43 protein-coding genes (1 of these 43 running past the window's edge) are annotated in these 57671 nt (G+C 69.2%); 18 read left to right on the top strand and 25 right to left on the bottom strand.

Annotation, left to right across the window (positions count from 1 at the left end; all coding sequences use genetic code 11):
- The 5 genes from NBG84_RS31430 to NBG84_RS31450 all read right to left on the bottom strand — a co-directional run.
- Positions 1 to 4735 (bottom strand): non-ribosomal peptide synthetase (locus tag NBG84_RS31430; protein WP_250923074.1); only part of this gene is annotated, 4735 nt, incomplete at its 3' end.
- Between the two features lie 236 nt (positions 4736 to 4971).
- Entirely contained in the window at positions 4972 to 5994 is a 1023-nt protein-coding gene (locus NBG84_RS31435) for an ABC transporter substrate-binding protein (RefSeq protein ID WP_250923075.1), read from the bottom strand.
- Positions 5995 to 6111: 117 nt separating this feature from the next.
- The gene (gene entS / locus NBG84_RS31440; protein ID WP_250923076.1) at positions 6112 to 7467 is read right to left on the bottom strand and encodes an enterobactin transporter EntS; all 1356 of its coding nucleotides are present in this window, start codon (positions 7465 to 7467) and stop codon (positions 6112 to 6114) included.
- Positions 7454 to 8386, bottom strand: a complete 933-nt coding sequence (locus NBG84_RS31445; RefSeq protein ID WP_250923077.1) for an ABC transporter ATP-binding protein — start codon at positions 8384 to 8386, stop codon at positions 7454 to 7456. Before NBG84_RS31445 ends, entS begins: the two co-directional genes overlap by 14 nt.
- Before the next feature lie 251 nt (positions 8387 to 8637).
- Positions 8638 to 8916, bottom strand: a complete 279-nt coding sequence (locus NBG84_RS31450) for a phosphopantetheine-binding protein (RefSeq protein WP_250923078.1) — start codon at positions 8914 to 8916, stop codon at positions 8638 to 8640.
- A 295-nt stretch (positions 8917 to 9211) separates the two neighbouring features.
- Here NBG84_RS31450 and NBG84_RS31455 point away from each other — a divergent pair, with 295 nt between their 5' ends.
- The gene (locus NBG84_RS31455; RefSeq protein WP_250923079.1) at positions 9212 to 9715 is read left to right on the top strand and encodes a GNAT family N-acetyltransferase; all 504 of its coding nucleotides are present in this window, start codon (positions 9212 to 9214) and stop codon (positions 9713 to 9715) included.
- A 131-nt stretch (positions 9716 to 9846) separates the two neighbouring features.
- On the opposite strand, the gene NBG84_RS31460 is transcribed toward NBG84_RS31455, so the two are convergent.
- From NBG84_RS31460 to argC, 7 genes are read right to left on the bottom strand one after another with little or no spacing between them, the layout of a single operon-like run.
- Positions 9847 to 10056, bottom strand: a complete 210-nt coding sequence (locus NBG84_RS31460; protein WP_250923080.1) for an MbtH family protein — start codon at positions 10054 to 10056, stop codon at positions 9847 to 9849.
- 11 nt (positions 10057 to 10067) lie between these two features.
- Positions 10068 to 12917, bottom strand: a complete 2850-nt coding sequence (locus NBG84_RS31465) for a condensation domain-containing protein (protein WP_250923081.1) — start codon at positions 12915 to 12917, stop codon at positions 10068 to 10070.
- Positions 12918 to 12956: 39 nt separating this feature from the next.
- Positions 12957 to 14381 carry a lysine N(6)-hydroxylase/L-ornithine N(5)-oxygenase family protein gene (locus tag NBG84_RS31470; RefSeq protein ID WP_250923114.1) on the bottom strand — a complete coding sequence of 475 codons (1425 nt, stop codon included), beginning with the start codon at positions 14379 to 14381 and terminating at the stop codon, positions 12957 to 12959.
- 57 nt (positions 14382 to 14438) lie between these two features.
- On the bottom strand, positions 14439 to 15656 hold the full coding sequence (locus NBG84_RS31475) for an acetylornithine transaminase (protein ID WP_250923082.1): 1218 nt from the start codon (positions 15654 to 15656) through the stop codon (positions 14439 to 14441).
- The gene (gene argB / locus NBG84_RS31480) at positions 15653 to 16678 is read right to left on the bottom strand and encodes an acetylglutamate kinase (RefSeq protein ID WP_250923083.1); all 1026 of its coding nucleotides are present in this window, start codon (positions 16676 to 16678) and stop codon (positions 15653 to 15655) included. Before argB ends, NBG84_RS31475 begins: the two co-directional genes overlap by 4 nt.
- The gene (gene argJ / locus NBG84_RS31485; RefSeq protein ID WP_250923084.1) at positions 16675 to 17826 is read right to left on the bottom strand and encodes a bifunctional glutamate N-acetyltransferase/amino-acid acetyltransferase ArgJ; all 1152 of its coding nucleotides are present in this window, start codon (positions 17824 to 17826) and stop codon (positions 16675 to 16677) included. Before argJ ends, argB begins: the two co-directional genes overlap by 4 nt.
- Entirely contained in the window at positions 17823 to 18851 is a 1029-nt protein-coding gene (gene argC, locus NBG84_RS31490) for an N-acetyl-gamma-glutamyl-phosphate reductase (RefSeq protein ID WP_250923085.1), read from the bottom strand. The genes argJ and argC overlap by 4 nt, the downstream gene beginning before the upstream one ends.
- Before the next feature lie 505 nt (positions 18852 to 19356).
- Between argC and lanKC the strand changes: the two genes are divergently transcribed.
- From lanKC to NBG84_RS31510, 4 genes are all read left to right on the top strand, one after another.
- Positions 19357 to 22356 carry a class III lanthionine synthetase LanKC gene (lanKC, locus tag NBG84_RS31495; protein WP_250923086.1) on the top strand — a complete coding sequence of 1000 codons (3000 nt, stop codon included), beginning with the start codon at positions 19357 to 19359 and terminating at the stop codon, positions 22354 to 22356.
- A gap of 32 nt (positions 22357 to 22388) precedes the next feature.
- On the top strand, positions 22389 to 22520 hold the full coding sequence (locus NBG84_RS31500) for a SapB/AmfS family lanthipeptide (RefSeq protein ID WP_250923087.1): 132 nt from the start codon (positions 22389 to 22391) through the stop codon (positions 22518 to 22520).
- 137 nt (positions 22521 to 22657) lie between these two features.
- Positions 22658 to 24613 (top strand): ABC transporter ATP-binding protein, encoded by a 1956-nt coding sequence (locus NBG84_RS31505; RefSeq protein WP_250923088.1) that lies wholly within the window; start codon positions 22658 to 22660, stop codon positions 24611 to 24613.
- Positions 24610 to 26484, top strand: a complete 1875-nt coding sequence (locus NBG84_RS31510; protein ID WP_250923089.1) for an ATP-binding cassette domain-containing protein — start codon at positions 24610 to 24612, stop codon at positions 26482 to 26484. The genes NBG84_RS31505 and NBG84_RS31510 overlap by 4 nt, the downstream gene beginning before the upstream one ends.
- A gap of 285 nt (positions 26485 to 26769) precedes the next feature.
- On the opposite strand, the gene NBG84_RS31515 is transcribed toward NBG84_RS31510, so the two are convergent.
- The gene (locus NBG84_RS31515; RefSeq protein ID WP_250923090.1) at positions 26770 to 27375 is read right to left on the bottom strand and encodes a response regulator transcription factor; all 606 of its coding nucleotides are present in this window, start codon (positions 27373 to 27375) and stop codon (positions 26770 to 26772) included.
- A 1113-nt stretch (positions 27376 to 28488) separates the two neighbouring features.
- Between NBG84_RS31515 and NBG84_RS31520 the strand changes: the two genes are divergently transcribed.
- Positions 28489 to 29616 (top strand): winged helix DNA-binding domain-containing protein, encoded by a 1128-nt coding sequence (locus tag NBG84_RS31520; protein ID WP_250923091.1) that lies wholly within the window; start codon positions 28489 to 28491, stop codon positions 29614 to 29616.
- A 26-nt stretch (positions 29617 to 29642) separates the two neighbouring features.
- On the opposite strand, the gene NBG84_RS31525 is transcribed toward NBG84_RS31520, so the two are convergent.
- The 3 genes from NBG84_RS31525 to NBG84_RS31535 form a co-directional block, all read right to left on the bottom strand.
- Positions 29643 to 30086, bottom strand: coding sequence for an SAV_915 family protein (locus NBG84_RS31525; protein ID WP_250923092.1), 444 nt, complete (start codon positions 30084 to 30086; stop codon positions 29643 to 29645).
- Positions 30087 to 30418: 332 nt separating this feature from the next.
- Positions 30419 to 31063 (bottom strand): LysE family translocator, encoded by a 645-nt coding sequence (locus NBG84_RS31530; RefSeq protein WP_250923093.1) that lies wholly within the window; start codon positions 31061 to 31063, stop codon positions 30419 to 30421.
- Between the two features lie 84 nt (positions 31064 to 31147).
- Positions 31148 to 31975, bottom strand: a complete 828-nt coding sequence (locus tag NBG84_RS31535; RefSeq protein ID WP_250923115.1) for a helix-turn-helix transcriptional regulator — start codon at positions 31973 to 31975, stop codon at positions 31148 to 31150.
- A gap of 137 nt (positions 31976 to 32112) precedes the next feature.
- On the opposite strand from NBG84_RS31535, the gene NBG84_RS31540 reads away from it, so the two are divergent.
- A complete protein-coding gene (locus NBG84_RS31540) occupies positions 32113 to 33792 on the top strand; it encodes an AMP-binding protein (RefSeq protein ID WP_250923094.1) in 1680 nt (559 codons plus the stop codon).
- A complete protein-coding gene (locus NBG84_RS31545; protein WP_285368162.1) occupies positions 33789 to 35453 on the top strand; it encodes an AMP-binding protein in 1665 nt (554 codons plus the stop codon). The genes NBG84_RS31540 and NBG84_RS31545 overlap by 4 nt, the downstream gene beginning before the upstream one ends.
- A 34-nt stretch (positions 35454 to 35487) precedes the next feature.
- Here the strand turns inward: NBG84_RS31545 and NBG84_RS31550 are convergent, their stop codons facing one another.
- Both NBG84_RS31550 and NBG84_RS31555 read right to left on the bottom strand, forming a co-directional pair.
- Complete coding sequence (locus NBG84_RS31550; protein WP_250923095.1) at positions 35488 to 35994, bottom strand: GNAT family N-acetyltransferase; 507 nt, start codon at positions 35992 to 35994, stop codon at positions 35488 to 35490.
- Between the two features lie 169 nt (positions 35995 to 36163).
- Positions 36164 to 36934 carry a hypothetical protein gene (locus NBG84_RS31555; RefSeq protein ID WP_250923096.1) on the bottom strand — a complete coding sequence of 257 codons (771 nt, stop codon included), beginning with the start codon at positions 36932 to 36934 and terminating at the stop codon, positions 36164 to 36166.
- 548 nt (positions 36935 to 37482) lie between these two features.
- On the opposite strand from NBG84_RS31555, the gene NBG84_RS31560 reads away from it, so the two are divergent.
- The 6 genes from NBG84_RS31560 to NBG84_RS31585 all read left to right on the top strand — a co-directional run bounded on the left by NBG84_RS31560 (position 37483) and on the right by NBG84_RS31585 (position 45991).
- The gene (locus NBG84_RS31560) at positions 37483 to 39531 is read left to right on the top strand and encodes a M4 family metallopeptidase (protein ID WP_250923097.1); all 2049 of its coding nucleotides are present in this window, start codon (positions 37483 to 37485) and stop codon (positions 39529 to 39531) included.
- A 307-nt stretch (positions 39532 to 39838) separates the two neighbouring features.
- Positions 39839 to 40378 (top strand): 2-oxo-4-hydroxy-4-carboxy-5-ureidoimidazoline decarboxylase, encoded by a 540-nt coding sequence (gene uraD / locus NBG84_RS31565; protein ID WP_250923098.1) that lies wholly within the window; start codon positions 39839 to 39841, stop codon positions 40376 to 40378.
- 105 nt (positions 40379 to 40483) lie between these two features.
- Complete coding sequence (gene uraH / locus NBG84_RS31570; RefSeq protein WP_250923099.1) at positions 40484 to 40906, top strand: hydroxyisourate hydrolase; 423 nt, start codon at positions 40484 to 40486, stop codon at positions 40904 to 40906.
- Between the two features lie 3 nt (positions 40907 to 40909).
- Positions 40910 to 41848 carry a factor-independent urate hydroxylase gene (pucL, locus tag NBG84_RS31575; protein ID WP_250923100.1) on the top strand — a complete coding sequence of 313 codons (939 nt, stop codon included), beginning with the start codon at positions 40910 to 40912 and terminating at the stop codon, positions 41846 to 41848.
- Positions 41849 to 41966: 118 nt separating this feature from the next.
- Positions 41967 to 43343, top strand: a complete 1377-nt coding sequence (locus NBG84_RS31580; RefSeq protein WP_250923101.1) for an 8-oxoguanine deaminase — start codon at positions 41967 to 41969, stop codon at positions 43341 to 43343.
- Between the two features lie 512 nt (positions 43344 to 43855).
- Positions 43856 to 45991, top strand: a complete 2136-nt coding sequence (locus NBG84_RS31585) for a hypothetical protein (RefSeq protein WP_250923102.1) — start codon at positions 43856 to 43858, stop codon at positions 45989 to 45991.
- Positions 45992 to 46398: 407 nt separating this feature from the next.
- Here NBG84_RS31585 and NBG84_RS31590 read toward each other — a convergent pair whose 3' ends face one another.
- Positions 46399 to 46782, bottom strand: a complete 384-nt coding sequence (locus tag NBG84_RS31590; protein ID WP_250923103.1) for a DoxX family protein — start codon at positions 46780 to 46782, stop codon at positions 46399 to 46401.
- Between the two features lie 433 nt (positions 46783 to 47215).
- Complete coding sequence (locus NBG84_RS31595) at positions 47216 to 47851, bottom strand: TIGR03086 family metal-binding protein (protein WP_425608736.1); 636 nt, start codon at positions 47849 to 47851, stop codon at positions 47216 to 47218.
- A gap of 335 nt (positions 47852 to 48186) precedes the next feature.
- Here NBG84_RS31595 and NBG84_RS31600 point away from each other — a divergent pair, with 335 nt between their 5' ends.
- Together NBG84_RS31600 and NBG84_RS31605 are read left to right on the top strand one after the other, a co-directional pair.
- Positions 48187 to 49725 (top strand): YfcC family protein, encoded by a 1539-nt coding sequence (locus tag NBG84_RS31600; protein WP_250923104.1) that lies wholly within the window; start codon positions 48187 to 48189, stop codon positions 49723 to 49725.
- 248 nt (positions 49726 to 49973) lie between these two features.
- Complete coding sequence (locus tag NBG84_RS31605; protein ID WP_250923105.1) at positions 49974 to 50924, top strand: fibronectin type III domain-containing protein; 951 nt, start codon at positions 49974 to 49976, stop codon at positions 50922 to 50924.
- Between the two features lie 314 nt (positions 50925 to 51238).
- Here the strand turns inward: NBG84_RS31605 and NBG84_RS31610 are convergent, their stop codons facing one another.
- The 5 genes from NBG84_RS31610 to NBG84_RS31630 all read right to left on the bottom strand — a co-directional run bounded on the left by NBG84_RS31610 (position 51239) and on the right by NBG84_RS31630 (position 56636).
- Positions 51239 to 51472, bottom strand: coding sequence for a DUF397 domain-containing protein (locus NBG84_RS31610; protein WP_250923106.1), 234 nt, complete (start codon positions 51470 to 51472; stop codon positions 51239 to 51241).
- Positions 51442 to 52305, bottom strand: a complete 864-nt coding sequence (locus tag NBG84_RS31615; protein WP_250923107.1) for a helix-turn-helix domain-containing protein — start codon at positions 52303 to 52305, stop codon at positions 51442 to 51444. The genes NBG84_RS31610 and NBG84_RS31615 overlap by 31 nt, the downstream gene beginning before the upstream one ends.
- Before the next feature lie 402 nt (positions 52306 to 52707).
- Positions 52708 to 53931, bottom strand: a complete 1224-nt coding sequence (locus NBG84_RS31620; protein WP_250923108.1) for an FAD binding domain-containing protein — start codon at positions 53929 to 53931, stop codon at positions 52708 to 52710.
- A gap of 64 nt (positions 53932 to 53995) precedes the next feature.
- A complete protein-coding gene (gene aceB / locus NBG84_RS31625; RefSeq protein WP_250923109.1) occupies positions 53996 to 55621 on the bottom strand; it encodes a malate synthase A in 1626 nt (541 codons plus the stop codon).
- Positions 55622 to 56015: 394 nt separating this feature from the next.
- Positions 56016 to 56636 carry a nucleotidyltransferase family protein gene (locus tag NBG84_RS31630; RefSeq protein ID WP_250923110.1) on the bottom strand — a complete coding sequence of 207 codons (621 nt, stop codon included), beginning with the start codon at positions 56634 to 56636 and terminating at the stop codon, positions 56016 to 56018.
- Between the two features lie 238 nt (positions 56637 to 56874).
- Here NBG84_RS31630 and NBG84_RS31635 point away from each other — a divergent pair, with 238 nt between their 5' ends.
- Entirely contained in the window at positions 56875 to 57186 is a 312-nt protein-coding gene (locus NBG84_RS31635; protein WP_425608737.1) for a DUF5955 family protein, read from the top strand.
- A 151-nt stretch (positions 57187 to 57337) separates the two neighbouring features.
- Positions 57338 to 57671: the 5' end (the start) of an alpha/beta hydrolase gene (locus NBG84_RS31640; RefSeq protein ID WP_250923112.1), read on the top strand. 359 nt of this gene lie beyond the right edge of the window; only the first 334 of its 693 coding nucleotides appear in the window; it begins with the start codon at positions 57338 to 57340; the stop codon falls past the right edge of the window.

Raw genomic sequence — 57671 nt, forward strand, 5'->3', positions numbered from 1 at the left:
TGTCGGGGCCGATGCCTTCGGTGATGAGGAGGTGGGCGAGTTGGTCTGAGGCGGTGGCGAGTTGGTTGAAGGTGAGGTGGGTTTCGCCGGCGACGATGGCTGTTTCGTCGGGGGTGGCGGTGACTTGTCGGGCGAGGATGTCGATGATGGTTTCGTTGGGTATGGGGCGTTCGGTGGTGTTCCATTGGGCGAGTTGTGCGTGTTCGTCGGCGCTGAGGAGTTCGAGGTCGGCGATGGGCCGGTCGGGCTCCGCGACGGCCTGGGCCAGCAGCCGCAGCAACCGGTCCGCCAACGCCTCCACCGTCCCCCGGTCAAAGAGATCGGAGGCATAGAACACCTCAAGGTCGAGCTCATCACCATGAGCGGAGTCCGAGAAGGTGAGGTCCAGATCGAACTTGGTCACACCCGGGTCCACCCGGTCCACCCGGGTCTCCCGACCGAAGAGCTGACGGACGTCCTGGGTCACGGTGCTGTGCGAGACCATCGTCTGGAACAGGGGATGACGGGTCAGTGAACGCTCCGGGTTCACCGCCTCCACCACACTGTCAAACGGAAGATCGGTGTGATCCAGAGCCGCCAGATCCGCCGCACGGACCCGGTCGAGGAGCTCGGCGAAGGTCGGGGTGCCGGAGAGGTCGGTGCGCAGCACCACCGTGTTGACGAAGAACCCGACCAGGTCGTCGAGTGCTTCATCGCCCCGGCCCGCGACCGGGCTGCCCAGCGGGATGTCATCGCCCGCCCCGAGCCGATGCAGCAGCGCCGCCACCGCAGCGTGCACCACCATGAAGACGCTGCTGCCGCTTCGACGGGCCAGCCGCCGCACTCCGGCCGCCAGTTCGGCCGGGACCTCCCGGTGCACCATGCCACCCGCGTTGGTGGCGACGGCCGGTCGGGGCCGATCGGTGGGTAGCGCCAACTCGGCGGGGAGCCCGAGCAGTTCGTCGCGCCAGTGCGCGGCCTGGCGTGCGGCCAGGGACTCCGGGTCCGCTGGGTCCCCGAGTAGTCGCCGTTGCCAGAGCGCGTAGTCGGCGTACTGCACCGGCAGCTCGCCCAAGCCCGGTGCCTCGCCCGCGGCCCTGGCCGCGTAGGCGCGCTCCAGAGAACCGAGGAAGGGCCCCATCGACCATTCGTCGCTCGCGATGTGGTGGATCAGCACCACCAGCGCGTGGGCTCCGGATTCCGGGTCTCGCAGCAGGGTGACCCGTAGCGGTGGTTCGATCGAGAGATCGAAGTGGTGCCCGAGTGCGGCTTCGGCTGCCGCGTCGAAGCGGTCCTTGGGGGACTCCACCACCCGAAGTCCCACCGCGGCCTCGGCCATGTCGAGGACCCGCTGCTGTGGTTGGCCGTCCACCTCGCTGAAGACGGTGCGAAGCGCTTCATGACGGGCGACGACATCCCACAGCGCGGCGTTCAGGGCCAGGGCGTCCAACGGCTCGCCGAATCGTGCCACGAAGGGGATGTTGTAGGTGGCGCTGGGACCCTGCATCTGGTGCAGGAACCACAGGCGCTGCTGGGCGAAGGACAGCGGCAGCACCGATGGGCGTTCCACGGCGGCGGTCAGCGCTGGCCGACCGGCCGTCGAGTGCTCATCGAGGCGCAGGGCAAGCTCGGCGACCGTCCGTGCCTCGAACACCTCGCGGATGGTGCAGTCGGCGCCCAGTACGGTTCGCACCCTGGCGACGACCCGGGCCGCCAGGAGCGAGTGGCCGCCGAGCGAGAAGAAGTCATCGTCGGGGCCGACGCTCGCCAGACCGAGCACATCCGCGAAGATCCCGCCGAGGATCTCCTCGCGGGCGCCGCGTGGGCCGCGGCCGGACCCGCTGGTGAGTCCGTCCAGGTCGGGTGCGGGCAGCGCGCGGCGGTCGATCTTGCCGTTGGCGGTGAGGGGGAAGGCGCCGAGCACGACGACCGCCGACGGCACCATGTAGTCGGGCAGCCGCTCGGCCACCGCCTGGCGCAGTGCGGCTGGTTCCAGGGCCCCGCCGGTGCCGGACGCGGTGACATAGCCGACGAGGTGCTGGGTGCCCGGGCGGTCCTCGCGTACGAGCACAACGGCACGGCCCACCGAATCGGGGGCACCGAGTGCGCTCTCGATCTCACCGAGTTCGATACGGAAACCTCGGACCTTCACCTGGTCGTCGGCTCGGCCGATGAAGTCGATGCGGCCATCGGGGCGGCGACGTACCAGATCCCCGGTGCGGTACATCCGAGCGCCCGGCTCGCCGAAGGGGTCTCCGACAAAACGCTCGGAGGTGAGGGCGTACCGGCCGAGGTAGCCACGGGCCAGTTGAGCGCCCGCCAGATAGAGCTCCCCCGGCCTGCCGGTGGGGGTGGGGCGCAGCGCGCTGTCGAGGACGTACGCCTGGGTGTTCCAGAACGGGACGCCGATATCGGGTGTGCCGGTGTGCGCGGGGGCGAGGGTGCTGGAGGTGGCCCACACGGTGACCTCGGTGGGGCCGTACACATTGGTGACGGATCGGGCCGCCCGGGTGAGGCGTTCGGCGAGATCGGCGGGGACGGCCTCGCCCCCCACCAGCGCCTTGACCTGGTCGAGTGCGGTGGGGCGGCCGTCTTCCAGGAGCGCGTGCCAGAGTGAGGGGGTCGCCTGGACGACGGCGGGGCGTTGGGTGTCGATGAGCGCGGCGAGTGCGGCCGGGTCGCGTACGGTGTCCCGGTCGGCGAGGACCACGGTCGCTCCGCTGATCAGCGGGGTGTAGATCTCCAGAGCCGCGATGTCGAAGGAGATGGTGGTGACGGCGATCAGCCGGTCACCGGCCTTCATCGCCAGCTCCTTGACCTGCATCTGGAGGAAGTTGCTGAGTGCCGCGTGGGGAACGACGACTCCCTTGGGGCGGCCCGTGGAGCCTGAGGTGTAGATGACGTACGCCGGATGGCCGCCGTCAAGGGTCGGGGCCGCGGTCGGTGTGGGCGAGAGGTCGGCGAGGGCGGCGAGGGTATCGGGAGCGTCGAGGACGATGGTGTCCACTCCGCGTACGTCCGGTGCGGCCGCGGCGGAGCCCAGGGTGGTCAGGGTGCACACCGGGCGGGCGTCTTCGACCATGAACTCCAGCCGCTCTGCCGGGTAGTCGAGATCGAGCGGGAGATAGGCTCCGCCCGCCTTGAGGACCGCGAGGACGGCGATCAGCAGATCGGTGGTGCGGGGGAGCGCGAGTCCGACGATTCCCTCGGGTCCGACCCCCCGCTCCATCAGGAGCCTGGCGAGCCGGTTCGCGCGATCGTCGAGTTCGGCGTAGGTCAGGGTGGTGTCACCCGCGATGACAGCGGGCAGCCCGCTATGGGTCTTGACCTGCTGGTCGAACGCGTCGATGACCGTGTGGTCGGTGGTGTTGTGGTCGGTGGCGTTCCACTCGTGGATCACCGTCGCCCGAGCGGCGGCGGGCAGCAGATCGTGTCTGCCGATGGGAGTGTGCTCCGGGGCCGCCGCGGCTTCGGCGAGGAAGTGGGCGAACTCCGCGCAGCGGGCGGCCAGCGTCGTAGCGTCGTAGGCATGGGGGTTGCCGTCGAACTCACAGCGTATGCGCCCGTCTGCGGCATCGTGGTAGAGACCGAGAGTGATGTCGTCGACGGGTCCTGCCGCGACGTTGTGCACGGTGCCGGGCGAGCCGGCGAAGTCGAGGGCGTTGTCGAACGCCTTGACGTTGACCATGGGGCCGAGGAGGCCCTGCTCCCGGCCGACCAGGCCGAGATCGCGTCGGATGTCCTCGGCGCGGTAGCGCTGATGGCGGCGCAGTGCCCGGACATCGCCGGCGACGGCGGCTGCCAGTTCGGACAGCGGGGCATCGGGGCGGACGGATACGCGCAGTGGCAGCACATTGACCACCATCGACGGGACCTTGAGCGCGACGGAGCCCAAGCGGGCCATGGCGGGCAGGGAGAGGAGGATGTCGCGGCTGCCGGTGGAGCGGTGCAGATAGGCGGCGAAGGCAGCGGTCACCACATCGGCCCAGCTGGCGCGGGCGGTCCGGGCGATCGACAGTAGTCCTGCGGTCGTCTGCGGGGAGAGGGTGGCGGTCTCGCGGAGGAAGGTGTGCGAGGCGGGGAAGGCGGCCCCGCTGAGCGGTTCGGGTTCGGGACGGTCCGCGAGGCGGGAGCGCCAGTAGTCGCGGTCTTCGCTCCACCGCTCGGAACTCCGGTAGGCACGTTCCTCCCCGACCACGGAGGCAAGCGATCCCAACGGGTTGGGCGCCGGCTCATCACCGCGGACCAGAGCTGTGTAGATCTCGGCGGCGCGGCGGCTGATGAGGGAGAAGCCATAGGCGTCCAGGGCGATGTGATGGGCACGCTGGTACCACAGTGTGCGATCGGGGCCGACGATGTGCAGCGCGAAGGCGAACAGCGGTTCGGTCGCGGGGTCGGCCGGGGAGTCCATGTCGGCACGCATCAGGGCCAGCGCCGATGCGGTGGGGTCGGAGGCGGCCGCGTGGTCGACGATCTCAAGGCCGGGCCAATCGGGTTGGGCCACCAGCAGCTGGCGCGGCTGGCCGCCCTCGTCATGGGCTCCCTCGAAGGTCTCCTCGAAGCGCACGGTCAGCGCCTCGGTCTCGGCGACCATCTGCCGTAGCGCGCGCTCGAACAGGGTGCCGTCAACCGCGCCATCGATCTCGACGTACTGGCCGACGTTGTAGACGGGAGATTGGGGGTCGAGCCGCTGGCCGTACCAGACACCCGTCTGGGCCCCGGTGAGGGGAAGGCGCTGGGAAGCACGCTCGGTCATGGGATCTAGCTCCTGGGGTCGGACGCGGCTGGTCGAGGAGGGCCGTGGATACGGCTGATCGGCGAAGAGAGCCGGAGCGCGGAGAAGACGGCGGGGGAGTGCGGCAGGCCGGGGACGGCGGAGTGGTGCTGCCGAAACCGGCCGGGCCCGGCAGCTGGGCCAAGATCCGGCCGGCTCCCGGACGGTCAGGGGCGAGGGGTGCGTCGACCGTCCGGAGCGACGCACCCCCGCCCGGTCTACGGGAGTGGCTTCGGGGTCTGCTCGAACCGATCGGGGATCCCGCCGCCCTCGTGGTACCGGCTGACGAAGAAGCCGGCCACCGGATGGACCTGTCTGTTCTGATTGGCCTTGGGGGTCGTCCAGTTCCTCCGCGCCGTCGGCCACTTCGTCTCGGCCACCGGCGCACCGCCCGGGACGTCACCGTCGACCAGAATGACGTCGGCGTCCTTCGGCTTGCCGATCTCCTCGAAGGACAGGTCGTACGAGAACTCGCCCTTCGGGGCCCCGGGTAGGGGGTCGAACCGCGCGCCGGCGTCCTGAGTGACCACGCCGAGCCAGGACTTCTCGGTGTAGACGGAGAACTTGCCCGCTTCGCCCGAGTTCACGATCGCCCAGTCGGTTTTGGCCAGCTGCTGGGCGTAGGTGCTCCTGATCCTGGTGAGTCCGCCCCTGTAGGTCTCCTTGAACTCCGCTCCCTCCGCTGCCTTTCCGCGGGCGTCGATCACCCTGAGCGAGGTGGGCAGCAGCTCATCGGGGTTTTCGATGGGGAAGGGGAGAACGGGGGCGACGGGCTTCAACGTGCCGATGTTGAAGGCCGTGTGTCCTGGCGCGGAGATCACGATCAGATCCGGAGTGAGGGGAGCGATCTTCTCGGAGTTCAGCTCGTTCCCCTCACCGACGATGGTCGTCTTCTTGACCGCGGCCCGGTGCTCGGCCGAGAGGGCACCCTCATCGATGTCGGTGGCACCGACCATGGAGACTCCCGCGTCCCGCATCCACGTCGAGGCATAGGAAAGACCGATGACGCGCTGCGGTTTCGCCGGCGTCTTCACCGGTCGATCGGGGGTCCCCGCCGTAGGGGTGGCGGGCTTGCCGCCCTTAGGCGAGGCGACCGAGTCGCCGTCCGCCGTGCTGGAGCAGGAAGCAGTGAGCCCGTTGGCGACCGCCGCGACCAGACCGGCGGCGGCTCTGCGTAGCCGGTGTAGCCGGTTGCCCGGGAAACGCGCGGTGGAGGTCGCGTGCACACGGGTACGGAACATGAGGGTGCTGCCTTTCTCGGTCCGGGCGCAGGTCCTGTTCGGTCTGCGCGCTGGCGGAAGCCTGCGGGAAGTGCGGGTGTGCGTAGATCGCGGCTGCTGGGTCGGTGTGCGCAACGCTCAGCCGCTGACCGGACGAACGCTCTCGACGGCGGTGGTCAGCCCGCCGCCCTCGCCCGGGGCGGGGGAGCCGTCGGGAGCGGTGCCGTCGCCGTCATCGTCATCGTCGTCCCAGGCTTCCTTGGGCAGCGTTGCCTTGCGGAGCCCTGGTACGGCAACCGCGATGGCCACGGCGGCGAACGCACAGATCACCCCATTGACGACTGCTGCCCCGGACGGGCTGAACCACTTGGCGATCAGCGCGACTTCGGCATCGCCGACGATGTCCCCTGAGGTGTCCTGGGTGGTGATGACGCTGACGATGCGCCCACGCAGCCGATCGGGGGTGTTGTGCTGGACCAGCGCGTACTCAAGGATCTCGTACACCGTGCCGGCGGCGCCGCCGATGGCGAGCATCACCACGGCGACGGCGATGTTGCCACTGAGCCCGAAACCGATCATGGAGAGGCCGCCGACGAAGGCGGCTCCCAGCAGCAGCCGGCCGGGTCGTGCGGCCCGGGTGAGCCAACCGCTGGTGGCGGAGACGATGACCGATCCCACCGCGGACGCGGTGTAGAGGAGGCCCAACATGACCTCTCCACCGCCGAACTTCTTGTCGACCATCGCGGGGAACACCACCACGGGCATGGTGAAGAGAGCCGTCACCCCGCCCAGTGTCAGCAACCCTCCAAGGACCTTGTTGCGCCAGGCGTACTTGAAGGCCACCAACGGGGAGCCGGTGTCCTCCTCGTCGTCCTCGTCGTCATCCCGAACCGGCGGCAGCGGCCGTATCCGGGAGATCAGGAAGGTGGTGACGGCCGTGGTCGCCGCGGCGAAGGCGAACACGGGACCCGGTCCGGACAGCGCCAGCAGCACACCACCGAGCAGGGGGGCCGCGATGGAGCCGATTTCACCGGTGAGGGAGATCAACGCACCGGCCGCGGGCAGCTGATCGGGGCGGACCAGGGTGGGGGCGACCGCCATCAGCGCCGTGACACTGACACCGGTCGCCACACCGTCCCACGCCACACAGAGGAAGATCACCCACACCTTCGGGTCGGGCGAAAGGGCGTTCCAGGCGAGACCGGCGAAGGCGAAGGCGGCGGCGCCACGGGCGTAGACGATGATTCGCTTCCGGTCCATCCGGTCGGCCATGACGCCGCCCCAGAGGGAGCCGATCAGCACCGTGATGCTCATGATCATGCTGGTCACGGCCACTTGGAAGATGGAATCGGTCAGAGCGTAGACCTGGGCCGCCAGCGCGACACTCGCCATACCGAGGCCGAAGAGCGACACCACCCGCGCGATGAAGATGGAGCGGAAGTCCTTGCTGGTGCGCAGGGGTTCGATGTCGAGGAGGTAGTCACGCGCTGGCACGGGGCACTCCCGTCGGGGCGCGGTCGGGCGTCGATTCAGCGCCCGGGCGCGGGTCGCTTGCGTGGTCCATGGGCTGGTCCGTGGCCTTCGCTGGAGAGCTGTCGGTGGGATCGCCGGCAGGCGCGCCCCGGCGGGACCGTCGGGCCAGCGGCAGCACCAGCGGGGTTCCGGTCTCGGGGTCGGTGATGATTCGGCAGCGCAGCCCGAAGACCTCCGCCACCAGATCGGCGGTGACGATGTCGGCGGGTGGGCCTTCGGCAACGACCCCGCCGGCGCGCATGGCGATGAGATGGGTCGCGTAGCGGCAGGCGTGGTTGAGGTCGTGCAGCACCGCGACCACGGTTCGCCCCTGCTCTTCGCGCAGTTCGGCGCAGAGGTCGAGCACATCGACCTGATGGGCCAGGTCGAGGAAGGTGGTCGGCTCGTCGAGGAGCAGGACCGGTGTCTCCTGGGCCAGGGCCATGGCGAGCCAGACCCGCTGCCGCTGACCACCGGAGAGTTCATCCACGAGCCGGTGGGCGAGGTCGGCCACACCGGTGGCGTGGAGAGCGTTCAGGGCGGCGGTGTCATCCTCGGCCGACCACTGGCGGAGTAGTTTCTGGTAGGGGAAGCGCCCCCGTGCCACCAGATCCGCGACGGTGATGCCGTCCGGGTTGGTCGGCGACTGGGGAAGCAGTCCCAGACGCTGGGCGAGCTCCTTGGAAGGCATTGTGCCGATGGGCCGTCCATCAAGGACGACGACACCCTTCCGCGGCTTGATGACACGGGCGAGGGCGTGCAGCAACGTCGACTTTCCGCAGGCGTTGGGGCCGACGATCACCGTCAGCGAACCCTCGGGAATGCCGACGCCGAACTGCTCGGCCACAATGCGACGGTCGTAGGCCAGCGTCAGGCCTTCGGCCCGCAGCCTCTCACCCATGGTCTGTCTTCCTCCGTTGGTGCCCTGCGCTGGGACCCGGCCGCGTCGCCGAGGTCCGGGGGTGTGCTGCCCGCTCGACCGGACCGCCCAGTTGCTCCCGATGGGGCATGGGCCCCTACGGTGGGTGGCCGTCCTGAGTCGCCGAGCGGTGATGCGGCCGAAACCAGGGTGGGACGGTCGGCGCTGGCGGCGTCGGAGCCACTTCGGGCCTACTCTGTCCATCGCCCCTCTGGCGTGCTGGGGGAGCGCCGTCAGGCGTCGCTGCCCAACAGCTCGGCCCATTCGTTGAGGGTGGGTCGCTCGGCGAGTTCGACAAAGCTGATCCGGGCGCCGTCGGCGCGCCAGTTCTCGACCAGGGTCATCAGCCGGATGGAGTCGAGTCCCTGGTCGAGGAGGCTCTCGGTGGCCAGTACGTCGTCGGGTTCGACGTACAGCATCTCGGCGACATCGCGTTTCAGGCGCTCCGGGGTGAAGACGCCCGGCCCGAGGGGTTCCGGTTCTACGGTCTGCTGATGGGCCGTGTCGGCCATCGTCGGTGATCCTCTCCCCTGACTGGACTCCGCGACCCATCAGCGGAGTTAGGTTAGGCTCACCTAACCTTCTCGGGTTGGCCTAAGTCAAGCCGGTGGACGCGGGTCCGGCTCCCTTGGCCCGCGCCAACTGGCCCCGGTGGTAGAGGTGGTGGGGGGCGGTCGAGCGCCATGTCGTAATCTAGTCATGGCTTAGGCAAGCCTTGCCTAAGTGTCGCCGGCCTGCTGGTGTGGTGTCCGTGTGCGCGTAGCCGCACCCCCAAGACATCGGGCAGGACCGAGGAGAGGGAACCCATTGACCACGGCCCTGCCGCGTCCCGCCGTCCAGTCCGCGCACTCTTCAGCGCGGCAGGCAAACCACCTGGACGCAGTGGCCCTGCACACCCTGTCCCAGCAGTTCTTCCCCTGCGGCGCCCTACGGGAGAGAACCCTCGGCCGGTACTCCGCCGATGCCGCGGACTTCTTTGTCGCGGACCTCCCCAGGGGCGCGCTCGCCGGCTGTCTGGGGCTGCGGGACTATCCGGATGAGCCCACCGGGCCCAGCGGAGTGCTCTACAACTTCTGTGTCGCACCCACCAGTCAGGGACAGGGAGTGGGGTCCGGACTGCTGCGGGCGGCCCTGGCACATGCCTCGGCGCGCTCGCTGCGAGCCGTTTTCACCGCGACCACGGGCGGCGGTGCGCTGTTTCTCCGCCATGGTTTCACTCCGGTGGACCCTGGACTCGCGCCCCGGGCCTGGGTGGGCGCGCTCGACCCCCGACGCGGTTCCACCGTGCTCGCCCGCATCCTTTCCACCTGAGAAGTCCCGCGCTTCACCGCCCGACCGATGCAGCCCGCGCGGGGCCGGGCCGCACCACCGACCTCCCGGCACGCCGACCGCCGGGCCTGATGGCAATCATCAGGCCCGGCAGACGTCCACCCGGACGGAGCTCAGGACCTCGCGACCAGGCTCGCCGGGCGCATATCCGTCCAGTGGGTGTCCACGTACTGGGCGCAGCCGTCCTTGGAGTCCTCGCCGTGGACGACGGTCCATCCCGCGGGGACCTCCGCGAACGCAGGCCACAGCGAGTGCTGGTTCTCCGCGTTGACCAGGACGAAGTACCGTCCGTCGGCATCCTCGAAGGGGTTGGTCGCGGTCATGGTGATCTCTCCTAGCTGTAGAGGGTGTTGCGGTTCGTCGTGAGGAAGTCCGCGATCATCTCGGTGAGCCGCGCGGTGAGCAGTCGGGCCTCTTCATCCGTGAAGAGCGCCCCCGACCAGCGCCAACGCAGCGTCACACACGACCCGGCCGCTGACCGAGCGGATGAGACAGTCGCGGTCAGTTCCACCGGGCCGGTGATGGGCGGCGCGGCCGGTGCCGGGTGGAGCGCGGCCCGTTCAGCGGCCGGGGCAGGCGCCCACCCCGGCACACCACCCGGGGCCTGCGCGTCCGTGCGGCGCCGATAGCGGACCAGCGCCCGTGGCGTTCGGGCGAGAAGCGCGGCCGACTGGGGGTTGAGATGACGCAGCTGCTCATAGCCCCGACCGCCCCCCGGTACGGAGGCCAGGGCCCCGGCCGTGTGTCGCAGGGCCGGCGCGGCCTGCTCAGCGCTCACCCCCGCGGTGGGAACGGGTCCGGGCGGTGCGATACGGATCGGGTGGACCGTGGTGAGCCAGCCGATGGTGTGGGGCGGCCGCGCCGGGTCGGGGACCTCCCGTTCCAGGAGGAGCCCGGGACCGCGATCGTCGCCGTGGAGCCGGGGTTCATCCGCCGCCACCAGGGCGAGCGCGGTGAGTACGGCGCCGTCCAATGCGTCGGCGGCTCCGCCGGTGGTGGCTGTGGTGGCCACCGTGGTCAGCAGTTCGGGGCCGACTCTCGAAACCCCCTGGGAGGGCGTTCTCCCTTGTGGTGTCGCGATCGGCGGCGGTGGGTCGAAGAGCGACAACCAGTAGGGCATCTCCTGTGTGCGCTGGCGGCCATGGGCCTCCCTGAGCAGGGTCTCCGACCAGCTCCGCAGCCCTGCGGTTGCCAGACCGGGCGGCTCGTGCCCCTCCTGAAGGGCCGCGTGCAGGCTGGCGAGTTGGGGAACGAGTAGCTGCCAGGAGATGTCATCCACCGAGCACCGGTGGGCCACCAGCAGCAGTCTGCCGGGCCTTGCCGGCCCCGCGTCGAACCAGACGGCGCGCAGTACCGCACCCGCCCAGACATCGAGCGCCGCGACCGCTCGCCGTGCCTCCACCGCGATCCGGCCGGACAGCTCGGCAGCGACGAGCGAGCTCGTATCCACTCGGCGTACCGTCGTGGGATCGACCACCGCCGGTGCCACCGCCGATGGCAGCACCTCCTGGGTCCACAGCTCGCTCACCCCATCGACACGGTGCAGCCGAAGCCGCAGCGCGGGATGGACTCGCGCCAGCCGAGCCACCGCCGCTCGCAGCGCCGACGCCGACAGCCCCGCCGGGACCTCCCAGAGCGTCGAATCCGAGAGCCGCCCCATCGCCGCGCCCGCGTCCCGAAGCCGGTGCGCGCAGGGCAGCAGCGGTAGCTCGCCCCGCTCTTCTTCCCGTTCAACCAGTGGCGAGCGGTCCACCGCCGTGGTCAGAGCTCCGTCGGGCTTGGGCGGCTGGGCGCTCCCGAGCTCATCGGACAGGGTGAGTGTGGCGATGGACCGTTCCGGTTCGGCGCACAGCCGCCCAAGGATCTCGGTGCACCGTCGGGCGTGCCGGGTGAGGGAATCGTCGTCGTAGAGTGCCGGGTTGCCGTCGAAGTCGAGTCTGAGCCTGCCGTCCGCGTACCGCACAGCGGAGAGGGAGAGCCCATCCACCGGCCCCGATGCGAGCGTCACGACATGCCCCGGCACTCCGGCGAAGTCGACCTCGGTGTCGAACGGCCGCAGGTTGAGCAGCGGCCCGGGCAGCCGTCCGTCCTCCCGACCGCGCCAGAGCTGCCCCGGCCAGAGCTCACGGGCGATCGTCTCGCCCCGGAAGCGTTGATGGGCACGGATCGCCGCGAACTCCGCCGCCGTACGCACCAGCAGCGTCCCGAAGGTGTCGCCGCCGTCGAGGGCCACCCGTACGGGCAGGGTGTTCACGGCCATGCCGGGGACGCGCAGGGTGCCGGGGCCGGACCGGGCCATGGCATAGAGGGCGAGCACCGCGTCCTGGGTGCCCGTGTCCAGATGGAGTTGGACCGCGACCGCGGCCGTGACGGCCTCGGCCCAGGTGGCGCGTGAGGCGTCAGCCGTGGCCGAGATCGCCAGGGAAGTCCGCCGGTCGAGGACGATCGTGTGCCGTAGGACGGTGTCGGACGGCGGGGCACTCGCGGGCAGGAACGAAGTGGGCCGCGGCCCATCGGCGTAACGAGCCGCCCAGTGCGCCCGGTCGATGCCGTACTGCGGGGACTCGCGGTAGGAGCGTTCCGCCGCCACCAGCGCGGAGACCTGGGTGAAGGGGGAGTCCGGCAGCGGCGTACCGCGCATTCGGGCGGTGTAGACCTCGGCGATACGGCGGGTCAGCAGCGTGACCCCGTATCCGTCCACCGCCAACTGGTGGAAGTACTGGAAGAGCAGATGACGATGGTGGCCCACCCGCACCAGTACCGCCCCCATGAGGGCGGGCGCCGCCGATCGCCGGGCCGCGTCGCGATCGTCCACCACCAGGAGATCCATGCGCGGCGGGCAGGCCAACTGCTCGCGGGCGATTTCCACGGCGGCCGCCGTGGGATCGGCCGCGCCGGTGGTGTCGAGCCGGCGCAGTCGCCAGTGCGCCGCGTCGAAGGGGACGGGTTCCTGAAGGAGCCGCCCGCCCATGTCGCGTAGGCGCAAGTGCAGTCCCGGCGCCTCACCCAGGGTGTGGCGAAGCGCGTCCTGGAGCACATCGGGATCGACGGGGCCCGTCAACTCGATGTACTGGCCCACGTTGTAGGCCGCATGGTTGGGGTCGGCGCACTGAGCGGCGAGAACGTGCGCCTGCGCCGCCGTGAGTTCCAGTGGTCGTTCGGTGGTGAGGGTCGCGTGGGACATCTCGCTCGCCTTCCTGAGGGCCTGGTACAGGCGGTGGGGTCAACGGCCGGAAGGGGCGGTGACCGCCTCGGTGTCCAACGCGGCGGGGAAGGGCACGTCGCCCGACAGGACAACGCCGACGGCCGGTGCCAGCGCCCTGCCGTGTGTGCGGCGCAGCAGCGAATCACGGATCTCACCGGATCGCACCGCGAGCGTGGACAGCAGCGACGAGGTGATCCCATGGGTGTGTTCCGTGGCGGCGCCCTGGAGGTAGACCCCGGCCTTGACCTGGTCGTCCATCAGCAGACGGTGGTCCCGATCGATGCGCAGCCGACCCTGGCTGTCCGTCAGGCAGTGCTCGGCCAGCGGTCCGAGGAGTTCACGGGGGTCGCGGGGCCGGTACCCGGTGGCCAACACCACCGCGTCGCAGTCCAGGGTGGATCGCTCGCCCGTGGTCAGCGAGGTCACCACGGCGCGGGCGCCCCGGGCGATCTCCTCCACCCCGGTGAGGGCGGTGGTCCGCAGTATGCGCAGCCGCTCGGTGCCGGCCACCTTCTCCTGGTAGACCGTTCGGTAGAGCTCCTCGATCAGATCGCAGTCCACCACCGAGTAGTTGGTGTTGCCGTGGTATTCGAGCAGCGCGCGCTTGACGTCCTCGGGGGCGTCGTAGAAGTCGTCCACGGCGGACGGGTCGAAGATCCGGTTGGCGAAGGGGCTGTCGTCGGCCGGGCTGTAGCCGTAGCGGGTGAAGACCGCGCACACCTCGGCGTCGGGGAAGGTGCGATAGAGGTAGTCCGCCGTTTCCGCCGCCGACTGGCCCGCGCCCACCACGGTGAACCGCCGGTGGGGGCGCTCCTTCAACTCCTTGGCCCGGAACAGCAGATCGCGGTTGTGCCAGACGTGCTCACCGGCGAAGACCCCTTCGGGCAGTTGGGCGCGGAGCCCGGTGCCCAGCACGATGTTGCGGGCCCGCACCACCTGCTCGGTGCCGCCCGATGGGCCGTCGGCCTCCCGTAGGGCCACATCGAGGCTTCCCACCCGGCCGTTGTGCTGCACCGGGCGTACGGCGATCGCCTCGCTGCCGTAGGACACCTGGTTCCCGAAGCTGGCCGCGCACCAGGCGAGATAGTCGTGGAACTCCACCCGGGTGGGGAAGAAGCTCTTCTGGTTGATGAAGTCGGCGAGTCGACCACGCTCGTGGAGATAGCGCAGAAAGGTGAAGCGGCTGCCGGGGTCCCGCATGGTGACCAGGTCCTTCAGAAAGGACACCTGCATGGTCGCCCCTTCGAGGAGCATCCCCTGGTGCCAGCCGAACCCGGTCTGCCGTTCCACGAACGCCGACCGCAGCACACGATCCGGCGCGCAGTTGCTGTTGTGCTCCTCGATGGCGATGGCCAGTGCGAGGTTGGCCGGGCCGAAGCCTATGCCCACCAGATCCTCGGTGGGGGTCTCCCGCTGTGCGATGCTCGCGTGCCCTGCCGGCATGTTCATCCTTACTCGGTGCGGTGGCCCATGGGTGATGGGGTGGGGAGTGGGGGGAGTTCAGCCGAAGATGGTGGGCAGCGCCGCCACCAGTGCGTTCACCTCGTCGGCCGAGACGGTCAACGCCGGCGCGAGCCGCACGGTCGTCGGGTTGACGGCGTTCACCAGGAAGCCCGCCTCCCGCGCCGACTCCTGCACCCGCGGTGCCACCGGCTCGTCGAACACGATGGCCAGCAGCAGTCCTGCACCCCGTACCCGCCGTACCAGTGGATGGCCAACCGCTTCGATGCCGCGGCGAAGCCGTGCACCCATCGCCTCGGTGTGTGCCAACAGCCCATCGTTCTCGATGGTGTCCAGTACGGCGAGAGCGGCGGCGCAGGCCACCGGATTGCCGCCGAACGTCGAACCGTGCTGACCGGGTGCCAGGAGATCGGCCGCCGGCCCGAAGGCGAGGGCCGCCCCTATCGGCAGCCCGCCGCCGAGGCCCTTGGCCAGGGTCACCACATCCGGGTCGACCCCGGGGTGCGCCTGGTGGGCGAACCAGTGCCCGGTGCGTCCGATCCCGGTCTGCACCTCGTCCAGCATCAGCAGCGAGCCGCTGGCGCGGGTGATGTCCCGGGCCGCCCGTAGATACCCGGGCGGTGCGGGCACCACGCCCGCCTCGCCCTGGACGGGCTCGACGATGACGGCTGCCGTCCGGTCAGTGACCGCGGCCCGCAGGGCTTCGGTGTCACCGAACGGTACATAGGTCACCTCGCCCGGTAGCGGGAGGAACGGCTCACGCTTGCCGGGCTGTCCGGTCAGAGCCAGTGCGCCCATGGTCCGACCGTGGAAGCCGCCTTCGGCGGCGACCAGTTGGGGCCGGCCCGTTCTGCGGGCGATCTTGAACGCGGCCTCATTGGCCTCCGCGCCCGAGTTGGCGAAGAAGACCCGCCCGTCCCGGTTGGCGAGCCGCAGAAGCCGCTCCGCCAGTGCCACCGGTGGCTCGGCCACAAAGAGATTGGAGACATGCGCCAGCCGGGCGACCTGTTCGCTCACCGCCCGTACGATCGCCGGATGCGCGTGTCCCAGCGCGTTGACCGCGATACCACCGGTGAAGTCCAGATACGCCATGCCGTCCGCGTCCCACACGGCACTGCCTTCCCCGCGGACCAGGGCCATGGCGGGGGTGCCGTAGTTGTCCATCATCACGGCCCGCCAGCGCTCGGTGAGCTCCGCCGTACCACCGCGCCGGGACGCTCCCTGGGGGCCGGCGCTCCACGTCGTGTCCGCGGTCATCCGCCGCTCCCCGCGTTCCCCGGAGCGTGGGCGTACTGATGGGAACCGCCGTGCCGGGACTCCTGGGCCCCTGGGTGCGGGGCATCGTCGGGGACCACCGTCGTGCCGGTGGTGTCGTCGGCGAAGACCTCAAGCAGGAGCGAGTGCGGTACCCGCCCGTCCAGCACATGCGCCATCCGCACACCCGCGCGTACCGCCCGCAGACAGCCCTCCATCTTCGGGACCATCCCACTGGCCAGTGTGGGCAGCAGTTCCTCCAACGCTCCGGCTGTCAGCCGCTCGATGACGTCGGTGCTCTCGGGCCAGTGGGAGTACACGCCTTCCACATCGGTGAGCATCACCAACTTCTCCGCGTTGAGCGCGACGGCCAGCGCGGACGCCGCGAGATCGGCGTTGATGTTGTACGTCTGGCCGTCGTCGCCACGTGCGATCGGTGACACCACGGGGATGCGCCCGCGATCGAGCAGGGCCCCCAAGGTGTCCGGATCGACGCGCACGATATCGCCGACCAGGCCGATGTCCACCGGCTCGCCGTTCACCCACGCCGGGCGGCGTACCGCGGTCAGCGTGTGGGCGTCCTCGCCCGTCATTCCCACCGCGAACGGACCATGGGCGTTGATGAGCCCGACGATCTCCCGCTGCACCTGTCCGGCCAGCACCATCCGGACGACATCCATGATCTCCGGTGTCGTCACCCGCAGACCGGCCGCGAACCGGACCTCCAGATCGAGGCGATGGAGCAGCGAGCTGATCTGAGGTCCACCGCCGTGCACCACGACAGGCCGCAGCCCCGCGTACCGCAGCGAGACCACATCCTGTGCGAAAGCCCGTTTCAGCTCCTCGTCCACCATGGCGTTGCCACCGAACTTGATCACCACGACCCGGCCCTGGAACGCCTCAAGCCACGGCAGCGCCTCGATCACCGTACGGGCCCGTGGAGTCGAGCCGAGGGGAGGGACGGGCGGTCGGGGCGGCGGCTTGGCGGGGTCCGCCGGTGCGGTCGTCGTGCCCGCTTCGCTCATGAGCTGTACGCGCTGTTCTCGTGGACGTACTCGGCGGTCAGGTCATTGGTCCAGATCACCGCGGACTCCTGCCCACTGCGCAGATCGATCGTCAGGGTGATCTGGCGCCCGGACAGATCGACCTTCTCCCGGGACTCGCCCGCCGCTCCGTCGCGACAGACCCAGACGCCGTTGATCGCCACATCGAGTTGATCGGGGTCGAACACCGCGTCGGTGGTGCCGATCGCGGAGAGCACCCGGCCCCAGTTCGCGTCCTGTCCGTGCAGAGCGCACTTCAGCAGGTTATTCCGCGCGACCGACCGGCCGACGGTGACGGCGTCCTCCTCGGACGCGGCGCCCACCACCTCCACCTCGATCTCCTTGGACGCCCCTTCGGCATCGGCGATGAGCTGCCGTGCGAGGTCAAGGCAGACCGTGTGGACCGCCTGCGCGAAGGCGGCCGCCTCGGGGATCACACCGGACGCACCCGAAGCCAGCAGTAGCACCGTGTCATTGGTGGACATACAGCCATCGGAATCGACCCGGTCAAAGGTCGTCCGCACCGCGTCCCGCAACACCGCGTCCAGGACGTCGGCGTCGACATCGGCATCCGTGGTGAGCACCACCAGCATCGTCGCCAGCCCTGGGGCGAGCATCCCGGCGCCCTTGGCCATCCCCCCGACCGTCCAGTCCGGCCCCGACACCTCGGCGGTCTTGCGCACCGAGTCGGTGGTCCTGATCGCCGCGGCGGCGTCCATGCCACCGCTCGGCCGCAACCGCTCGGTGGCCTCGCCGATCCCGGTCGCGAGCCGGTCCATCGGCAGTCGCACTCCGATCAGACCGGTGGAGCAGACCGCCACATCGTCCGTACGCAGCCCCAGAGCCTGTGCGGTCAACTCGGCGCCGCGCCGGGTGTCCTCATCGCCCGGCCGGCCCGTACAGGCGTTGGCACCGCCGGAGTTGAGGACCACGGCCGCCGTCCGGCCCCGTCGTAGGACCCGCCGCGACCAGCGCACCGGAGCCGCCTGCACTCGATTGCGGGTGAACACCCCGGCCGCCGCATAGGACGGGCCGCTGTTCACCACCAGCGCGAGATCCAACTCGCCGGACTCCTTGATGCCGGCGGCCACACCGCTCGCAAGGAATCCCCGGGCAGCGGTCACGCTCACGGAGCGACTCCATTCATGGGCAGACCCAGGGTCTCCGGCAGCCCCAGGGCGATGTTCATGCTCTGCACCGCACCACCCGCGGTGCCCTTGGTGAGGTTGTCAATCGCACTGACGGCGATCAGCCGCCCGGCGTTCTCATCCACCGCCAGCTGTACGTGGGCGCTGTTGGAACCGACCACGGCCGAGGTCGCGGGCCATAGGCCGGGTGGGAGGAGCGTGACGAACGGTTCGGCTGCGAACGCCTTCTCGTAGGCGGCCCGTAGTTCGTCCGCCTCGGCGCCCGGGCGCAGCCGGGCCGAGCAGGTGGCGAGGATGCCGCGGGACATCGGGGCCAGGGTCGGTGTGAAGGAGACCGTCACCGACTCGCCCGCCGCGTCGGAGAGGTTCTGCACCAACTCGGGGGTGTGCCGATGTCCGCCGCCCACTCCATAGGGAGCCATGGAGCCCATCACCTCGGAGCCCAGCAGCTGGGGTTTGAGGGAACGGCCCGCCCCCGAGGTGCCGCTCGCCGCGACGATCACGGCCTCGGGCTCCAGCAGCCCGGCCGCATAGCCGGGGAAGAGCGCCAGGGTGACGGCGGTCGGGTAGCAACCGGGCACGGCTATCCGCCGGGTCCCCCACAAGCCGGCGCGCGCCCCGGGGAGTTCGGGTAGTCCATAGGGCCAGGTGCCCGCGTGGGGCGAACCGTAGAACCTCTCCCAGGCGACTGGATCGCGCAGTCGGAAGTCCGCACCACAGTCCACGATCAGTGCGCTGCCACCCACTTCACCGGCGAGTGCCGCGGATTGACCGTGCGGGAGCGCGAGGAAGACCACATCGTGTCCGGCGAGTGCGTCGGCCGTGGTGGGGACGAGTGCTCGCCCGGCGAGCGACGACAGTTGGGGTTGTACTGCACCCAGGGGGCGGCCCGCACTGCTGTGCCCGGTGAGGGCGCCGATCTCCACCTCCGGGTGGGCCGCCAGGAGCCGCAGGATCTCACCCCCGGCGTAACCACTCGCGCCTGCCACAGCCACGCGGAAAGTCATCTCAGGAGTCTTCTCTTCCGATCGCTGGTGACACGGTGTGTGCGCCAGCTCCGCCGACAGGAACTTAGCTTAGCCTAACCTAATGTTTCTGATGATGGTTTGAGGCGAGCCCCAAGGGGGGCCGGATGTCCGGTATTTCGGGGCTCTGAGCTGGGATTTCGTCCCGGAAGAACATCCTGTCCGCCGTCTGGTCGGCGCCGCGCCGCGCAGGATGACCGTGGTGCCGGGTTCCCCTCGCCTCCGCTTCACAGCGCGCGGGCGCGCGCCCGAGAGGCCTGAGGGCGAGCCGCCCCATCCGTGTCCCCAGGGATGTGCGACGCACCTGGTACGACCCCTTGCCTGTGCTTCGCGCACGCAACAGCGCAGTACACGGCCATGCGGCGGGCATGCGAATTGCATATATGCGCTCACGCGCGACTGGTGACAGCAGCGACTGTTCGCCCGCCGGCCCCGCATGACACCTTCAGTCATGTCGAGACCGGCAACGAGCGGGAAAGGAGAAACCGTGAACCCCGAGTACGCCACGTACTGTTCTGCGGATCGCGATTTCTACGACGTACCCCACCGCTCGCCCAGCGGTTCCGATGCCCCCACCGCCGCTTCGGACGCACAGAGCGGGTACTACGGACCGGCCCGTGAGGTCGCTCCCGAGGGGTGGGACCGTTCCCGCCGCGGCGATTGGCTCTCGTACAGCCCGATGGGGCTGCGGATACCGCAGCAGGGCTGGAAGATCCACATCTCCGCCACGCTCAACAACGCCGAATCCATCTTGCGGCGGGTCTTCGACTACTGCGTCGCCCGCCGTCTGCCGGTGAAGTTCATCCCCTCCCCGCCCCTGCTCCTGCTGCGCAACGCGAAGTACGCGGACCGTGCCGGCAGCGGCAAGTTCATCACGGTCTATCCGCACTCGGAGGAGAGCTTCCCCGAGGTGTGCGGCGATCTGATGGAACTGCTGGACGGCGAAGAGGGACCGTACATCCTCAGCGACCTACGCTGCGCCGACGGACCGGTGCATGTGCGGTACGGGGCCTTCGCCCCGCGCTTTTGCACCGGGCCCGACGGTCGGCTGGTGCCTGCGGTGGCCGATCCATCGGGCACCCTGGTCCCCGATCCGCGCGGACCGTCCCTGCGCATCCCCGAGTGGGTGACGCCGCCCGCGTTCCTGGCGCCCTACCTCGAAGCCCGCACCAGCGTCGGCATGGACGACATGCCGTACGAGATCAGTGGTGCGCTCCACTTCTCCAACGGCGGCGGAGTCTACCGAGCGCGTGACCCCCGCAGCGGCGAGGACGTCGTGCTCAAGGAGGCCCGTCCGCACGCCGGTCTGGCCGCCGATGGAGCCGATGCCGTCGCTCGCCTCGAACGAGAGCGCACCGCGCTGGAGCAGCTGGCCGGACTCGACTGCATACCGAGGTTGCACGGCACCTTCGAGGTCGCCGGCCATCACTTCCTCACCCTGGAACATGTGCCGGGCACCACCCTCAACACCGTGTTCGCCCGTCGATTCCCACTCTCCAACTCCAACCCCACACCCGAGCAGCTCGCCGAGCACGCGGAGTGGGCCCGGCGGATGTACGGGCTGGTGGAGCGTGCCGTACAAGCGGTGCATGAGCGCGGTGTGGTCATCAGCGATCTCCACATGAGCAATGTGATGGTCTCCGAGGACGAGTCCAGAGTGGTCCTCCTCGACTTCGAGGCTGCGTCCCTCGCCTCCGAACAACGCCGTCAGATCGTGGCCAACCCCGCCTTCGTCGCCCCCGCCGACCGGCGCGGAGTGGACATCGACCGCTATGCGCTGGCCTGCCTACGCCTGGCGCTGCTACTTCCGCTGACCACCCTCTTCGCGATCGACCGCGGCAAAGTCACCCGGCTGGTACGGGACATGACACGAATCTTCCCGGTGACCGAAGAAGAGCTCCGCCCGGCGGTGACCGAGATCCTGCGCGGTATCGAGCCGACCGAACAGACCGAGACGGCCGACACGGTCACCACGGCAGGGATGGCGGCGGACACCGCGATGCCAAGCGCCGGCAGAGCCGATGCTGGCGCTGTCGCCCGAGCGAAAGCTCCCGCCCTGTCCGCCGTACCCGGTGCGTTCGACGCCCATGAGCAGCCGAGATCAGCGGTCGCCACCCTGGGGCCAGCCACCGGACCGGACTCCGCAGAGCTCGGCGGACCCCTGTCGATCGCATCGGATGCGACCGCTCAAGCCAGCCGCTCGGATGTGGCCCCACCGAGGGGCACCGAGATATCCGCCCGGCCCGCAGCGGCCACCACGGCGCCTGCCCAACCGATGACCGGCTCCCCGACCGGCGAGCCCACCACCTCGATCCCACAGCCGGTGCCTCTCCCCTCCCGGATACCCGACCCGGGGGAGTGGCCGCTCAGCCGGGATTCCATGGCCCACGCCATCCTCGCCTCCTGTACACCCGAACGCGAAGACCGATGTTTTCCCGGCGATATCGCCCAGTTCGCCTCCCCGGCCGGCGGTCAGTCCTTCGGCTACGGCGCAGCCGGCATTCTCTACGCACTCCAGGAGACCGGTGCGCCCCCCTGTCCCGACGCCGTCGAGTGGCTCCTGGCCCGAGCGAAAGAGCCCGCCCCCGGCACCCCGATCGGCTTCTACGACGGCCTGGCGGGCATCGCCTGGACGTTACGCCGACTCGGCCACCCGGAGCAGGCAGCCGAACTGGCCCAGTTGATCGCCCGTCAACCCGTCGAAGGGCTCACGGCGGATCTCCACGGCGGATACGCCGGAATCGCCCTGGCCCTCGATGATCTCGCCCGCACCGCCACCGGTGCGGAAGCCGTCGCACTCGCCGGCACCGCCGACCACTGCACCGCCCTCGCCGCCCGCGCCCTGCTCAACGGACCGCCCTCCCCGCGGACCGGGCTACTGCACGGTGCCACCGGACTCGCGCTCCTGTTCATCCGGCGCTACGAGACGACCGGCGATCCCCAACTGCTCGACCTTGCGGCCACCGCGCTCAACCGCGACCTCGGCCGCTGTCGACCCGGCGCCGAGGGCGCACTCCTGGTGATCGACGGAAAACGGACCATGCCCTATCTCGGGGCGGGCAGTGCCGGGGTGGCACTGGTACTCGACGAGTACCTCATCCACCGACCGGACGAAGCGTTCGCCGCTGCACGCCAGGCGATGCAGCCAGCCTTCTGCTCGGCCTTCTACGTCCAACCCGGGCTGTTCCGCGGAGTCGCCGGACTGATCCTCCAGCTCACCCGAACCAACGTCGGCGACCCCGGGCTCAGGCAGCGGGTCATCCGCCGCCACATCGAACTCCTCGGCCTCCACGCCATGCCCTACGCAGGCGGACTGGCCTTTCCCGGCGAGCAGTTGATGCGCAGATCCATGGATCTGGCCACCGGCACCGCAGGATGTCTGCTCGCCCTCGGCAGCGCGCTCGGGGACACCCCCGCGGCCCTGCCGTTCCTCCCGCCGCTACCGCGGCCCACAGACCGGTCCCTGCCAGGGACCGTGCACAAATGAGACAACAACCGTCCCCACGGAAGGAAATCATCATGGCGCTTCTCGACCTTCAGGCCCTGGAGACCTCGGAAGAGGCTGCGTACGGCGACGTTGAGACCGGTAGCCAGGTCAGCCTGCTGGTGTGCGAGTACAGCTCCCTGAGCGTCGTTCTCTGCACCCCGTGACACCAGGCCGGGGGGTGAGGCGGTAGAAGTACCCGCTCACCGCCGCACCCCTCGGCAATCCGTACGGTCCCGTGGCCCTCAGGCCCGGGGCCGTACGTGCTGGCCGGTGCCCGGCCACCAGCGGAAGGGACTCCAACGTGACAGGTAGTCGGCCAGCGGTGACCTCCCCGCCGTCGGCGACGTCCGTGCGGTTCCTGGGCGCCGGCCGTATCCCCCTTGCCGCCGTGGCCATCTGCTCGGCGGGTGCGGCCCTCGCCGCCGTGGCACTGCCCGCCGCCATCGGCACCACCGTCGACCAACTGGTCACCCAAGGCCGCATCCCCTGGCCCGCCCTGCTGCTCTGTGCGGCGCTCACCGCGCTCGAAGTACTCCTCGACGCCGTCGTCGCCCTCCTCGGCGGCACCACCACGGCCATGCTCACCGCCAGGCTCAGGACCGCCGTACTCGACCGTGTCATCCGGGCCGAACCACGCCACGGACAGGTCGTCTCGCCCGGCGACCTCACCACCCGCCTCACCGCCAACGCCGCCGACGCCGCGGCTGTCCCGGTCACCGCCGCCACCGCGGTAGCGGGCGTTCTGCTCCCCCTCGGGGGGATCGTCGGACTCTTCCTGATCGACCCCTGGACCGGACTCGCGCTCCTCGTCGGAGCCCCCGCCTTCGTGCTGCTGCTGCGCACCCTCGTCCGCCGTACAGCGGACGCTGCGGCCGACTACCAGCGCGAACAGGCACTCGTCGCGACCCGGCTCACCGAGACCCTGGACGGCATCGCCACCGTACGGGCCGCGCACTCCGCCACCCGCGAACGGGCCCGCATCACCGAACCGCTCACCGCGCTCGCCGCCCATGGCCGACGCACCTGGCAGATCCACGGCAGCGCCGCGGGCACCAGCGCGGTCCTGCTTCCGCTGCTCTCCGTGCTGGTGCTTGCCGTCGCGGGCGTGAGGCTCGCGGCCGGGGCCATCAGCGTCGGCGATCTTCTGGCCGTCTCCCGCTACGCCGTGCTCGCCGTCGGTCTCGGCTCGCTCACCGGAGCGCTCGGCGCGATCGCCCGCGGTCGCAGCGCGGCCCGCCGACTGGACCCCCTGCTGACCCTGCCTTCGATACCCCACCGCTCCCGCACCCTGCCACCGGACGGCCCCGGCACCCTGGAGTTGCGCGATATCGACGTCACCCGGGAGGGAGAGCAGCCGCTGCGCAAGGTCAACCTCACCGTGCCCGGAGGTACTTCGCTTGCCGTGGTCGGCCGTTCCGGCTCCGGGAAGTCCCTGCTGGCCGCGGTCGCGGGTCGGCTCACCGACCCCGACGGCGGCACCGTCCTGCTGGACGGGGTGCCCTTGGACGGTGTCGATCCGGTGGTCCTCCGGCACGAGGTGGGCTACGCCTTCGCCCGTCCCGCACTGCTGGGAAGGACCGTCGAGGACACCATCGCCGCCGGAGCGGTGCGGCCGACCGGAGCCGAAGTCCGCGCCGCCGCCCGGGCGGCATCCGCCGACGGCTTCATCACCCTGCTTCCCCAGGGCTACCGCACCCCGCTCGACCAGGCCCCCCTGTCCGGGGGAGAGCGTCAACGCCTCGGCTTGGCAAGGGCGTTCGCCCATGCGGGCCGCCTCCTCATCCTGGATGACGCCACCTCCAGTCTCGACACCATCACCGAACGCCAGGTACAGCGCGCACTGGCCCAGCGCGCGGGCATGAGCACCCGGATCGTGGTCGCCCACCGGGTCTCCTCGGCGGTGGAGGTGGACCGAGTGGTGTGGCTGGAGAACGGAGAGGTGCGTGCGGTGGGCAGACACAGTGACCTCTGGGCGGATCCCGACTATCGACAGGTCTTTCACGCCGCCGGCACCACGGCCCACAGCGGCACCAGTAACGCCGTCCCGAACGAGTCGACTCATAGCGACGGCGACGGCGACGGCGACACGGCACAGGGCCGGGGGACCGAGCTGAGGAGAGCGCCGCTGCCCGGTGCCACCGAACCCACCCCCATCCCGGCGAACAGCGGCCCCGGCACCGTGGTCGCGGGGCGGGACAACGGTGAGGGGCGCCCGCTTCACCATCAGGAGCGGCAACCCGGCCCGGAGACACCATGACCCCCACCCCGCCCACCACCAGCCCCCCACGCCTCGACCCACTCGGGAAACCCCCTGAGCAGAAGTCCACAACCGAGGGCGGCGCGCTCCGTCGGGTCACCCGCGAGGGCGTCCCCTTCCTCCGCGCCCGGTCCCGGGCGGTACTGCGCCTAGCGGGCTGGTCGTTGCTGGAGTTCGCCCAGACCTTCCTGACCGGATACGCGGTGGCCCAGGCCATCGACCGCGGGTTCCTCTCCGGTTCCCCCACCACCGGTCTGCTCTGGCTCGCCGTGGCCGCCATCGCCACCTTCCCCGCCGCACTCGCCACCCGCAGGGTCTTCGGCGGTCTCGCCGACCTCGTGGAGCCGTTGCGCGATGGGCTGGTGCGGCGCTCGGTCTCCCGCGCCCTGGCTCAGGCGCTGACCGCGCCGACCCCGGCGACCACCCGCTCCGTCTCCCAGGTAACCCATCAGAGCGAGATCGCCCGGGACGGCTGGGCCGGGCTCGTCCTGTCCCTGCGCGCCTTTGTCTTTACCGCCGCCGGTGCCCTCGCGGGCCTCGCCGCCCTCTCCCCCCGGCTCCTCCTGGTCGTCCTACCACCGCTCCTCCTCGGTCTGGGGCTCTTTCTCGCCACCCTGATTCCCATGGCCGCCCGCCAGCGCGCCTATCTCGGCGCGGATGAGGCCTTCGCCGCCCACGCCGGACACACCGCGTCCGCGCTCCGGGACATCGCTGCGACCGGCGCCGGGCAGCGAACACTCGCCGGGGCACGGGACCTGGCGAGCGAACAGGCCGGCGCGGCCCGCTCCCTCGCCCGCTGGGCGGCTGTGCGGATCATCGCCCTGGCCGTCTGCTCCCGACTGCCCCCACTGCTACTGCTGCTCGCCGCGCCCTGGCTGATGCGTCACGGGCTGACCAGCGGGGCGCTCGTCGGCGCGTTCACCTATCTCACCCAGGCGCTGGCCCCCGCACTCCATGCGCTGCTCAGCGTGCTGGGCACCGCCGGCGGACGTCTGGTGGTGGTGCTCGACCGCTTCACCGGACGGGTCCAGTTGCCCCCGGCCCCCACCGCCGACTCACCGCCGCCCCACTCGCCCCTCGCCGCGGTAGCCGAACTACGCGCCGTCAGCTTCGCGTACGGACCGGCCGCCCGCCCCGTACTGGACCGGCTGGACCTCACCCTGCGCCCGGGGGAGCACCTTGCGGTGGTGGGCCCCAGCGGCAGTGGAAAGTCGACGCTCGCTGCCGTACTCGCCGCGGTGATGCCTCCCACCGAAGGCGAGGTGCGCTGGCTGGGCCGGCCGACCGGCGACGCGGAACACACGGCGGTACGGACCCTGTTGCCACAGCAGGCCCATGTGTTCACCGGGACGCTCAGGGAGAACGTGTGCTATCTGCGGCCCGACGCCGATGAGCAGGAGATCCTTGCCTCGGTGGCCGCCATGGGCGTCCAACCTCTGATGGAGCGACTCGGCGGGCTCGATGCCCCGGTCGACCCCCAGCGGCTCTCCCTGGGCGAGCGCCAACTCATCGCCCTGTGCCGTGCCCACCTCACCACCGCGCCGCTCCTCATCCTGGATGAGGCAACCAGTCATCTGGACCCAGCGGCCGAGGCCCAGGCGGAGAACGCCCTGGCCGCCCGCGGTGGCACCCTCGTGGTCATCGCTCACCGGCTGTCGTCGGCCGCCCGTGCCCAACGTGTCCTGGTGATGGATGGAACCCACACGGCCTGCGGTACGCCGGCTGAGCTGCTCGCCCACTCCGAGCTGTACCGCGATCTGACGGGCCACTGGTCCCCAGCGCCCGCCGGACCCCCCTCTACTGAGTCTTCTACCGAAGCGCCTACCGGGCTTCCCGTGGGAACGGCACCTGCGAAGACCCCGCGGACGTGACCTCTCCCAGTGCTCCCACAACCGGTGGCGATGCCCGCACGGTCGTGCAGCCTGCCGTCACCCTCCCCCAGACGCCTGCCGGCTCTCGTCGGACGAGCGGCCCTTCTGCTTCACCCCGGCCGTTCTCGACCACTGCCGCCGCTCCTGACCGCGTCTCTTCAGGGCTCGCCGCTCCCGAGGTCCACAGCCGCCTCCTGGCGGTGCTCTCCTTCGGGACCCCGCTTCCTGTCCCTGTGCCTGTCCCTGTCTCCGGGTGCCCGCCGGATCGTGCCGGCGAACGGATGGCTACAACCAGCCGAACTCCTTTGACAGCCTTATGGCATCGAGTCTGTTTCTCGCGCCCGTCTTCCGTATGGCCGCTGCCAGGTAGTTGCGCACCGTGCCGCTGGCCAGGTGCAGAGCATTGGCGATCGCCGAAACCGACTCGCCCTCCGCGGCCATGGCCAGCACATGTAATTCTCTGGGCGAGAGGGGGACCTCGGTTGCCTGTAACAGTCCGAAGGCGAGTGACTGATCGATATGCCGGCCACCATTGGCCACCTTCCGTACCACCTCGCAGAGATTGTCCACCGGGCCGAACTTGTCGATATAGCCTCTCGCTCCGGCGTCGGAGGCTCTACGTAAGTCTCCGGCCCGATCCCCACGGGCGAGTACCACCAGCGCGGTGCGCTGGTCAGCAGATCGCAGCAGTGAATCGGACAACGTCAGTACTTCCACGGAATCCGGACAGTCGAGATCGGTGAGCAGTATGTCGGCCGGCCTCTCCTCCATGGCCAACCGCACACCACCCTTGTCGGTGGTGTCTACATGAATGCCATGGTCTTTGCCGAGCAGGCAAGCCAACGAGGCACGCCACAGTGAGACCGCGTGCACTAGCAGAACCGTCGTCATGAGCTGCTCCTCCAGCTGTCAACGTGTACGTACGGTGCGTACGTTCGGTGGGCAACTATCACCAGTTGACCGCAGACGGGCGCTGCGACACTGACGATCTGCCTAATACCCTCGAAGGGGGGACGCGAGGGGGGCGTGAGAGCGCACGGAGGTAGTGATCTGTGCGCCCCTGCTGCGTCTGCCCGCGCTGTGGACGACGACACAGTGCAGGCCATCGCTTCAGGGGCGGAACCACGCCAAAAATCCAGCCTGGCGAGGACTCGTCAAAGCAGGGGGCGACAGGGCGAAGAGGGTTGTGCCGCGGGCACATTCCGAAGGGAACCAGTAGGCGCTCGGTCCGCGGTTCAGCTCGGGTGGAGCCAGGTCAACCGACACTCCAGGAGGCCTCCATGTCCAGTAGGTTGCCGGGCGGGCCGCGGATGCGCATAGCGCCCTTCAGGGGCGGAACGGTGCGTCGTGGTGATGCTTCTCGTGCGGTCGTTCGCGGTCTCTCCTCCTCCGTCAACCGCCGGACCGCTCCATTCGAGCGCACCTGCCGACTGTTTCCCGGAACGGTTGAACACGCGTTCCGTGCCTGGTCGCCTGCCCTGCACGGTACGGACCACACCGCGAGGGCAAGGGGTGCGGCTGCGAAGCCACAGGATGGCGCGATATGTACCCCCGCACTCTCCTTGAAGACGCATGGAACCTTGACCACCAGTCACCAGGGCCTCGCCCCGGCCCTTGCGCCCCTCGATGAACACATGTCAACGCGCCTACCCTCAACGATCTCGACGCACTGCCCCGACTGCCCCGGTGGCAGTGCCGAACCCGGACCGCTCTCCCCGGCCCCGCTGACGGCCAGGGCTTTTCCCTGCTCACGGCCAGGCTGAGCAGGGAGGGAAGCCGGATTCGGGTGAGGTCGCGCCCCTCGAACACCGTTTCCCTCCTCTGTGCCTTCACTCCCCGAAACCGCCGGCCGCTCCCAGGCGTCCCGATCATGGGACGTTGCGTCCGCCCCACCGCTGGCGGGGGCGATCGGCGTTCCCGTTCGTCGGACGCGGGCCGTGAATCGCCGCGTTCATCCCTAGTTGAGGACCGAAACGGTCCGCAAGTCTTACTACCGTGATGCTCATGGCCCCCAGGAACCAGCACCCCGTCCTCAGTACCCGCGCACTCAACCGCGCCACACTCGACCGCCAACTCCTGCTACGCCGGGTACCTCGATCCGAGCTCCCCATCGTCGGCGCGGTCGAACACGTCGTCGGTCTCCAGGCGCAGAACGTGAAACCGCCGTACTACGCCCTCGCCGCCCGGCTGGCGGACTTCGACCCGCAGGAACTCTCCGAGCCGATGGCCTCCCGCAAGGTCGCCCGGCTGGTCACCATGCGATCCACCATCCACACCCACTCCGCGGCGGACTGCCTGGCCCTGCGGCCACTGGTCCAAAGCGGTGGCCCCGACCGCGAACTGAACGCCTTCCGCAAGGGCCTCCAGGGCGTCGACCTGGGGCACCTCGCCGCACTCAGCCGCGAACTGGTCGAAGCGCAACCGCGGACCATGAAGCAGCTGCGCGAAGCACTGCTCGCCCGCTGGCCAGGCGCCGACGCGGCCTCTCTCGCTGTCGCCGCCCGCTGTCTGCTGCCCTTGGTGCAGACCACTCCCCGCGGCCTCTGGGGCGGCAGCGGACAGGTCACGCTGACCACCGCCGAGCACTGGTTCGGGCGGCCGGCGGGTCCCACAGCCACCCCCGAGGCCCTTGTGCTGCGCTATCTGGCCGCTTTCGGGCCCGCGTCCATCAGGGACATGCAGACATGGTCGGGGCTCACCAGGATGAGGGAGGTCTTTGAACGACTGCGGCCCCAACTGAGCCTCTTCCAGGACGAGAAAGGGGTCGAGCTCTTCGATCTCCCCGACGCGCCTCGCCCCGATGCCCAGGTATCGGCTCCGCCGCGCTTCCTGCCCGAGTTCGACAATCTGCTGCTCTCCCACGCGGACCGCGGTCGAGTGGTGGCCAAGGACGAACACCGAGGCCTCACCTGGCGGGGGAACCGGTCCTACCCCACCCTGCTCGTCGATGGATTCCTCGCCGGGATCTGGCAACTCACCGAGTCGGCGCAGCGGGCGACCCTGCTGGTGCAGCCCTTCGGCACCCTCACCCGGGGCCAGCGAACCGAAGTGGCCGAGGAGGGGGAGCGGATGCTCACCGCCATGTCCACGGCCACCTCGCATGACGTTCGCTTCGGCCATTTCCTCGACTGATGGCCCGCCCGCCGCGATCTATCCGCTCACTGCTCCGACGAGGCGGTGGAGAGCTCCCACTCCGAGGTCCGTTCCTCGGCCCTTTCCGCAAGGGGCTGCGAGGCTTCGAGCTCTCCCGAGCTGCGACGGCGTGCGCAGAGCGGCACCCGCGGTCCAGCCGTGGCCGGCCGGGCCGGTCCAGGGGCGGTCAGCTGCGGGTCGACCGTCAGCATCAGCACTCCGAGCGGCTCCGCGAGCTCCCTGAGCACGGGCTCCGCGAGCCTGATCCACTGCTGCCCAGCGCCCAGGACCGCGGCGAGTTGTTCCCCGCTGGTGAATCCCACGGCGGTGCGCACCCCCAGGGGCGTACGCATAAAACACAGTTGGCGGCCGCCGAGCGAGCCCAGACGCACCGGGACATAGAGGGGTCCCGTCGGGCGGGGTTCCTCAGGGTCGCCGCCGTCGGATTCCTCGCGTCTGATCGAGTACATGCTTCCTCCACTGGGAGCCGGGCCGACTCCAAGAGCCAGGCCAAGCCAAGAGCTGAGCCGGTGACCGGGGTGCATACGCCATCCGACCCCTCGACGCTAGGTCGTAAGGCACCGCATCGACCGGCTCATGACGCACTGCTGACGCCCATGCCCCGGTAATTGACGCATCCTGAGCGGGTGGCGGGCACCAGGACGGATATCCGGTACCGAGCGCTCCCCGCCAGTCGTCAGCTGCCATCGCCGGACAGCGCGGGCGAACCGCGAACCGCTCACCCGGGGACAGCGTTCCACCAGCCGTTTCGGGATGCGCGCCGGGTACTGGTCGCCGATCGTCAGTCCCCGCGACCCGTCGCCGCCACCGTCACGCCCAGACCGATCATCGCGAACCCGCCCGCGCCACCCACCAGCGACAGCCGCCGATCCGAGCGGGCGAACCAGCCGCGCGCCGCCGCGGCACCAAGGCCCCAGAGCGTGTCCGTGACCAGACCGATGGAGATCGGCACCAAGCCGAGTAGCAGCATCTGCACCGGGACATCGCCCGCCGAGTGGTCCACGAACTGAGGCAGCACCGCGGCGAAGAACACGATCCCCTTCGGGTTGGTCACGCCGACCAGAACACCATCCACGACCGTGCGCAGCTCACCGCGCATCGGCACCGAGGGCCTCTGGAGGTCGGCGACCTTCATCTCCTTGCGGTGCCGGAACGCCTGCACCCCCAGAAAGATCAGATAGGCCGCGCCCGCGAGCTTCACGACCAGGAACACGGTCACGGAACGCTCCACCAACGAGCCGATTCCCAGGGCGACGGCCACGACCAGGACATAGGAACCAAGGACATTGCCCAGCACGGTGGCCAGCGCGCTGCGACGACCGTGGGCGAGGGCCCGCCCGATCACGAACAGCACACTCGGACCGGGGATGACGATCACCAGGAGGGACATTGCGGCGAAGGCGAGCAAGCGGTCGATGGGCACCATCGGCTCATTGAATCGGACCGATCATCGTCTGCCTAGGCCGAGGACAGCACCGCTGCCCTCGAACCCCGAGGTGAAAGTGCAACTTCAGGGCAGCAGCCCCGCCCGCCTCGCCGCCACCACCGCCTCAAGCCGGGTGTGCGCCCCCAGCTTCCGCATGGCCGCTCGTAGATAGCCCTTCACGGTCTCCGGCCGCAGTCCCAGCCGGTCCGCCGTCGTCACATTGGTCGCACCCGCCGCCACACAGGCCAGCACGTCCAACTCGCGCGGGGCCAGTGCCACCGGCTGCATGGGCCGCCGGGTGCCCGTGCCCGGGGGTGCGTCCGACCGCACCCCCGCCTCCGCCAGTCGTTCGCAGACCGCCAGCAGGGTCTCCCTGAGCTCTGGATCGGCCACCTTCGGCGCCAGCGCCCGAAGCTCGCCGTGCACCTCGCGAACCTCCTCCCACGCCCCCGGACCCGCGACGGGTTCCCTGGCGATGGCCAAGAGCCCCTGCACCTCGTCTCGGACCACCAGCGCTTGCTCGACATCCCGCGCCGCCGCCACCGCCGCGTCGAAGGTCCGATCACCCAGCGGCATCGGCCGGCGTAGCGCCCCGTACAACACCCCTCGTACTCTTCGGCGTACGACGACGGGCACCGCGAGCACCGAGCGCAGGCCCTCGGTCGATACGGCGGAGTCGTACTCATGGCTGATGTGGCGCGCCTCGCGGTAGTCGGTCACCGCACAGGGCCGGGACAGTGCCATGGACTTGCCGCCCAGACCGTTGCCCATACAGATCGACAGCCCGTGGAGCGCGCTTGTCTGCGCTCCGCTGAGTTGGGCGATCCGCAGCCGTTGGGCGTCGTGCAGTAGTCCACCGAAGGCGATCGGTAGCCCCGTCGCGCGACGCAAGCGCACGAGCGCTGCTCGCATCTCCACCGCCTCGGTCGGCTCGTACAACACCGTTCCACTCCCTCTGTTTCCCCCGGCACCACCCCCGATCGGGGGTGGTGAGACATAGGTCACTGCTAACACGATGCTACTGAGTGGTGTGGCAATGAGGAGGGCACATGGCGGCAAGCGGCGCAACCGAGGAGTTCCGGGCAGCCCGGGACTTCCTGCTGCGGTATCGGGAGGAGTACCGAGCCGCGTACGACGGCTTCGTCTGGCCCCGACCCAGGCAGTTCAACTGGGCCCTTGACTGGTTCGACGCCATCGCCGACGGCAATGACCGGACCGCGCTGCATATCGTCGAAGAGGAAGGGACCGAGACCCGACTCTCGTTCGACGATCTGTCCATCCGTTCCGCCCGGGTGGCGAACTGGCTCCGTGCCCAGGGCGTAAGGGCCGGTGAGCGGGTTGTTGTCATGCTCGGCAACCAGCACGAGCTGTGGGAAGTCGCTCTCGCGGCCATGAAACTCCGGGCCGTCGTCATCCCGGCAACCCCGTTGCTGGGCCCCGTCGATCTTCGAGATCGCGTGGAGCGTGGCCAGGCCACCCATGTGCTCGTACGCTCCGAGGACACGGAGAAGTTCGCCGAAGTACCCGGCGACTACACCCGGATCGCGGTCGGGGACAAGATCGACAACTGGCTTTCCTATGCCGACGCGTACACCGCCGACCCCGTTTTCCAGCCGGATGGCGTCACTCGATCCGATGACACCCTGATGCTGTACTTCACCTCCGGCACGACCGCCCGTCCCAAACTTGTTGAACACACCCACACCTCCTACCCCATCGGTCATCTCGCCACGATGTACTGGATCGGTCTCCAGCCGGGCGATGTGCATCTGAACATCTCCTCGCCGGGGTGGGCCAAGCACGCCTGGTCCAATCTCTTCGCGCCCTGGAACGCCGAGGCCACGGTCTTTGTCTACAACTACAGCCGTTTCGACGCGCCCCGGCTGATGGCCGCGATGGACCGCGCGGGCGTCAGCAGCTTCTGTGCACCGCCGACCGTGTGGCGGATGTTGATCCAAGCCGACCTCACTCAGTTGGAGAATCCGCCGAGGGAAGCCGTCGCCGCGGGTGAGCCGCTCAATCCGGAGGTGATCGAGACCGTTCGTCGGGAGTGGGGCGTCACCATCCGGGACGGGTTCGGGCAGACCGAGACCGCCGTCCAGGTCTCCAACAGCCCGGGCCAGTTGCTGAAGGCCGGCTCGATGGGCCGGCCGAGTCCCGGGTACCGGGTCGAGCTGCTTGACCCGGTCACCGGTGAACCCGGCGCATCGGAGGGGGAGATCGCCCTCGATCTCGCCGCCCGTCCGGTGGGGCTGATGGCGACCTACCACGGCGACCCCGAGCTCACCGGCCAGGCCATGGCGGGCGGCTACTACCGCACCGGCGACATCGGATCGCGCGATGCCGATGGGTACATCACCTATGTCGGCCGCTCGGACGACGTCTTCAAGGCATCCGACTACAAGATCTCTCCGTTCGAGTTGGAAAGCGCCCTACTGGAGCACGCGGCGGTTGCGGAGGCCGCCGTGGTGCCCGCCCCCGACCCCCTTCGACTCGCCGTCCCCAAGGCCTATGTCGTACTCGCCGACGGCTGGGAGCCGGGCCCTGAGACCGCGAAGATCCTCTTCGCCCACTCACGGTCGGTGCTCTCCCCGTACAAGCGGGTACGTCGGTTGGAGTTCGCCGAACTCCCCAAGACCGTCTCCGGAAAGATCCGCCGAATTGAACTGCGCGAACGCACGGCAAAGGGTTCGATCACCACCGAGTACGACGAGGGAGAACTGCGATGAGCCTCATCGATGTGCGTCCGATGGACAACTGGGTGGTGGATGCCCCACTCTCCTACGCGCACGGCACCGGGGCCACCCCCCTGCTCGGCGAGACCATCGGCCAGAACCTGGACCGGGCCATCGCCGCCCATCCCGACCGTGACGCCCTGGTGGACCTCCCCTCCGGAACCCGCCTGACCTATGCCGAGTTGGGCGCGGCCGTCGACCGACTCGCCCGGGCGCTGATAGGCATCGGCGTGGCCAAGGGCGACCGGGTCGGGATCTGGGCCGTCAACTGCCCCGAGTGGGTACTGGTGCAGTACGCCACCGCCCGGGTCGGCGCGATCATGGTCAATCTCAACCCCGCCTACCGGGCGCAGGAACTGGAGTACGTACTCAAGCAGGCCGGGGTCTCCGTCCTCTGCGCCTCACAACGGCACAAGAGCAGTGACTACCGCGCACTGATCGAATCGGTCCGCGACCGCTGTCTCGATCTGCGGTCCGTCCACCTGATCGGGGACGACTCCTGGGACCGTCTCCTGGCTGCCGCCACCGCTGTCGGCGACGGCGCACTCATCGCTCGTCAGGCGGAGTTGTCCTGTGACGACCCGGTGAACATCCAGTACACCTCGGGCACCACGGGTTTCCCCAAGGGCGCCACCCTCTCCCATCACAACATCCTCAACAACGGTTACTCCGTGGGGGAGACCCTCGGCTGTACCGAACGGGACCGGATATGCGTGCCAGTCCCCTTCTACCACTGCTTCGGGATGGTGATGGGAAATCTGGCAGCCACCTCCCATGGGGCGTGCATAGTGATTCCCGCGCCCTCCTTCGACCCGGAGGCGACCTTGAGGGCGGTCTCCGAAGAGCGTTGCACCGCGCTGTACGGGGTACCGACGATGTTCATCGCCGAGCTCGATCTGCCGAACTTCACCTCGTACGATCTCACTTCCCTCCGAACCGGCATCATGGCCGGCTCTCCCTGCCCGGTGGAGGTGATGAGGCGGGTGGTCAGCGAGATGCATATGGCGGAGGTCTCCATCTGCTACGGCATGACGGAGACCTCTCCCGTCTCCACCCAGACCCGCCGGGATGACAACCTCGACCGGCGCACCGGTACGGTCGGTCGGGTGATGCCTCATATAGAGGTGAAGGTGGTTGACCCAGTCACGGGAGTGACCCTGCCCCGCGGGGAGGCCGGTGAGTTGTGCACCCGCGGCTACAGCGTGATGCTGGGGTACTGGGGCGAGCCGGAGCGGACGGCGGAAGCCGTTGATCCGGGCCGTTGGATGCATACCGGGGACCTGGCCGTGATGCGGGACGACGGCTATGTGCAGATAGTGGGCCGGATCAAGGACATGATCATCCGGGGTGGTGAGAACGTCTACCCCCGGGAGGTCGAGGAGTTTCTCCACACCCACCCCAAGGTCGCCGATGTGCAGGTCGTCGGGGTGCCTGACCAGCGGTACGGCGAGGAGATCCTGGCCTGCGTCATACCGCGGGACCCGGCCGATCCGCCCGCCCTGGAGGACATCACCGCCTTCTGCCGCGAGCGGTTGGCCCACTACAAGATCCCTCGCCTGCTCCAGATCCTGGACGGTTTCCCGCTCACGGTCAGTGGCAAGGTGCGCAAGGTGGAGTTGCGCGAGCGGTACGGTCCGCAGCTGTCGCGGGAGTGACAGGGCGGCCCGGGACCGGCGCCCGTCGGCGCGGTCAGATCGTGCGCCGCATACACACCCGGGGCCAGCGGTCCAGGCCGAGATCCTTCTCCCGCTGTCGGATCTCCCGCAGACCCTCGGTGAGTTCTCCTTCGTCGAGCGCACGGAATCCGAGCCGACTGTAGTAGGGAGCGTTCCAGGGGATCTCGACGAAGGTCGTCAGAGTGAGCGCGGGCAGACCGACGGCGGCGGCCCGCACCGCCAGGTCCTCGATCAGCCGGCCGCCGATGCCGCGCCGTGCGGCGGCCGGGTGGACCGAGACCTGCTCGATGTGCGCGGCGCCGTCCACCACGTCATGGAGCAGATACGCGAGGGGCGGACCGTCGCCGTCGACCGCCACCCAGGCGCCACCCGCCCGCCGATACTCCTCCAGCACCTCCAGAGCCGGCGGGTCGTCGTCGGCGATCTCCGACATGCCCAGGGCCCGGAAGGGCTCTCCGGCGGCCCTTTCGATCTCCTGGAGCCGGGGGAACTCATCGGACGTGGCGGGTCGCATGCGCATGGTGCAAGTATCGCGGCAGATACCCCAGGGGTACGGGGCGGGTGCTGGCGGCGCCGCCGCGGTCAGCTCATCGATCGGGCCCTACCCGCCCTACGCGGTCTGCCCGGTCTCGATGGTGCCGCGGGATTGACGCTCCCTACCGGCTCCGGTTCTTCCCCTGAGGCAGCGGTCATACGCCGGTGGAGACCAACTCCGCCGCCGAGGTGTTGACGGGCTGCGGATCACCGCTGAGGTCCATGGTGAAGAGGGCAACGCCTAGATCGTCGGCGCGGGAGCGAGCGTCTCCCGCGTAGCCGGCGAGGGAGAAGTAGACCGTCTTCTCCGCCGATGCGGTCAGCCCGGTCAGCCAGAGGCATTCCACATCGCGTGGGGCGGCCGGCCGGGTGGAGGGGTTGACCTGTGCGGTCAGTCCCGGGCCCCGGAGATCTATGGTGGGCGCCAGTGGGGCGTCCACCGGTGGTTCCGGGCGGGCCTCGGGCAGCTGGATGTCCTGCTGGACCACCTCGCGGAACCCCAACCACTTCAGATAGAGCTCGGCCATGGTCACGGCGTCCCGGGCGGAACGGATCGCGATCGGACGGAAGGCGGGGCGTGGTGAGTTCGCCGTCCGGGGGAGCGGTATGTGGGAGGGCGGCGGAGCGCTCGACGGCGCCGGGTCGGCTGAGAGCGTTCCGGAGGCCGCGGGCCGTACCGGTATGCGCAGTAGTGCGCCGCACGGACAGCCAAGCTCCGGCTGTGGCCAGTGGTCCTGTCGACCGCATTCCCGACAGCGGACCTCCACCCAGTCCTCGGCCCAGGTGCGGCGGACGAAGTGTTGGGGTGACGCCTCCTGGAGCAGCGGTGGGGAGAGCGATGCCCCGCAGGGACAGGGGTAGACCGGTGCTGCGAACCGGTGGTCCCGCAGACAGGATGGACACCGCACCCGCATAGATTCGGCCATCGAACCATCCCCCATTTTCCGGCCCGCCCCGCCGTTCCCGACACCCGTCCGTCCATCGTCCATCAGCGGAAGGGGAATTGGGGAGGCTCTCGGCCATCCCTTGACTCGGAACCAACCATATCTTTCTGTTGATTTCCACAATATGGAATAAGTATTCCGAGTGGAGGTTCTGGTGGGGAATTCGGGGTGGGTGGTAGTGGAGATGAACTTGAGGGGGGAGGTGTCAGCCGCGCTCGATGTGCGCGGCGAAGCCGAAAGTCATTGACGCGCTCGCGGTCCACCGCTCCGAGTGAAGGCCTGTCCAGGTGCGCGGAAGGCCGCAAGGGGCCCTGGGGATGGGGATTCCGCCCATGGTCGAGCCGGGGTTCCCTGGCTGCTGAGGCTGACGGGTGGGGGTGGAGGGTTCCGGCCAAATGTTTGACGCGCTCCTGACAGATTGACGTCACTCCTGCCACTCTTCCCCCGTTCGTCGCGCCGTTGCTCCGCATCGTTCTGCCTGGGCGCCCTCACCAGGCTGTCCCGTCATCGCCTTTGCAGAAGGAGTTCGCGTGAGATCCACGCATCGTCGTCGTACCACCGCGACCGGAGCACTCATAGCGAGTGCGGCCCTGTTGGCCGTTGGTTTCCAGGGCGGCGCTTCGGCCGCCGTGTCATCGGCACCGTCGGCGGCCTCACCGGCTGCGGCGAAGGTGGGAAAGGTTGATCCGGGCGCGTTGCCGTTGAGTCTGAGCCCGGCGCGGCGTGCGGAGTTGATTCGTGCGCGGAGTGCCACTACGGCGGCTACCGCTAGGGAGCTGGGCTTGACGGCTCAGGAGAAGTTGGTGGTTCGCGATGTCACGCAGGATCGCGATGGGACCACCCACACCCGTTATGAGCGGACGTTCGCCGGGTTGCCGGTCCTTGGTGGCGATCTGGTGGTGGCGGAGTCGAAGGCGGGTGCCACCGAGTCGGTCGCTCGGGCTTCGACGGTTTCGTTGAGGAACGTGGGGACGACGGCTGGTTTGGCGCCCGCGGTGGCTCAGCGGCAGGCGTTGGGTCGGGCGAAGGCGGAGGGGTCGACCAGGACGGTGGCGGAGCGTGCGCCGCGTAAGGTCGTCTGGCTGGCGCAGGGCGGGAAGCCGGTGCTGGCGTATGAGACGGTCGTTGGGGGGTTGCAGCATGACGGCACCCCCAATGAGCTGCATGTGGTCACCGATGCCGGCAGTGGTAAGAAGCTGTATGAGTGGCAGGCGGTTCACAACGGCACCGGGAACACCCAGTACAGCGGCCAGGTCACCCTCGGCAGTACGCAGTCCGGTTCCTCGTACAACCTCACCGACGCCGGACGCGGCAACCACAGCACGTATGACTTGAACAAGGGGACCCCTGGCACACCCACCCTGTTTTCCGGGCCGGATGACGTCTGGGGCAACGGTCTGCCGGCGAACAGTGAGACGGCGGGCGCGGACGCCGCCTATGGCGCCGGAGTGACCTGGGACTACTTCAAGAACGTCCAGGGCCGCAGCGGTATCCGTGGTGACGGTGTCGGTGCGTCGTCGCGGGTGCACTACGGCAACAACTACTCCAACGCGTTCTGGCAGGACTCCTGCTTCTGCATGACCTACGGCGACGGATACGGAAACACCGAACCGCTCACCGCGCTTGATGTGGCCGCGCATGAGATGACCCACGGTGTGACGTCCGCGACGGCCAACCTGGTTTACAGCGGTGAGTCAGGCGGCCTCAACGAGGCGACCTCGGACATCTTCGCCGCCGCCGTCGAGTTCCACGCCAACAACCCCCAGGACGTGGGCGACTACCTCGTCGGCGAGAAGATCGACATCCGCGGCAACGGGACCCCGCTGCGGTACATGGACGAGCCCAGCAAGGACGGCCCCTCCAAGGACTACTGGTACGCGGGCATCGCCAACCAGGACGTCCACTACTCATCGGGCCCGGCGAACCACTGGTTCTATCTGGCGTCCGAGGGCAGTGGCAGCAAGACCGTCAACGGCGTCGACTACTACTCGCCGACGAGCGATGGACTGCCCGTCACCGCCATCGGCCGGGACAAGGCCGCGTTGATCTGGTACAAGGCGCTCACCACCAAGTTCAACTCCACCACCGACTACGCGGGAGCACGCGCCGGCACCCTCGCGGTGGCGACCGAGCTCTACGGGGCGACCAGCCCCGAGGTGAAGGGCGTGACCGACGCCTGGGCCGGGGTCAATGTCGGCGACCGCCCCGGCGGAGGCGAGCCCAACCCCCCGGGCACCGTCTTCGAGAACACCACCGCCGTTGCCATCCCCGATCTCGGTCCTGCGGTCACCTCCTCGGTCACCGTCTCCGGGATACCGGGCAACGCCCCGGCCACCCTCCACGTGGGTGTGGACATCATCCACACCTTCCGCGGCGACCTGGCGGTGGACCTGATCGCCCCGGACGGGACCGTGTACCCGCTGAAGGCCTCCAGCCCCTACGACACGGCGCCCAACCTGAAGAAGACCTACCCGGTCAACGCTTCATCAGAGGTGGCGAACGGGGTCTGGAAGCTTCGGGTGGAGGACAAGGGATGGCAGGACACCGGCCGTATCAACAGCTTCAAACTCACCTTCTGAGCAGCTAGGCATCGTGTACGCGCCTGAGAGGAGACTTCACCCTCTCGGGCGCTGTTACGTCCGGGGCTGTGTCCAAGGGCCGTCGCGCGATCCGGGCGGGGCGGCACCCGCCAAGGCTACGGCGGGGCCCTCGGGTTTGGGTGAGCCGTGGTTGCCTTCCTCTTGGTCGATCACACCGATTACGGAGTGTCGGTCTGGCCCATCGTGGCAACTCTTCAACAAACTGTTGACTGCCGTCTTCCACGGGGCGTTAGCTGGCCGCAGCCCGTCCCTCCCACACCCAGTGAACGACGTCCACGGAGGCCCCGTGACATCGAGCCCACAGCAGTATCCAAGGGGAGCGGCGTCCGGATCTGTGCGGCAGCTCGCCCGGTTCAACACCGTGACACAGCCGGATGCGCTCGACCTCCTGTCCGCGGTCTGCGCCAGCCCCCGATGGGTGAGGGGGATGCTCTCCCACCGGCCCTACGCGGATGCCGAGGCACTCTTCGCGGCCAACGATGCCGTGGTGGCCCGGCTGAGCGCCGCGGATTTGGCGGCTGCCCTGGCCGCACACCCACCGATCGGCCGGCCACGGCCCGACGACGCCGTCTCCACAGGTGAACAGCAGGGCATGGCAAGGGCCACCGCGAGGCTCAAGGCCGAGATGCTGGAACTGAACCTCGCCTATCAGGAGCGGTTCGGTCATGTCTTTCTCATCTGCGCCACCGGGCTGACCGGGGAGCAGATGCGCGATGCCGTGCGAGAACGGTTGCGGAATCCTCCCGAGCGGGAACTCGACGTCGTTCGCGTCGAACTGGGCAGGATCAACCGCGTTCGGCTCGCCCGACTCACCGCCGGAGCGTGAGGAGTTCTCCTGGCGACCCGCTCCAACCAATCAGCCGACAGGGCCTGTTGGTGGCGCACCCACACCGTCGAGGGCAAGGTCCAACGCAGCTACGGAAGGGGATCGATGAGCACCGAAACCACTGCCTCGGTGTCCACCCACATCCTGGACACCAGCAAGGGACGACCAGCGGTGGGTGTCGCCGTCTCCCTGGCGACCCGGTCCGGCCCCGGTCGTCCCTGGCAGCTGCTCGGCGGCTCCACGACCGACGCCGACGGTCGTTGCACGGATCTGCCGGTACCGCCGAAAGGGACGACCCAGGTTCGGCTTGAGTTTCAGACCGGGGCGTACTTCTCATCCCCTCCGCCCACCGTCCGGCCGAGCGTCGATCTCCGGGCTCCCGCGGCGCGGCAGGACGACGCGAGCGAAAGGGAAAGCCCTGTTTTCCTTCCGGAAGTGGTGGTTGTCTTCGCGATCACCCCTGGGGAGCACTATCACGTCCCGCTCCTGCTCACCCCGTTCGGATACTCCGTATACCGAGGGAGCTAGCCCGTGCCCGCCATTCTTGGTCAGAACCAGTACGGAAAATCGGAGAACCGCGTCGTCAGGATCGTCCGGGACGGTGGCATCCATCGACTGAAGGACCTCAGCGTCTCCATCTCCCTGTCGGGCGACATGGCAGAGGTCCACCACTCGGGTTCCAATGCCCATGTGCTGCCGACCGATACGACGAAGAACACCGTCTACGCCTTCGCCAAGGAATACGGAATCGAGTCGGCCGAGCAGTTCGGCATCCACCTCGCACGCCATTTCGTCACCTCGCAGCAGCATATCCAGCGAGCGCGCATCCGGATCGAGGAGTACGCCTGGGAACGAATCCAGGTCCCGATGCCGGGAGCGGGCGAGGCTACGACGTTCACCGAGGCCACCGAAGCCAGTGGCCACTCCTTCGTCCGCAGCGGCCAGGAGACCAGGGTCTGTCAGATCACCTACGACGGTGCGCGCTGGCAGATCATCTCCGGCCTTGAAGACCTTACGGTGATGAACTCGACCAACTCCGAGTTCTGGGGATACGTCAAGGATCGGTACACCACCCTCCAAGAGGCGTACGACCGCATACTCGCCACCGATGTGTCCGCTCGCTGGCGCCATGGTTGGGAATTCGATGAGAATCCCATGCCAGCCTGGGAAGACTCCTACGCCCAGGCGAAGAGGTATATACTCCAGGCTTTCGCTGAAACGTACTCATATTCGCTCCAGCAGACCCTGTATGCCATGGGATCACGGGTCCTGGAGGGTATGGAGGGAATAGATGAGATTCGTTTCTCCTTGCCGAACAAGCACCATTTCCTGGTTGATCTGAAACCCTTCGACCTGACCAATGACCATGAGGTCTATCTCGCGGCTGACCGCCCCTTCGGGCTGATCGAGGCCACCGTCCTGCGCGATGGGGCCGCAGCAGAGATTCCGGTTGACCTGACCGGCGGGTGAGCCGAAGGCCCGCTACGAGCCGGGGATGAGTCCCAAGGGCTGTCCCGTGGTCGCCAGCGCCGTTCCCTTCAGACGCCGCACCCCGGTGGTTCTGTCCAGCGGAGAGACGAGGACCCCTATGACCGCCGCGCGCATCGTCATCGAGAACTGCGCCATCGCCACCGTGGACAGCGTCGACACCGAGCACCCCAGCGGGCACATCGTCGTCGCGGACAACCGGATCGAGGCGATCGGCCCGGGCCGGGCGCCCCGGGGACTGCCCGATGTCGTCCGCCGTATCGACGCCACCGGTCATCTTGCCACGCCGGGTCTGGTCAACACCCATCACCACTTCTACCAGTGGATCACCCGTGGTTTGGCCACCGACCACAATCTCTTCGACTGGCTGGTCGCCCTCTATCCGACCTGGGCACGCATCGACGAGCCGATGGTCCGGGCGGCCGCGCGGGGTTCCCTGGCGATGATGGCCCGTGGCGGTGTCACCACCGCGATGGACCACCACTACATCTATCCCCGTGGTTCCGGTGATCTATCGGGCGCGATCATCGGGGCGGCCCAGGAGGTCGGAGTCCGCTTCACCCTCGCCCGTGGCTCGATGGACCGCGGCGCGTCGAACGGCGGGCTACCCCCGGACTTCGCCGTGGAGTCACTCGACGGCGCGCTCGCCGCGACCGACGCGACCATCGACACCCACCACGATGCCTCGTTCGACGCCATGACCCAGATCGCCGTGGCGCCCTGCTCCCCCTTCTCCGTCTCCACCGACCTGCTGAGGGAAGGGGCGAGGCTCGCACGGAGCAGGGGCGTACGACTGCACACCCACGGATCGGAGACCGTCGAGGAAGAGCGCTTCTGCAAGGAACTCTTCGGCATGGGTCCCACCGACTACTTCGAATCCACCGGCTGGCTCGGGCCGGATGTGTGGATGGCCCACTGCGTCCATATGGACGATTCGGATATCGCCGCCTTCGCCCGCACCGGCACCGGCGTAGCGCACTGCCCCTCCTCCAACGCCCGTCTCGCCGCCGGTATCGCCCGGGTCCCCGACATGCTGGCGGCGGGCATACCGGTGGGGCTGGGGGTCGATGGGACCGCTTCCAACGAGTCGGGCGAACTGCACACCGAGCTGCGCAACGCCCTCCTGATCAACCGCCTCGGTAGGCATGGCGAGTCGGCCCTGACCGCTCGGGCGGCGCTGCGGCTGGGCACCCACGGAGGCGCGCAGGTCCTGGGACGCGCGGAGCAGATCGGCTCCCTGGAGGTGGGAAAGCTCGCCGACCTGGTGTTGTGGAGACTCGACACCCTGGCCCACGCGTCCATTGCCGACCCGGTGACCGCGCTGGTCTTCGGCGCGGCCGCCCCCGTGACCCTCTCCCTCATCAACGGCAGAGCCGTGGTGGAGGACAACCGACTCACAACGGTGGACGAGGACGACATCGCCCGGGTGACTCGGGCCGAGGCGCAGCGCCTGATGCGGCTCGGGGAAGAGCGCTGACGTCCGAAGCGGCTTCCACGGTGCGTCCAAGGCGGGGCCCGCCACCTGGAACCTGGCCTCGGCTCGGGCCAGATGGAATCACCGCCGACGTCCGTACCGCCCGGCCACATCGCCGACACGAGCTCTTCCGGGACCACCCGGCGGATGCACATCGTCGGCCGCTGGTGGCCGCCTCCGCGACCGGGCGCGCCGAATCTCCCGCGGACATCGCAGCCGCCGTCGTGTTCCTCGCGTACCCAGCCGCCCGCCACCTCACCGGGCGGACGCTCAACGTGGATGGAGGCGCACTCACCACGTGCCTGACACCAGTCAACCGGCCCGGAACAGCGCTCAGGGCGGGCCCCGGCGGACCCGCGGCAGATCCGGAACGACCCTTGGCCCGAGCCGGTCAGCGGTTGGGCCCGGGCCCGTCAGCGGTTGGCCTGGGCCCACCAGCGGTTGGTACCGGGCCAAGGGTCAACGCGGAACCGCGCGCGTCCTCGATGTCAGACCCTCATGGCATGCTCGGAAGCATGGATCTTGAACGGGTTTTCGCGGATCTGGACGGCGTGCCCTGGGCCGCTCTGGGCCATGCCTATGGGGAGGCGGAGGACCTACCGGACCTGCTGCGCGCGCTCGCGGGCGACGAGGAGCAGGCCACCGACGCATTCGACCAACTCTGGGCGAGCATCCTGCACCAGGGCACGGTGTACGGGGCGACCGCTGCGGCCGTGCCCTACCTCGCCCGTCTCGCCGCCGCCGATGTGCGCCCCGCCGAGATGCTGGCACTGCTCGGCGGTATAGCCGACAGCGAGGATGAGTTCGGACTCCCCGCCCCGGGTGCCTGCCGGGCAGCCGTGGTGACCCAACTGCCCCTGATCCTGGGCCTGCTGGATTCCGTCGCCGACGACGTGCGCCGGTTGGCGGTGTGGACGGCGGGCCGCAGCGGCTGCGCGTCGGCGCTGCCCGCGCTGCGCAACCGCTGGATGGGGCAGTTGGAGAAGCAGCCCACCGTACGCGCCGAACTGCTCGCCGCACTCGCACACCTCGACCCCCAGGGCAGCGAGGAGGACATCCGGTCGGGGCTCGCCGCATCCGAGCCCGCCGAGCTGAGGGTGAGCGCGGTGATGGCCACCGCGGACGCCGGACTGCCGTTCCTGCCCATCCACCGGGACACCCTGGTGTCGCTGCTGCCCGCCGCGGCTCATGTCGCGGGCCGCAGCGATCAGGAGCGCACAGAACCCCTGCGCCATGTGGTGGATGTCCTTCTGCGCCGTGACACGGACGCGGACCGTGCGGCGGCGTACCGGCTGCTCGAAGCCGCACTCCTGCTGGTGGAGCCGGACGCTCGGGAAGAAGCGCTCTGGGCCGCCGAACACGCCTGCGTGATCTCGCGCGGCGCCCCGGCCCGGCTTGCCCCGGCGCTCGTTCCACTGCTGGCCGACCCCTCGTTCACCCGCGTCGCCTCCCTCCTGCCGATCCTGGACAAGCTCGGAGCCCATGCCGCGCCTGCCGCACCCGAGTTGGCGGCGCTCGTTGCCGCGGAGGGCGATCTCGCCGACCGGGCGCTCGCCGTGCTCGCGAGGATCGCCCCCGAGCAGGCGGCCCCCCTCCTCGCCCGTGATCTGGACCACCGCTCCCGGACCCTTGCCGCACTGACCGACACCCGTGGTCAACAGCGGCGGCTTCGTCTGCCTTATGCGCCGGAGTTGTTGAACGCCATCCGCATTCGGCTGACCACGCTGGTGGGAGCCGAGGAAGTCAAGGACCACGAACCCGCTGAGCTGACCCAGTTGCTCCTTGACTGGGGACCGCGGTCCGCAGCCGCGCTACCCGAGCTGGCCAATGCGCTGAAGCGGTTCCCCCTGGTCATCCCGGCCGCGCTCGCCGCGATCTGCCCGCCCGAGAATCGTGAGGCCACCGCGGACCTGCTGCGCCAGGCCGCCGGGTCGGACGAGGTGGAAGGCCGCTGCGCTGCGGCGGAGGCACTATGGCGGCTGACCGGTGCGACGGGCCCGCTCGTGGATGCCCTCAGCGCCGCGCTCCGCCAGGGCGCGCCCGCGGAACACCTACCGATCGCCGCAGGACAACTGGGTGAGGCGGGCGCCGAGTTGGTGCCCGACCTGCGCTCTGCGCTGACCCCGCAGGGGCGCCGTCGGACCGTCCAGGAGATGAATGCCGACATACAGATAGCGGTGGCGCTCTGGCGAGTGACCCAAGAGGCCGCGGAAGCCGTCAAGGTGCTGGGCGGAGTCCTGGCGGAGGCGGCGGACGGAATGTGGACCGACAAGCCCCGGACGAACGCCGCCCGTGCCGCTGCTGAGATCGGGCCCCATGCGAAGGCGCTGACGCCCGCGCTGGAAGCACTTCTCGCCGATCCGGTTCTCGCGCCCGGCGCGGTGCTGGCGCTACGGGCGGTGGGCAGCGCTGTTGAGCAGGGCCGGGCCTCGGATCTGCTGCTGACCTCCGCTGAGCTGGACGCCGCCCCGGCCGCAGCGCTTGACGCCCTCAAGGCTCTGGGAACCCAGGCAAGGACACCGGCGGTGATCCGCCGGCTGACCGTCCTGGCTGAGGGAGATCTGAGGGTGGTGGCTTCGGGCCTTGATTCGGAGATCGTCCGGTCGGACGAGCGGCTCCGCGCCGCTGCGAGAGAGCTCCTCGCGTCCTAGGCGGCCCGGTCCCCGCGCTCGCGGACACGATCGGCGGGGACGAGCCGCCCGGCGTACCACCAGTCGCGTACGACCAGTCGCGTACGACCAGTCGCGTACGACCCTGTGGGCCGCGGGCGGCTGGGGTGGGCGCACCCGGGAAGTCGCCACTGCTGCCCCCAGGATGCCCGCAGCCACGGGCAGCCCGGTCTCAGCGGTGGGCGGCGTGAGCGGGATGCCCCCAGGAGCTGCGGCACGTGGCGCCGCCTTGCCTCTGCCCCGCCTGCCACGAACACCCCCATGATCTTCACCCTCCCTGATCAGCAATCGGCTCTCAACTCCGAGACAGGACAGCCCAGCCGCCTCCGGGTGAGCCCGACGCTGGGCAGGGCGGGGCGGGAGAATCGGGAAGCGTGGGTTGCGGCCGGTCAGCCGGTGAAGGACTCCGGGCCGAAGCGGCCCCATGCGATGAAGGCCGCGAGGGCGAGATAGAAGAGGTTCAGTACCGCGAACCCGGGTTCATCGCGTCGGCCGTGGGTGATCATCGCGCCGACCATCAGCAGGACCCAGCAGACCGCGGTCACCGGCACCAGAACCGGTGCGATGTCCAGCGCGCCGGGCAGGACCAGGCCCGCCGATGCCAGAACCTCAAGCACACCCAGAGCCTTGACGGACCCGGCACTGGCGGCCCCGGTCCATCCCCCGCCCGGGGCGGCGGCCAGTCTCTCCTTGGGTACGAACGACTTGGTGACGCCGCCGGCCAGGGCTACCGCGGACAGCAGTCCGGCAGCGATCCACAGCGCGAGGTTCATCATCTGCTCCTTGATCGAGGATTGCCTCCACCTCGTACGACGAGACAGCGATGCCCGCTGTGACATCTCCCGAGCGAACACCCGAACATCAGGGCATCGGACGGCGGGCGCGCGTACCGCCTTCCTGGGCTGGTTCTCCCACCCCGATCAGCGATGACCTTGCTGGTGGCCGGGTGGGCCTCTGTCGTGTGGGGACCCCAGCGATCACGGTCAGGCGACCCCCTGTCGACGCCGTCGCGGAAGCGGAACCGCCGCGCCGGCCCCTCACCTCGTCCTTCTTGACTTCTCGCTCCCACCGCCTGGTTGGGACCCGCCCGGTCTGCCCCGTGCCGGACCGGGCGGGTGGATCGAGTACCACCCGCTGTCGAACCCGTACCGGACGCCAGGTCCCTCGGACGTACGGAAGCCCGGTGGCGGGTGTCGGCCGCTGTGGTCAGTCTCCGGGCCGCCAGTCAGGCCGGCGTCCGCTGCGGCCCACCACCTGGTCGAGCAGGGATGCCCCCGCGGGCACCTCAACCACCGGCCCGAAGATCGCTTCCCGGCCGGGATCGTGGTCCGAGGGCTCCAACAGCTCGTACGACAGGCGCAGGCTCGCCTCTTCGGGTGCATAGGGCTGACCGGTCGCCCGGGCCAGATCCCAGCCGTGCACCACCAGCTCATTGACCGCCACCCGGCCAGCGATTTGCGCGGGCAAGGCAATGCCTCCCGCCTGGGTCTGCCCTTCCCAGGCCGCCACCGGCACCCAGGCCCGCGCCAACTCGTCGAGCCTCAGCGGGAGCAGGGTCCGCCAGTCGTCCGGCAGTTCGGGCAGCGCCGCCTGCGGGTCCGTACCGGTGGTCGGACCGAGATCCTTGCGGCCGGCGTCCCGGAAAGCGGTGGCCAGCCCGACGAGGTGCCCCAGTAGCTCCCGGACGGCGTACTGGGGACAGGGGGTCGGATCGCCGAGTCTCTCGTTCCCGATGCCCTCGGCCAGTTGGGCGACCGCCCGTGCCGCCGGACGCAGGTCGGGGTGGGGGAGTGGGTTGTTCGAGTTCATGGAGGGATGACCGTCCACAGGAGGAAAACTCATCGCTCAGCGCGCTCCTCGGCCGGTCGACCTACGCTGACGTGCGCCTTTGAACGCCCTGTGATCCATTGAACGCAGTCAGCGGGTCACCGTGAGGGACAGGGGTGAGAGATGAGTCCGGAACTCAAGGGCGACGGGCCTGCCCCTGTAGCGACCGGTGCACCGATCTCGAACGTCTGTCCGACTATCGGCTCCCTGATCCCGGCAGGGTCGGCGGGAGCGCTCCTTGCCTCCGGTGTCCGCGCCTCCGGTCTCCGCGCTGAACCGCCCGGCCGTCGCGCCCGCGGCGGTGCCGATGACCGCCCGCGCTCCGCCCGGTTCGATCCCCGGTGGCACCGATGACGGCATCGGCATCCGAGCAGACCCCCACCGATCCCCCCGAAGGGACTCCGGCTGGGACGCGGTTCACCTTTCCCAGCGCCCTGACCGTTCTGGCGCTCGTCACCATCGTGGTGTGGGCCGCCGCCTTCCTCATTCCGCCGGGCGCCTACGACCGCAACGCCGACGGGGCGCCGATTGAGGGCACCTACCATCGAGTCGACAGCGGACGGAGCCTTGTCGACCGTCTCAACGATCTGTTTCTCGCCCCGGTCAACGGTCTCTACGGCATCCAGGACGGGACGACGGGCGAGGTCGGCCCCGATTTCGCCGGTGAACTCTACGGCAGTGCCGGGGTCTTCCTCTTCGTTCTCGCCATCGGGGCCTTCATCACCGTTGTCTTCGCCACCGGCGCCCTGGACCGGGGCATCGCCCGGCTGGCCCACCGGCTTCGACATCGCGGGGTGCTGCTGATCGCCGGGGTGATGCTTGTCTTCTCCCTGCTCGGCACGGTCGAAGGGTTCGCCGAGGAGACCCTTGGTTTCTACGGGCTGATCGTCCCGCTGATGCTCGCACTCGGCTACGACCGGATGACCGCGACCGGCACCATCATCCTCGGCGCCGGCATCGGGGTGCTCTGCTCCACCGTCAACCCCTTTGCCACGGGGGTGGCCTCCTCGGCCGCCGACATCTCCCTCGGGGACGGCATCGCACTCCGTGCTGTCATGTGGGTGGTGCTGACGGCCGTCACCATCGCGTATGTCATCCACTACGCGCGGCGGGTACGGAAGGATCCCGACCGATCGCTCTCCGGCTTTCTCCCCGGTGACCGTGATCGGGCTGCGGCAGGGGCAGCCGCTCCACCGGATCTCACCGCCCTGGACAGGACGGTACTGACCGTCGTCGCCCTGGTCTTCGCCTTCATGATCTTCTCGGTCGTCCCCTGGGCCAGTGCTTTGACGGGAGACGCGCAGGCGGCGCCGTACGGTTTTGAACTCGGCTGGTCCTTCCCGCACCTGGCGGCGATGTTCATGGTGGCCGCGGTGCTCGTGGGGTTGATTGCGCGCTTTGGGGAGCAGCGGCTCAGCGCCACCCTCACTCAGGGCGCGGGGGACTTCATCTCTCCGGCTTTGGTGATCGTGCTGGCCCGAGGCGTCACGGTGATCATGAACAACTCCCTGGTGACCGACACCGTGCTCCACTCCATCGAAGGGGTGGTGAAGGGGACCTCATCGGGTCTCTTCGCCGTGCTGGTGTTCCTGGTGAACCTGCCGATGGCCTTTCTGATCCCCTCCACCTCCGGCCACGCCACCCTCGCCATGCCGATCCTGGCCCCGCTGGCCGACTTCGCGGGGGTCTCCCGTGCCGTGGTGGTGACCGCCTGGCAGTCAGCCAGCGGTTGGATGAACCTCTGGGTGCCCACCACCGCGGTCACCATCGGCGGAGTGGCGCTTGCCAAGGTCGGCTACAACCGGTACCTACGCTTCGTCTGGCCGCTGCTCGCGATTCTGGCCGTACTGATCTGCGGCTTCCTGGTGGCGGGTGCGGCCCTGACCTGACGCGTTCCGGCCACCCACGTCCTGCGGGGTTCGGGGCGTAAATGCGGTAAGGACAGGTAAAGGAGGGGCGGTAGGGCTGGCACGGTGGCCCCAGGGGGATTGGGGTGGGGGACAAAGACGGTTCGATGTCATCCAATGCCCCCAACCCGACGGCAACGGGAGGCAGGGAAAGCCAATAGGGCTTGAAACCGGCCTAGGGCCATGCAGTATAGGTCTGGACCATTCCGTCTCCTTGCGGAGGTTAGACCGTGCAACGTCCCCCCACAATCACCGCGTTGGTCTGCGCGGCGGCATTTGTCCTTACCGCCTGTGCGGGTGAGGACAAGGACACTCAGGCCCCCAACACACCCAAAGGGGTGACCGCCCAGGCGGGCAGCGCGACCTCGGTGCACGTCATGTGGGAGAAGGCTCCCGACGGCGAGGACGTCACCAGCTACGAGGTGTTCCAGAAGGGCACCAAGGTCAAGACGCTTCCAGCGGCCAAGTACATGGTGGACATCAATCAACTCACCCCCAAGACCGCCTACAGCTTCACGGTCAGAGCCCGCGACGCGGCGGGCAATCTCTCCAAGCCGAGCCCCGCCATAGCCGTCACCACCCCCGAGCCGACCCCCGAGGACAAGCAACCCCCCACCCGTCCGACGCAGCTCAAGGGCGAACTCGATGGCAAGGCAGCCGTCCGGCTGGCGTGGCAGCCCGCCACCGACAACACCAAGGTGACCTCCTACGACGTCTACCAGGAGGACTCCCGTATCCACAGCGTCTCGGGTACCGAGACAAAGGCGCTGGTCACCGGATTGCGACCCGGTACCGTCTACTCCTTCACGGTCCGGGCGCGGGACGCCGGTGAGAACTCCTCCCCCGACAGCAACGCGGTGGACCTCACCACCCCCGGGGCCTCCGGCAAGGGCCCCAGCACCGCGCCCACCGACCTCACGGCCACTGTCCGCAAGGGGCAGGTCGTGCTGACCTGGACGCCTCCCCAGGGCAATGGGCCGATCGAGTCCCATGAGCTCCATCTCAACGGGGAGTTGGCCACCACCATCGTCTGGGGCGCCATGCCCGAGGGGAAGACCGCGACGTACACGATGGACGTCACCGACCCGCCGGGCACGCGCTACAGCCTCAAGCTCCGGGCCAAGCTGCCCGACGGCAAGTGGGGCGACTTCTCGGCCCAGCGGACGGTCGTCGTCCGCTAGACGGCGCAGAGAGGTACTCGGGCGCGTCGCCAGCTATCCGGTTGGCCCAGGGGCGACTGGCCGCCCCGGGCGGTCCGACCGTCTTTCGGGGCGCGGAAGGGGAAGCACTCCCTTCCGTGACCCGAGGGCCGGGGCGTCCAGGACCGAGCCGTACCCATCGGCAATGCCCCCTGGCGCCGGAGCGGCCATCCACGGCCCTGGCTCCGCGCGTACTGCCGACCCACTGGATCGCACAGGCTTCCCGTGCGTGGATGTCGTTTCCCGCGAGCATCAACTCGCCGGGTTCGTCGACGGTGGAGCCGTGCTCGCTCCCATCAACGTGCCCCGCACCAATCCGGTGATGAACTCCGGGCGGCGAATGTCACAAAAGCTGCCCATCCTTCAAGGGAGAGCAACAGCACCGGACCGGACGGCTCCTTGGAGTCCCGCACCTGGATCGCACCGGAGCAGGCCGCCACCTCCACGCACTCGCCGCCCCCACCGCTGCTGTGGCTGCTCTTGAACCAGACCGAATGGGTCAGGGTGCACACAGTCGCTTGGACATCCATCTCTCCCCCAGCAACTTTTCCAGAAAGGCCAGCGATTCGCCCGGGCTGAGCGCCTGAGCCCGGAGTAGCCCGTACTGTTCCTCGAACTCCCGGACTGCCCTGCGCTCCGAGTGGATGCGGCTGTCGGGGTACGCCTCGACATAGGCCACCCGGTGTCCGTCCCTTGCCCCGATCAGATTGAAGGGGCCGGCCAATCCGGCGTGTTCCTCGCGATCGGTCGGCATCACCTGGACTTCGACATGGCGTTCTCGACCGCGGCGCAGAATCTGTTCCAACTGCCCGCGCAGTACCTCCACGCCGCCCAAGGGTCTCCGCATCACGGCCTCTTCGATCACAAAACTGATCATGGGCAAGGGGGTGCGGGAGAAGAGATCCTGCCTGGCGAGACGGGCCGAGACGCGCTGCTCGATGATTTCCTCGCCCAGCAGCGGACGCCACATGGCGAACACGGCACGGGCGTAGTCCTCGGTCTGGAGCAGTCCCGGTACGGCGTGATTGGCGTATACATGGAGATCGGCTGCCTGGGCCTCCAATCGGGCCGCGTCCCGAAAGAACGCCGGATACTGCGCCCGGGCGACCTCTTCCTTGCTCGCCTTGAGTACCCCGCCCGCGTTGAGCACCTCATCGGCCCGGTCGATGAACTTCCCCGGGGGAATGCGCCGGCCCTGTTCAAAGGAGGCGATGGTGGCAGCGGAGTAGCCGGTCAAGCGCCCAAATTCCGGCCGTTCAATTCCTTCTCGTACCCGGAGCAGTTTCAACTGCTGCCCGAACACGGACAGGATGCCGGTTCCCGGCTCACACTCGGAATTGCGTTCCGGCTGCTGATCGTTCATGACCCCCGAACCTCCCGCCCGGAGCCGGTCCCGCTCCGCGTCGCTCACAACGGCGTTCCCGACGGGTACGGCCCGCGTGCCGGGGCGTCCCTCGGGGCCAAGGTACGCACGCACCAAGGGGGTTTTCCGTATGAAGCGAGCAATTCCCCCTACCGGGGGCGTCCCGTACATAAAGCAGTGTTGAGGCCTCTGCCGATGCCCGTGCAGACGCACGGGCAGCCCCATGTCCGGGTGCTCGCCGTTCGGCTGTCGGTGCCTGGCCCTGGCCCGAAGCGGCAGCGTAACGAGGCGCTGCTCGGTGCCATCTCCGTGATTCCGCCGTTCGAATACTCCATACCCGCCCCTGAGCACAGGAACGTGCCCGCTCCCCGCTGGAAGAGGGAGCAGGCACGGCTCCCGGGCTCACTTCCCCAGTCGCCGACCCCCGAACAGCCCTGCCGCGTCCGCCTGGCGCCACCAGGCCTCCAGACCAGCGGGGTCCAGTGCGGCCCAGTCGGGGGTGGCCTCGACCAGCGCCCGCCCCAACTGGCGGCCCAAGGCCACCATGCTGCTGCCCGCTGCGCCCCTGGCCAGGTCGTAGGCCTTCAGGGCCTCGACCGGACCGCCGTCGGCGGTGCGCAGGGCGGACTCCAACAGGGTCGCGTCCTGAAGCGCCTTCACCGCGCCCGCGCCGGTGTGGGGGCGGGCCACGCTCGCCGCGTCTCCCAGGAGGGCCACCACACCGCTCGCCCCCGGTGTCGCGGCGAAGTCATACATCGGCTGTACGAACAGTTCTTCGGGTCGAGTGCGCGTGATCAGCGTCGCCCAGAACGGCGGTAGCCGGTCCTGTACGAGTTCGTGCAGATGGGCCCGGAAGGGTTCGGCCAGCGTCCCCGGCGACACCGATGCCGGGTGATCGTCATGTGTGCCCAGGCCGATCGGCGGGGTGGTGTAGAGGACCCAGTTGACGCGGTCGACGCCGTCCGCGCCGGGGATGCGGTAGAGGACGACATGGCCACCGCCGAAGACGACGTACGCGGCCGAGTTCCTCGGCCAGAGCCCCGCGTCGGGCAGCCGGCTCTCCGGGTACGCCCCGCGCCAGGCGAGGTAGCCCGCATCGCGGGGCTGCAGCCGCGGACAGACCGCCGCGCGGACCACGGAACGGTATCCGTCCGCACCCACCACCAGGTCGTACCGCTCACCACCGTCAGCGGTATGGACCTCGGCCCCTGCCGCTGACTCCTCGACGGAGACGACCGGGTTCCCGGTCCGAAACCCGACCTCGGCCGGCAGCCGGTGGTACAAGCCGCTCCACAGCAGTCCCCAGTTGTAGGTGCGGAAGGGAAACGCGTTGGTCCCCAGCACCCGGCCGAGCGGCACGCTCCCATCCCGTACGTACCAGTGGCGCTCGACCAGACGGCCCCAGGACATTGCCGCGTCGAGATAGCCGGCTGCCTCCAACTCGGCATAGCGTCCGGCGTGCATGGCGACGCCGACCCCCCGGTCGGCGAGAGCGCCTGTGGTTCGTTCGTGGACGGTGATGTCCCGGCAGCCCGCGCGGTGCAGTGCGATGGCTGCCGAGCACCCCCCGATGCTGCCGCCGACCACGGCTGCCCGTAATCCCCTGAGTGCGTTCGATCCGCTCATGGCGCCCATCATGGCAGCGGGGCGCCTCCCAACCCCGGTGGCGTCAGCGACCGCTGGCGCGGGCTCAGCCGGTCAGTCGCTCATAGGCGGGCAGGGTCAGAAAGTCCTCGTACTCCTCGTCGAGGGCCACCTGCAACAGCAGATCGTGCGCCTGCTGCCACTTTCCCGCGGTGAACGCGGTCTCGCCCAGTTCGGAGCGGAGGGAGACCAGTTCCGCGGCGGCGATCTCGCGGGTCAACTCCGCGGTGGCGACCTCGCCGTTGTCGAAGACCACCCCGGCGTTGATCCACTGCCAGATCTGCGAACGGGATATCTCGGCGGTGGCCGCGTCCTCCATCAGCCCGAAGATGGCCACTGCTCCGAGGCCGCGCAGCCAGGCCTCTATATAGCGGATGCCGACCTGGACGGCGTTGCGGAGACCGTCGAACGTGGGCTTGGCCGTCAGTGAGTCGATGGCGATCAGATCCCCGGCCGCGACCGAGACATCCTCGCGCAGCCGCTCCTTCTGGTGGGGGCGCTCCCCGAGCACGGCGTCGAAGGAGGCCATGGCGACCGGCACGAGATCAGGATGGGCGACCCAGGACCCGTCGAAGCCATCGCCCGCCTCTCGGTCCTTGTCCGCCTTGACCTTCTCGAAGGCCACCCTGTTGACCTCGGGGTCACGGCGGGAGGGGATAAAGGCCGCCATGCCTCCGATCGCATGAGCGCCACGCTGATGACAGGTGCTGACCAGGAGTTCGGTGTACGCGCGCATAAAGGGCGCGGTCATCGTCACCGCGTTCCGGTCGGGCAGAACGAACTTCGCACCGCCGTCGCGGAAGTTCTTCACGATGGAGAAGAGGTAGTCCCAGCGGCCGGCGTTCAGTCCGGAGGCGTGATCGCGCAGCTCATAGAGGATCTCCTCCATCTCATACGCGGCGGTGATGGTTTCGATCAGTACGGTGGCGCGGACCGTGCCCTGGGGAATGCCGCAGTACTGCTGAGCGAAGACGAAGACTTCGTTCCAGAGGCGGGCCTCCAGATGGGACTCGGTCTTGGGCAGATAGAAGTACGGGCCCTTCCCGAGGTCCAGCAGTCGCTGGGCATTGTGGAAGAAGTAGAGACCGAAATCGACGAGCGCGCCGGGCACCGGGCTGCCGTCCGCGTCCTGGAGATGGCGCTCCGCCAGATGCCACCCACGCGGACGCATCACCACCGTCGCGAGTTCCGCTGCCGGCTTCAGCGCGTAGCTCTTGCCCGTGCGCTCATCGCTGAAGTCGATTCTGCGCTGGTAGGCGTCCATCAGATTGAGCTGGCCGACGATCACGTTTTCCCAGGTGGGGGCCGAGGCATCCTCGAAGTCGGCAAGCCAGACACGGGCCCCCGAGTTCAGGGCGTTGATGGTCATCTTGCGATCGGTGGGGCCGGTGATCTCGACTCGCCGGTCGGTGAGCGCCGCGGGTGCGGGAGCGACCCGCCAGGAGGTGTCCGCGCGGATCGCGGCCGTTTCGGGCAGGAAGTCCAGCGTCGACGTACGGGCTGTCTCGGCGCGCCGCTTCGCGCGGAGCGCCAGCAGTTCATCCCGGCGCGGAGTGAATCGTCGATGCAGTTCGGCCACGAAGGTGAGGGCCGCCTGGGTGAGGACCTCTCCCTGGCGGGGGAGGGGGGCGGCTTCGACGATGGCCAGCGGGGACGGCGCCGGTGTGGACATGTGCTGTCACTTCCTTCAGCGGGAGGTGGTCGCGGGGGCGGGCGAGGCCTCTGGGGAGGGAGTTCCTTCAGGAAATGGATACTAGTTTCCTCATTGTGGAAGTACAAGGCTTGTTGATCCGGCGCGGCCCGGCGTCTGGTCGCCGGGGCGCGTCTCCGGCCGATGATGGCCCCGGAGCGTGGTCGCCGAGGGGCCGAGGAGGGTTGCTCACCGGCGGCCCGGTTCTCGAAGGTCGCCTCTCCTGCCACAGGTCACCGTGGCCTGCCCGAGGCCTCACCGGGGCATGGGTAGCGCTCGCCGGGTCATGGGGAAGGTCCCTTCAACGCCCGTGACCGCGAGCGGATGGCTGGCGCGCGGGTTCCCGGCTTCCGCGGGTGGTCCTTGTCGGCCGTTGTCACTTCAGCCGGGGTAGATCCTCCACCGTGTCGATGTCGTGGGGATCGCCCACGTCGCCGCACTCCACCAGCACCAGAGAGGACCGGTGCGCCATCAGGTAGTCGCGCGCCCCGCGATCCCCCGCGGCCATCGACGCCACCGCTTGCCACCGGTCCACACCCATGAGCACCGGATGTCCGCGCTCCCCGCCGTACAGGGCTGCCACCAGGGCGTCTCGACTGCGGAAAGCCGACCGCACCCGGGCGATGGCCGCCGCGCCCACCCCCGGCTGGTCCACCAGGGACACCAGTGCCGCATCCACTCCCCTCCCGGTCGGCGACGCGTTAGCAAGCGACGTGAGGCCCGCCCGTAGCGAGGACCCCATGCCGTCCGCCCAGCGGGTGTTGTCAACCAGGGTGCAGCCGGAGAGCCGCGCCTCCTGCCGCACCCGCTCGGCGGCCGCGCCCAGCACCACGTGGACCGGGCCGCAGCCGCCGTCCCGCAGTGCCTGGACCGCGTGCTCGACCAGCGGTCGCCCACGGTGCTGGAGCAGTGCCTTCGCGCGCCCGCCGAGCCTTTGTCCCCCGCCCGCGGCAAGGAGTAGTCCGGCGATGACCGGTTTATCCGGTGGAGATGTCATGGGGACTGCCTACCGCATTCCGGTCGCCGGGGGTGAGGTGACTGGCGGTCCCTCCGTCTTGCTCGCGCTATGACCGTTTCGCGCCATGTCATGGAGGAGTTGCGGCCGGATTCGCCAATTCAGGGCCCGGAGTGGCGCGCACTGCGGGCCATGGCGTTAACTTGCCCGCAACTCTGGGTGGTTGACCGCGGACTGACCGTTGTCGGATCGGTCTCGGAGGGTACGAGGGGGGAATGCCGTGTTGCGGAGCGTGAAGCATGCACAGGCGGCGGAGAGCGGAGTGGATCCAAGGGCGTCGGCCTTGGGTGCGGCTGTCTCTCGGCTGCGTCGTGAACTGGCCGGACATCCAGCGCAGTTCGCGGATCGCGACATAGCCGAGGACGAACTGGCCGTACTGGCGGCGATGGTGGCGGACGGGCAGACCGAGGTCGCCCGGATGCGTCGTTCGCTGCTGCTGATTGCCGGGGCGATCGGCTCGGTGAGTGCGCTCGCCGACGCGTTGATGCAGGTGCGCACGGCGGTGGATCTCTTCGGTCCGGTGCCTCGGTAGTACTCGGGCCGGATGTCCGCCGGTGGGGTGGCGTTGTGGCGACGGTGCCGGTGGGGGCGCCGTCCGCTGTGCGGTAGCGGCAGCTATCAAACCGGCTTAGCGTGGTTGGAACCGTGTCAAAACGACCACCTACCATCGCGAGGAAGTAGCTATGGCCGACAAGCCGACAGTCGTTCTGGTGCATGGGTTCTGGGGCGGCGCCGCCCACTGGGGGAAGACCATCCTGGAGTTGCGCAACCGTGGTTACGGTTCGCTGCGTGCGGTGGAGAATCCGCTGACCTCGCTGGCCGAGGACGCCGAACGTACGCAGAAGATGGTGAAACAGGTGGACGGCCCCGTTGTTCTCGTGGGGCACTCCTACGGCGGTGCGGTCATCACCGAGGCCGGCGATCTGCCGAATGTCGTCGGACTGGTCTACATCGCCGCCTTCGCGCCCGACGCGGGGGAAAGCCCGGGACAGATCAGCCAGGAACTACCGCCGGCGG

The organism is Streptomyces albipurpureus, from assembly GCF_023701525.1.
Lineage (GTDB): Bacteria > Actinomycetota > Actinomycetes > Streptomycetales > Streptomycetaceae > Streptomyces > Streptomyces albipurpureus.

Coding starts and splice junctions, on each gene's coding strand:
- NBG84_RS31435 (WP_250923075.1), bottom strand. CDS start 5,994: ATGTTCCGTACCCGTGTGCACGCGACCTCCACCGCGCGTTTCCCGGGC.
- NBG84_RS31445 (WP_250923077.1), bottom strand. CDS start 8,386: ATGGGTGAGAGGCTGCGGGCCGAAGGCCTGACGCTGGCCTACGACCGT.
- NBG84_RS31450 (WP_250923078.1), bottom strand. CDS start 8,916: ATGGCCGACACGGCCCATCAGCAGACCGTAGAACCGGAACCCCTCGGG.
- NBG84_RS31460 (WP_250923080.1), bottom strand. CDS start 10,056: ATGACCGCGACCAACCCCTTCGAGGATGCCGACGGACGGTACTTCGTC.
- NBG84_RS31465 (WP_250923081.1), bottom strand. CDS start 12,917: ATGTCCCACGCGACCCTCACCACCGAACGACCACTGGAACTCACGGCG.
- NBG84_RS31470 (WP_250923114.1), bottom strand. CDS start 14,381: ATGCCGGCAGGGCACGCGAGCATCGCACAGCGGGAGACCCCCACCGAG.
- NBG84_RS31475 (WP_250923082.1), bottom strand. CDS start 15,656: ATGACCGCGGACACGACGTGGAGCGCCGGCCCCCAGGGAGCGTCCCGG.
- argB (WP_250923083.1), bottom strand. CDS start 16,678: ATGAGCGAAGCGGGCACGACGACCGCACCGGCGGACCCCGCCAAGCCG.
- argC (WP_250923085.1), bottom strand. CDS start 18,851: ATGACTTTCCGCGTGGCTGTGGCAGGCGCGAGTGGTTACGCCGGGGGT.
- NBG84_RS31500 (WP_250923087.1), top strand. CDS start 22,389: ATGGCGCTTCTCGACCTTCAGGCCCTGGAGACCTCGGAAGAGGCTGCG.
- NBG84_RS31510 (WP_250923089.1), top strand. CDS start 24,610: ATGACCCCCACCCCGCCCACCACCAGCCCCCCACGCCTCGACCCACTC.
- NBG84_RS31515 (WP_250923090.1), bottom strand. CDS start 27,375: ATGACGACGGTTCTGCTAGTGCACGCGGTCTCACTGTGGCGTGCCTCG.
- NBG84_RS31520 (WP_250923091.1), top strand. CDS start 28,489: ATGGCCCCCAGGAACCAGCACCCCGTCCTCAGTACCCGCGCACTCAAC.
- NBG84_RS31525 (WP_250923092.1), bottom strand. CDS start 30,086: ATGTACTCGATCAGACGCGAGGAATCCGACGGCGGCGACCCTGAGGAA.
- NBG84_RS31530 (WP_250923093.1), bottom strand. CDS start 31,063: ATGGTGCCCATCGACCGCTTGCTCGCCTTCGCCGCAATGTCCCTCCTG.
- NBG84_RS31535 (WP_250923115.1), bottom strand. CDS start 31,975: ATGCGAGCAGCGCTCGTGCGCTTGCGTCGCGCGACGGGGCTACCGATC.
- NBG84_RS31540 (WP_250923094.1), top strand. CDS start 32,113: ATGGCGGCAAGCGGCGCAACCGAGGAGTTCCGGGCAGCCCGGGACTTC.
- NBG84_RS31545 (WP_285368162.1), top strand. CDS start 33,789: ATGAGCCTCATCGATGTGCGTCCGATGGACAACTGGGTGGTGGATGCC.
- NBG84_RS31550 (WP_250923095.1), bottom strand. CDS start 35,994: ATGCGCATGCGACCCGCCACGTCCGATGAGTTCCCCCGGCTCCAGGAG.
- NBG84_RS31555 (WP_250923096.1), bottom strand. CDS start 36,934: ATGGCCGAATCTATGCGGGTGCGGTGTCCATCCTGTCTGCGGGACCAC.
- uraH (WP_250923099.1), top strand. CDS start 40,484: ATGAGCACCGAAACCACTGCCTCGGTGTCCACCCACATCCTGGACACC.
- NBG84_RS31580 (WP_250923101.1), top strand. CDS start 41,967: ATGACCGCCGCGCGCATCGTCATCGAGAACTGCGCCATCGCCACCGTG.
- NBG84_RS31585 (WP_250923102.1), top strand. CDS start 43,856: ATGGATCTTGAACGGGTTTTCGCGGATCTGGACGGCGTGCCCTGGGCC.
- NBG84_RS31590 (WP_250923103.1), bottom strand. CDS start 46,782: ATGAACCTCGCGCTGTGGATCGCTGCCGGACTGCTGTCCGCGGTAGCC.
- NBG84_RS31595 (WP_425608736.1), bottom strand. CDS start 47,851: ATGAGTTTTCCTCCTGTGGACGGTCATCCCTCCATGAACTCGAACAAC.
- NBG84_RS31600 (WP_250923104.1), top strand. CDS start 48,187: ATGACGGCATCGGCATCCGAGCAGACCCCCACCGATCCCCCCGAAGGG.
- NBG84_RS31610 (WP_250923106.1), bottom strand. CDS start 51,472: ATGGATGTCCAAGCGACTGTGTGCACCCTGACCCATTCGGTCTGGTTC.
- NBG84_RS31615 (WP_250923107.1), bottom strand. CDS start 52,305: ATGAACGATCAGCAGCCGGAACGCAATTCCGAGTGTGAGCCGGGAACC.
- NBG84_RS31620 (WP_250923108.1), bottom strand. CDS start 53,931: ATGAGCGGATCGAACGCACTCAGGGGATTACGGGCAGCCGTGGTCGGC.
- aceB (WP_250923109.1), bottom strand. CDS start 55,621: ATGTCCACACCGGCGCCGTCCCCGCTGGCCATCGTCGAAGCCGCCCCC.
- NBG84_RS31630 (WP_250923110.1), bottom strand. CDS start 56,636: ATGACATCTCCACCGGATAAACCGGTCATCGCCGGACTACTCCTTGCC.